Here is a 54,488-nt window from a genome sequence, read left to right on the forward strand (position 1 = left end):
CCCGAGCACCTTGAATGCCCAGGACAACCGCCAAGCCGCCGCCCGCATGTCCCTTCATCTAACCTACAATGTCAAAGAGCCGACAACAAATCACCGGCAACACCTTACCACCCCGCTCCCAGGGCTTCCAGCGCGCCAGTCTGTCGTAGCTGCATCGGTCAGTCTCGGCGACCACCGCTGCGGTGAAACCCCTCTAGGCCGACCCGCGATTCGGGTCAACACAAAAAATGCCATTTTTCTGCAAAGTTTGAAAAAAGACGGTTTTTCAACCTTCTGCGGCTCGGATGAGCCCCGATGACGGTGGGAACCTTCCGCACATTCGCGAATCGCACCACGGGCCATCCCGCTTTAAGGGCTTCTTAGTCACCCCCTCCTAGGGACATATGCGATCCGAGTATGACGTCGCCCCGCATCAGCGTCGCCCTAAGCGTCTATAACAATGCGGCCTATCTGACGGCGGCCTTGGACAGCATCCTCGCGCAATGCTTCGCCGACTTCGAGCTGGTGATCGTCGATGACGGATCGACGGACGCCTCTCCGGCGATCATCGATCGTTACGCCGCGCGCGACCCGCGCATCCGGGTGATCCGCCAGGCCAATCAGGGGCTGATCACCAGCCTGAACCATATCATCGACGTGGCGCGCGGTGAGTATATCGCGCGGATGGATGGCGACGACATCGCGCTGCCCGAACGATTCGCCCGCCAGCTCGCCTTTCTCGACGCGCATTCCGATCATGGCGTGGTCGGCACCCAGATAAGGGGCATTACCGAAAGCGGCGCACCGCGCCCCGGTCATAAGGTCGAGTATCCCACATCCTCCGACGCCGTGGCCGAAACGCTCGCGTCGCGATCGCCGCTCTGCCATCCCTCGGTCATGATGCGACGCGAGGTATTGCGATCGGTGGGCGGGTACCGGGCGGCTTATCGCCATTGCGAGGATTATGATCTGTGGCTGCGGCTGGTCGATCGGACGCGCATGGCCAATCTGCCCGATCCCCTGCTCCTCTATCGTGCCTCCGCCACGCAGGTGTCGAACCGGCATGTCCTTGCCCAGAATTTCGGCGCCTCGGTCGCGCGGATCGCACGTGCCGAGCGACTCGCGGGACGCCCCGATCCGACCGACGACTGGGACAGCCTGCCCCCGATCGAGGCAATGGACTCCGCGTTCGGACGCCCCGGCCTATCCGCCCGGATCCGCGCGGACGTGACGCGCGGCATCCTGTTCTCGCCCGATGCACTGGCGGGCGAGGGCCTGTCGCTGATCGATGCGCATCTGGAGGATGTCCGACAGCAGCGGGTTCCGCCGGTCCCCGCCTTGTGGCGGACCGTCGCCCGGCTGGTCCGCCATCACCGCCCGGTCGCGGGCCTTCGGCTGGCGGCGGCGCTGGCCGCCCATGCGGTGCGGCGATGAGCGGCGCGTCGGTACGGGGGGCGGCGCTCTGGTCGATCGGGGCGCAATATATCGCCTTTGCGGTTCAGTTCATCGTCAGCGTGCTGATCTCGCGCTTCTTCCTGTCGCCCTCGGAGATGGGCCTCTATTCGATCGCGCTGTCCGCCGCGATGATGGTGTCGGCGCTTCAGGATTTCGGCATCCGGCGCTTCGTCGCGGGCGAGCGCAACCTGACCGAGGAGCAGATCAGGACCTGCTTTTCGGTGTCGGTGATCTTCGCGCTGGGCATCGGCCTATTGATCCTGGCGCTCGCCTGGCCGGTGGCGCGATTCTACGACAATGCGCGGCTGACGCCGTTGCTGGTCATCATCGCCAGCTCCTATCTGATCGTCCCCTTCGGCATCGTGCCCAGCGCGATGCTGCAACGGCGGATGGACTATTATTCGATGTTTCTGGTCAGTGTCGGCGCGGCCCTGGTCAATGCCGCGCTGTCGCTGGGGCTGGCCTGGGCCGGCTATTCGGCCTTTGCGCTCGCCTGGGCGGCGGTCGGCCAGCAGGTCGCGCGCGCGCTGATCGGCCAGTGGCGATCGGGCATCCGACCGCCCTTTCCGCCCAGCCTGCACGGGCTCGGGCCGATCTTGCGCTTCGGATCGAACAGCTCGCTGCTCTATATCAGCGACGCGATCAGTTCGCGCAGCCCCGATCTGGTCGTGGGCCGCGTCCTGGGCCTGACCGCCGTGGGCCTGTTCAGCCGCGCCTCCAGCCTGGGGGCGCAGTTGCAGATGCTGGTCAGCGGCGCGGTCGACGGCGTCTTCTACCCCGCCTTCGCCCGGCTGCGCGATGCGGGCGCCGATCTGGCCGCCCCCTATCAGCGGGTGGTGGCCGCCTATAGCGGCGCGACCTGGCCCGCCATGGCCTTTCTGGCGACCGCCGCGACGCCCATCGTCCTGCTGCTCTATGGTCCGCGCTGGGCGGGCGTCGCGCCGCTGCTCAGCTGGATCGCGATCGGGCAGCTTTTCTTCGCCGCGATTCCACTGCATTTCGAGCTGCCGATCCTGCTTGGGCGGATCCGGCGGCTGGTGGTGGTCAACGCGCTCGACACCATCGCCTCGATCGGACTGTTGGTGCTGGGGGCCTGGATCAGCCTGGAATGGGCGGCGGCGTCGCGCATCCTCTATGGGCTGGCGTGGTTCCTGCTCTATGCGGGGTTGATGAAGCCGCTGACCGGATTCCGCTGGCGGGGAATGCTGATCGTCTATGCGCAGAGCCTTGTCGGAACGCTGGCGACGGTGGCGCCGCTGCTGGCGGTGTATCGCTGGGTCGCGCCGCCCGAGGCGGTCGGCATGGGACTGTTGAGCCTGTCCGCTGTCGCGGGGGTGCTCGCCTGGATCGCGGTGGTCTATGTGCTGCGCCATCCGATCCGGCTGGAGATCAATGCGATCGTCACCAGCGTCTGGAGCCGGATCGCGATGCGCGGGGCCGGGCATACCGCCTGATCCAGGTCAGCCGCCCGCCTTGCCCCGGCGGCGCCCGCGACCCATAGTCGGGGGCATGAGCCCTCCCCCATCCGGTCTCGACGATCCCGAACAGGCGGCCTTCGCCTGGGCGCGGTTCCGCCGCATCATGGCGTGGATGACGATCGCCGCCGCCGTCGCGGTCGGCTTTTCGCTCGCAATCCTCGCGCATGTTTACGGCACGCTCAACTGGGTGACGGTGCTGGGGGTAATCGGTGGGATCGGGGGCATGGTGATGCTGACCGGCGCGCTGATGGGGCTGGTTTTTCTCAGTTCCGGGACCGGTCATGACGAAGATGTCGACCGGCGTTGATCCATCGCAAAAGGGCCGGTCCCCGCGTGATGCGGCGACCGGCCCTTTTCCATCAGCCCGAATAGCGGACGAGGCGGATCAGCCCGCCGCCGCCTCCGGCTCGACCGGCGCGGCCGCACGAACGCGGCGACGGCGCGGCTTTTCCTCGACGGGGGCGTCCGCTTCCGGAGCGGCGCTCAGCGCGGGGGGAAGACGATCGGCGTCGAAGCCTGCGGGTTCGGCCTGGTCCTGGGTCTCGACCGGGCGCTCGCGGCGCGGACGACCGCGACGACGGGGCGCCTCTTCCTCGGCCTGAGGCGCGAGCGTCTCGACCGCAGCGACCGGCTGAGCCTCTTCGGTCATGACCGGCTGCTCGGCGCGGACCTGTTCGGCGCGGACCGGGCGACGATCGTCGCGGCGCGGACGATCCTCACGGTCGCGACGGGGACGATCGTCCCGGTTGCGGTCGTCGCGCTGCTGGTTTTCACGCTGTTGTTGGTTTTCACGGGGCTGATTGTCGCGATACTGACGCTCGCGACGCGGCTCCGCCTCGCCCTGCTGCTCGCCCGGGCGGATGGGATCGCCCTCGTCGCCATAATCCTCGGCATCGTTGTCGAAGCCGTCATCGAACTGCTCGTCGCGCGGTTCCTCGCGCTGGCGGCGCTGATTCTGTTCCTCGAAGCGCGAACGGCTCTCGCTCAACACCCGGAAATAGTGATCGGCGAACTGCCAATAATATTCGGTGTTGACCCGATCGCCCTGACGCTGCGCCTCGGTCGCCAGGTTCTTGTACTTTTCGTACAGCTGGTTGGCGTTGCCGCGCGCGCGGTTGTCGATGCGATTGCCATTGTCGGAACGGCCGGGATTGCCACCCGGACGCTGCCCACCATTGTTGTTGCCGCCACGACCGCGACGGCGGCCGGCCTGCCGATTATTGATCAAGCTGTTCGTCCTTAGTCGTCAAACCAACAAGGTCCACTTTTCCCGGCACCGCGCGCGTCCCGCACGATGCGAAGCTCTGGCGCCCAATGGGCGCTTGCCACGGCCGCCGGACAGCAGCGACTGCATGACGAAGGGTATGGGCATCGGCCCGACATCAACGACCCCGAAAAACGGTGCCCCGAGATAACGGTGGGAATGCCGAATGTTCGCGTGCCCCTGCGCCCGCTCTAGCGGGTCGGACCTATGTCCTTCAAGTGAAATATGGGGCATCATCGCGATTGTTCAATGTGCCAGCAACGCACGCGGTCGCCCGCCCAGGTCGCGGTGCAGCGTCACGGCGAACCCTTGCGCCTCCAGAAGCGGGGTGACGGCCCCCGCCTGCTCATGCCCGATCTCCACCACCGCCGCGCCGCCCGGGGCGAGCAGCCGCCGCAACGCCGGGGCGAGCAGACGGTAATCGTCCAGCCCGTCGGGCCCGGCGAACAGCGCGGCGCCGGGCTCATAGTCCCGCACCTCCGCCGACAGGGGTTCGTCGGTGCCGATATAGGGCGGGTTGGTGACGATGCAGTCGAACGGGCCGGTCAGCGCCGCCGCCCAGTCGCCGCGCACGAACCGCGCCCGCTCGGACAATCCGCAGGCCGCAGCATTGGCGACCGCATAGCGCAGCGCCTCGCCCGAGCGGTCGACCCCCACCCCGTTCGCACCCTGCCACTCGTCGAGCAGCGCGAGCAGCAACGTCCCGGGCCCGGTGCCGAGGTCGAGCAATGTCGCGGGCGGCCGATCCCCGAAATGGGCGAGCGCGGCGGCGATCAGCGTCTCGCTATCGACGCGCGGGACGAGCGCGCCGGGGCCGACCATCAGGTCGAGCGTCCAGAAACCGCGCGTGCCGGTGATATAGGCGACCGGTTCCTGCGCGGCGCGGCGATCGACCAGCGACCAGAAGCTGTCGGGCACGGCGCGGGTCTGGTCGAGCAGCAGCGCGTTCCGCTCGATCCCCAGCGCATGGGCGAGCAGCAACTCGGCATCGAGCCGCGCGGTCGGCGAAAAGAGGAAACGCGCGGCGGCTTCGACCAGCGCGGTGCGGGCGTCGGTCACCTTATCAGCCGAACACCCCGGCGAAAGCCGGGGTCTGACATGAAGAGAATGGTTCGCGCAGAGGCGCGGAGGACGCAAAGATGTCTCGCCCCTGACAACGCCCGAACATGATTCGCAAGCAAAGGAAAAGGCCTTTGGCGCAGCGGGCCAACCCTCTCTGCGTCCTCTGCGCCTCTGCGCGAACTTCATCTTGCGAGATAGAGCGACACGCTTGAACACTCGTCGCCACTGAACCCCGGCCTTCGCCGGGGTGGAAGGATGAGAGGTAGCCGCAGGCGTCACCCATCGAGTGCGGCGAGCCGTTCGGCCTCATCCTCGGCCAGCAGCGCGCCGACCAGTTCGTCCAGTTCGCCTTCCAATATCTCGGGCAGGCGGTGCAGGGTCAGGTTGATGCGGTGATCGGTGACGCGGCCTTGCGGGAAGTTGTACGTCCGAATCCGCTCCGATCGGTCGCCCGAACCGACCATCGAGCGACGGGTGCCCGCGCGTTCCGCCGCCAGCCGCTCGCGCTCCGCTTCGTACAGGCGGGTGCGCAGCACCTTCATCGCCTTGGCGCGGTTCTTGTGCTGCGAGCGTTCGTCCTGCTGGATCACGACCAGCCCGCTGGGGATGTGGGTGATGCGGATCGCCGAGTCGGTGGTGTTGACATGCTGACCGCCCGCGCCCGACGAGCGATAGATGTCGATGCGCAGATCCTTGTCGTCGATCTGGAGGTCGACCTCCTCCGCCTCGGGCAGCACCGCGACGGTCGCCGCCGAGGTGTGGATGCGCCCGCCCGATTCGGTCACCGGCACGCGCTGGACCCGGTGGACGCCGGATTCGAACTTCAGCTTGGCGAAGACGCCCGCCCCCACGACCGAGGCGACGACCTCCTTATAGCCGCCCGTGTCGGGCACCGAGGCGGACATGACCTCGACCCGCCACCCCTGCCGCTCGGCATAACGCTGGTACATGCGGAACAGGTCGCCCGCGAACAGCGCCGCCTCGTCCCCGCCGGTCCCGGCGCGGATTTCCAGCATCGCCGCGCGCTCGTCGGCGGCGTCGCGGGGCAGCAGGGCCAGCGCCAGCGTCCGATCCGCCTCGGCCAGCGCGGTGCGGTTGGCGTGCAATTCCTCCGCCGCCATCTCGCGCAACTCGTCGTCACCGTCCTGCGCCATGAAGGACAGGCTGTCGGCCTCCTGACGCAGACGCCGCACCTCGGCGGCGGCGTTGGCGACGGGTTCCAGTTCGGCATATTCCTTCGACACCGCGACGAAGCGGTCCGAGGGCAGGTCGCCGGTGGCCATCATCGCCTGGAGTTCGTCGCGTCGCGCCTCGATCTGGGCGATGCGTTCGGCGGAGATGGTCTTCATGGCGTCGTCAGACGCTGCGCCAATGAGGGAAGCGCCGCGCCATGCTCGGTCGCAGCTTCGTCATCGAACAGCAGGTCGAAGATACACTCCGCGACCGATTCCAGCGGCACCGTGACCTGATCGCCGGTCTTCAACGCCTTGATCTGCACCTGGCCATTCGCCAGTTCGTCATCGCCCAGGATCAGCGCATAGCTGGCGCGCTGGTCATTGGCCTTGGCCATGCGACGCTTCATGTTGCCACGAAACGCCATGTCGGTGGCGACGCCCGTGCGGCGCAACTCGGCCACCAGCCCGGTCGCGCGCAACTCCGCCGCCGCGCCCATCGGCACCACGACCGCATCGATGACCGGCCTGGGCGGTTCGTCGAGCAGCATCGCCAGCCGCTCGACCCCCGCCGCCCAGCCCACGCCCGCCGTGGCGGGGCCGCCGAGCGACTCGATCAGCCCGTCATAACGACCACCCGCCAGCACGGTGCCCTGCGCCCCCAGCCGGTCGGTCACGAACTCGAACGCGGTGTGGCGATAATAATCGAGGCCGCGCACCAGCCGCGCATTGCGCGTCCAGGCCACGCCCGCCGCGTCCAGCCCCGCCGTCACCGCCTCGAAAAAGGCACGCGCTTCGGGCGTCAGATAGGCATCGATATCGGGCGCGGCATCGGCGATCGGCCGGTCGCGCGGGTCCTTGGAATCGAGGATGCGCAGCGGATTCTTCTCCAGCCGCACCAGGCTGTCCTCGGAAAGCTGATCCCGGTGCGCCTCGAAATGCGCGACCAGCGCGTCGCGCCACGCATCGCGCGTCGCGGCATCGCCCAGCGTGTTGAGTTGCAGCGTCACGCCCTCGGCGATGTTCAGTTCGCTCAGCAACTGGTCGGCCATCACCAGCAACTCGACATCCGCCGCCGGTTCGGGCGCGCCCAGGATTTCGGCGTCGATCTGGTGGAACTGGCGATACCGCCCCTTTTGCGGGCGCTCGTAACGGAACACCGCGCCCGACGTCGCCAGCTTCAAGGGCGCATATTGCTGCCACCCCTCGGTCAGGTACGCGCGGGCGATCCCGGCGGTGAACTCCGGCCGCAGGGTCAGCAGGTCGCCGCCGCGATCGGGGAAGGTGTACATCTCCTTCGACACGACATCGGTCGTCTCGCCGATCGAGCGGGCGAAGACCTGCGTATCCTCGAACACCGGCAGGTCGAGCCGCTGGAAGCCGTAGAGCTCGTGGACATACTCGAAGGTGCGCAGCACCTCCGCAAAGCGGCGCTGCTCGTCGCCGAAGATGTCCTGCGTGCCGCGCACGCGCTTGGGTGTTTCGATCCGTGCCATAGAGGTGGCGGTATCTAGGGTAGCGAAGCCCCGCGCGCTAGAGTGCGATCACGCCTCGCTCGCCAACCACTCCGCCAGCGCGAGTTCGTCGGTGGCACGGGTTTCGGCGCACATGCTGTGCCGCATGATCTCCAGCGCCCAGCGGCGATGCGAATCGCTCTCGCTCGCCACCGTGTCCGCCGGCACCCACAGGTCATATTCGCGCATATGCGCATCGGCGGCGGTGAACAGGACACAGATATCGGCCGCCACCCCGGTCAGGATCAACCGGCTGACGCCCAGTTGCGGCAGCAGCACCGGCAGGTTGGTCGCGTAGAAGCCCGAAAATTGCGGCTTCACCACGAAGTAATCGCGGTCGCGCGGGCGCAGCGCCTCGATCAGCGCGCGGCCCGGACTGTCCTCCCGCGCGCAATGATCCACGATCGAGGAGCGCTCGGAATGCCAATGGCCGAAATTGTCGTTGACGTAGAGCACCGGAACCCCGGCGGAGTCCGCCTCGTCCCGAAGGGCGACGATCCGCGCGGCGGCGGCCTCGGCGGGCTCACGAAGATGCTCGCCGCCCTCGAAATCGAGGTCGTTGATCATGTCGATGATGATCAGCGCGGCGGAATGGGGTGCGGAATCGGCCATGGGCGATCATGGCATGATCGGACGGCGGCCGCGTTGATGTAGCTTAGTGACCGGCCCCCTCTCCGTCCGGCACGGCGAGGGGGCGGCGCGGCATCAGGCCTTCAGGCCCTTGGCCATGTTGAGATGCGCGGTGACGGTCGGGATCAGGCCGGTCGCGAAGGTCTTCAGCGGCGCGGACTCGCCCGTCGCGGCATAGGCCTTGAGCGTGTCGAGCGTCTGTTGATGCCCGGCGGTCTGCTCGGCGATATAGGCCTGGTCGAAGGCGGTGCCGTTCAGGCCCTTCAACTGGTCCAGCTTCTGCTGCTGCTCGGCATTCAGCGTGGGATCGGGGGTGATCGCCGGGGTGGCCGAACCCGCCGCGGTCTTCAGCTTGGCGGTCGAGGCGGTGTGCGCCTCGATCATCGTGCGCGCATAGCTCTTGACCGACGCCGATGCGCCGTTGGTCAGCGCCAGCTTCGACGTCTCGATCTCGAAGGCATCGCTCGCCGCCGCCGCATTGGCGAAGACCTGTGCGGCGGGCAGCGCCGCGGGGGTGGCGTCGGCCATCGCATTCCCCTCGGCCATGCCATTGGTGCTCATGGTGTCGGCGGTCATGCCGTTCTGCACCTGCGGCTCGCTGCGGTTACAGCCCGCAAGGGCCAACAGGGCGGCGGCACCGAGAGCGGTTGCGCGAATGCTCATGCCAATAAGCTCCTAAGATGTTTCGTCAAACCGTGTAAGCGCGCCGTGACGCAGGACGTTCCGTCGCATCCGGACCCGAAAGCCGATCGCATCGTTTGAACCTGGCAACGCCGCTGGGGCGAGATGATGAAGGAACCCGCGTTATGAGCATCTTCGGCAATATTCTGGGCAAGATCTTCCACCACGGCGCGGCCAAGCCCGCCGGAGCGGCCCCGACGCCCGCCCCCGCACCGACCACGACCCAGGCCGCGCCGCAGCAACCCGCTCCCGCCCCGGTGGCCGATGCCGCACCCGCCGCACAGTCGGTCGATGTCGGCGCGGTGCTGAGCGAAATGGCGGCGATGAAGAATGGCGGCGGCAACTATCAAAGCTCGATCGTCGATCTGCTCAAGCTGCTCGACCTGGATTCCAGCCTGGCCGCGCGCAAGGAACTGGCCAACGAACTGGGCGTCCACGCCGCCGAGGACGGCTCCGCCGAGCAGAATATCGCGCTTCACAAGGCGGTGATGGCCAAGCTGGCCGAAAATGGCGGCATCGTGCCGGACAGCCTGCGCAACTAAGGTCGGATCAGGCCTCACCGACACGCATGCCGCACCGCCCTCCTGCCTTCCCTGCAAGGATTCCTCTGCGAAATTCATCCACCACCAACCCGGCGAAGGCCGGGGTCCAGTGACGTCACGATGGGAGCGACTTGCCAACGCCTTCCCAACTGGATTCCGGCCTTCGCCGGGTTGGTCTGGCGGGTTTTGCAACGATCCCCTTCCAGGGGAGGAAAAGGACCGTTGCCCATCCGTCCTGTCCAGGGAGTCGGCTAACGGCATCCGACAGCGATAGCCAAGTGAGGCGTGACGGGATTACACCCGGCTCATGACCACCACCCGCTGGCAGCGCCTGACGACCCGTATCGGCGACCGGATCGCACCGCCGCGTTTCCTGGCCTTCGCGCTGATCCTGATCGTATCGGCCATGGTCCTCGTTCCGCCGCTAGGGCTGACGCGGGGCATATTGGCCGGGTTCGATATCGCCGCCTTCCTGTTCCTCGTCTCGCTCATTCCCCTGTTGCGGCAGGGCGAGGCGGCGAAGATGCGGCGGCGCGCGGCACGGAACGATGCCAATCGCGCGGTCCTGCTGGTATTCTGCGGGATCGTTCTGTTCGTCATCCTGATCGCGGTCGGGGGCGAGTTGCGCGGGCGGAGCAGCCCCGTCACCGTCGCGCTGGTCGTCGGCACGCTGATCCTCGCCTGGCTGTTCTCCAACATCGTCTATGCGCTGCATTATGCGCATCTCTTCTACAGCGCGGGGGACAAGGGGGATGTCGGCGGCCTCGACTTTCCCGACACGGCGGAGCCCGATTACTGGGACTTCCTCTATTTCTCGGTGACGCTCGGCATGACCTTCCAGACCTCCGACGTGTCGATTGCCTCGCGACGGATGCGGCGGGTGGTGACGGGCCAGTGCCTGGCCGCCTTCATCTTCAACCTGGGCGTGATCGCCTTCACCGTGAATGTGCTGGGCGGCGGCGGCGGATAAGGCCTAGCCACGGCGCGCGGGGAAAAGGTCTGGACGACTGGCCTATCGGGTGCCTAACCTGCCCGCATCTCTCTTCGCCGCAAAAGGCTCTCCATGATCCGTCCCGTCTTTCATGCCCTGATCGCCGTGTCCCTGGTTTCGACCGCCGCCGTCTCGCTCGCGCAGGTGCCGTCGGGCAATTCCGCCCCCGCCGGTCCCCTGCCCTTCGTCAATACGATCCCCGATGCAGTCGACACCCCCTATCCGGGCACGATCAACCTGGTGGTCGACGCCACCGATACCGAGCGCGGCATCTTTCGCATGAAGGAGACGATCCCCGTCGCCAAGGTGGGGCCGATGGCGCTGCTCTTCCCGAAATGGCTGCCCGGCGCGCACAATCCGCGTGGCGAGATCGAGAAGCTGGCGGGCCTGGTCATCAAGGCCAATGGCCGCATCCTGCCCTGGACGCGCGACCCGGTCGATGTCTTCGCCTTTCATATCGACGTGCCCGCGGGCGCGAAGCAACTCGACCTGGAGTTCCAGTTCCTGTCGGCGACCAAGCCCGACCAGGGCCGCATCGCCGTCACCCCGACGATGATCTCGCTGCAACCCAATTCGGTCAGCCTCTACCCGGCGGGCTATTATACCCGACAGATCCCGATCCAGATGACCGCGATCTTCCCCGCAGGCTGGACGGCGGCGGGCGCGGTTCCGGCCAAGGCGTCGGGCTCGACCTACACCTATGACACGACCAATTACGAAATCCTGGTCGATTCCCCGGTGCTGGCGGGCAAATATGGCAAGGTCTTCCCGCTGACCCCGCGCGTCAACCTGAACGTCTTCGCCGACAACGCCGCCGAGCTGAACGCCAAGCCCGAACAGATCGCAGCGCACCAGCGGCTGGTCGATCAGGCGGTCAAGGCGTTCGGCGCACAGCATTACGATCATTATGAATTCCTGCTGTCGATCAGCGACCAGCTCGGCGGCATCGGCCTGGAGCATCACCGTTCGTCGGAAAACGGCGTGACGCCGGGCTATTTCACCGAATGGGATTCGGGGCCGGGCCGCCGCAACCTGTTGCCGCACGAATTCACCCATAGCTGGGACGGCAAGTTCCGGCGCGGGGCCGATCTGTGGACCCCCGATTTCCGCACGCCGATGCGCAATTCGATGCTGTGGGTCTATGAGGGGCAGACGCAATTCTGGGGTTATGTGCTCCAGGCGCGGTCGGGGATGGTGTCGAAGCAGGATACGCTGGACCAATATGCATCGATCCTGGGCATCTACGACACCGCGCCCGCGCGGCAGTGGCGCGACCTGATCGATACCACCAACGACCCGATCATCTCGTCGCGCAAGCCCAAGGGCTGGACGAGCTGGCAGCGGTCGGAGGATTATTACAATGAAGGCCTGATGGTCTGGATGGAGGTCGATGCGATGCTCCGCCAGAAGTCGAACGGCACCAAGTCGATCGACGATTTCGCCAAGGCCTTTTTCGGCATCCGCAACGGCGACTGGGGCGAGGTGACCTACACCTTCCAGGATGTCTCCGACACGCTGAACGCGATCGTGCCCTATGACTGGGCGGGCTTCCTGACCAAGCGCCTGACCGAAACCGGCCAGCCCGCGCCGATCCAGGGCTTCGCGATGAACGGCTACAAGCTGGTCTACACAGCCGAGCCGACCCCGACCTTCAAGCAGAACGAGAAGGGCCGCACCGATGTCAGCTATTCGCTGGGCATGGTCGTCTCGAACAGCGGCGACGTCACCAGTTCGATTTGGGACAGTCCGGCGTTCAAGGCGGGGATCGATGTCGGCACGCAGATCCAGGCGGTGAACGGCGAAAGCTATTCGGGCGACCGCCTGAAGGCCGCAATTCTGGCCGCCAAGGATCCCGCCAGGCCGGTCAAGTTGGTGATAAAGAACCAGGATCGCTTCCGCGAAGTGACGCTCGCCTATACCGGCGGCCCGCGCTATCCGCGTCTGCAGAAGGTGGGGACCGGCGAAACCGGGCTGGACCGTTTGCTGACCGCACGCTGACGTCTTTCTGACGAGGGCGTCACCGCCCTCTATCGACACCCTATGGCGGGTTGCGCTATCGCGCCCGCCATTGTTTTTCCACCGGAACCCGGTTCCGGTCCATTGGCAAAGAAAGACTGACCGATGCGCATCGACCTCATTCCCGTCGGCAAGAGCCCGCCCGACGACATCAACGTCGTGATCGAAGTGCCCACCGGTGGCGAGCCGGTGAAGTATGAGTTCGACAAGGCGAGCGGCGCGCTGTTCGTCGACCGCATCCTGCACACGCCGATGCGCTATCCGGCGAATTACGGCTTCGTGCCGCACACCCTGTCGCCCGATGGCGACCCTCTCGACGCGCTGGTCGTGTCGCGCACGCCCTTCATTCCGGGCTGCGTCGTGCGCGCGCGCCCGATCGCGGTGCTGAACCTGGAAGACGAAGCGGGCGGCGACGAGAAGCTGGTCTGCGTGCCGGTCGACTCGACCTTCCCCTATTATTCGAATGTCGGCGGTCGCGACGACCTGCCCGAGATCGTGTTCCAGCAGATCGAGCACTTCTTCACCCATTACAAAGACTTGGAGAAGAAGAAGTGGGTGCGCATCGGCACCTGGGGCGACCGCGACGAAGCCCGCCGCATCGTCGTCGAGGCGATCGAGCGCTATGACGACGCCAAGGCGAAGGGCGAAGAGCCGCACGACCACGACGTGCCCGGCCGCGCCTGAACCTTTCGGATTTCTGTTGGAAGGAAACGCCTCGGTGCCCGGCACCGGGGCGTTTCTTTTATCCCCTCTTCTCACTCCCCTCCCGCAGGCGGCAGGGGCCGTCTCTTCTTCTTTCTCCCCTCCCGCAGGCGGGAGGGGCTGGGGGAGGGCAATCCGGGAGCCCGGGGAGAGGACTTCCCATGACCTTCGACTACGCTCAGGCTGAACGGCGGTTGAGGAAGCGGATGCGCAGTCCCCATCCTCCGTTCACGCTGAGCGAAGTCGAAGCGCACGCCCCGCCGTGCGGCATAGTGACGTGAATCCCTTGGCCTTCGACTATGCCCAGCCTGAACGGGGGGGGGGGATAATCGGCGAAGAAAGAAGGATGGTTCGCGCGGAGGCGCGGAGAACGCGGAGGTGTCTCGCCCGCCGCTGACGGCACCCGGCAAAACCAAATTGGCGGCAGGGGAATGACGCGCGCCGCCAAGCCCCCCCTTCCGCGTCTCCGCGCCTCCGCGCGAACCCTCTTTCGCCCTACCGCCCCGCCAACCGCGCCAGCGCCTCGCCGGAAACCCGCTGTACCGTCCACTCATCCATCGCCCGCGCCCCCATCGCGCGGTAGAATGCCACGGCGGGCCTATTCCAATCGAGCACCGACCATTCGAACCGGCCCCAGCCGCGATCCCGCGCAATGCCCGCCAGATGGACCAGCAACGCCTTGCCCACCCCGCCCCCGCGCGCGGACGGCGTGACGTAAAGGTCTTCCAGATACAGCCCCTGCCGCCCGGTCCAGGTCGAGAAATTGGCGAAAAACAACGCGAAGCCCACTGCCTGCCCATCGCGCTCGGCGATCACCGCCTCCGCCGCCGGGCGGTCACCGAACAGCGCCGCCTCCAGCATAGGCTCGGTCGCGACGACGGCGTCGGGCTCGCGCTCGAACGCGGCCAGTTCGCGGACGAAGCGCAGGATGGTCGCCGTGTCGGCCCGCTCAGCCGCCCGGATGGTGATGCTCATAATCCCGCCTCGCTCTGGGGCCCCGGCCCCGGTTGCCGCACCGCGAAGACGCAGCCCGCGATGATCAGCGCCGCCCCGACCAGCGTGAACGGCGACACATGCTCCCCGAACACCGCATAGCCCAGGCACGCCGCCCAGACGAAGGCGGTATATTCGACCGGCGCCAATATCTGCGCCTCCGCCCGCGCATAGGCCCAGGCGAGCAGCAGCGCCGACAGGCTGCCCAGCGCCGCGGCGGTGACGATGCCGGGCCACTGCCCCATGGCGGGCCAGCCCGAGACGAAGGGGGCGGCGGGCGTCATCAGCACGGCGATCACCAGCATGGTGAACAGCGCCACCTCGGTCGGACCCGCGACCTGCGCCTGTCGCCGCAACAGCACCAGGCTGACCGCATAGAGGATCGAGGCGACGAGGATGGCGAGCGAGCCCAGCACCGTCTGGGTCGAAGCCTGCGCCTGCACCTCGCCGCCCGCGATCACCAGCACCCCCGCCCCCGCGATCAGCGAGCCCAGGATCGCCGCCCGCCGGATCGTCTCGCCCAATGTGAAAGCCGCCAGAAACAACGCGATCAGCGGCGCGAGGAAGGTCAGCGCCACGCTCTGCGCCATCGGCACCCGCGCCAGCCCCCAGAAGAACAGCAACACCGACGCGCCCCCGGTCGCCCCGCGCGCGATATGAAGTGTCAGCGCATGACGCCCCGGCCAGCGCCCACCGCGCAACAGGAACAGCGCCCCCGTGATCGCAACGCCCACCCAGGAGCGCCACAGCACCGCGCTATAGGCGCCGCTATCGATCGACAGCCGCTTCATCAGCGTATCCATCACCGAATAGATGGCGATGCCCAGCGCCGCGGCGCCGAAGGCGATGACGGGAGAGGTGCGCGCGCTCATGCGGTCGGCGATACCGGGGGTGACGGGGAAAGGCGAGTGTCCGATCACCACGTCGCCACCCTCACCCTTCCGGTGCTTCGCGCCTCCCTCCCTCTCCCAACGGGAGGGGGAAGGATCGGGGTATCACCCCATCGAACATCTCCGGGATTAAACCCCGCCCCGCATCCGTTGCCCCTGCGAGACACGACACCAAGGGACAAAGGGTCATGAAGACGCTCCTCGCCGCAACGGGTCTGGCCATGCTGCTGGTGGCCCCCGCGAGTGCACAGGTCACCGCCTCGGTCGGCGCCGACTATACCTCGGGCCAATATGGCACCGGCCAACGCGTGCGCAGCGCCAGTTCGACCGCCTCGCTGCGCGCCAAGCACAAGCGGGTGACGGTGTTCGCCGCGCTGCCTTATGTGCAGGTCGATGCGCCGGGCAATGTCGTCGCCCCCGGCGGGCCGCTGGGCCTGCCGATCCTGGTCGACCCCACCCGCCCCGCGACCCGCGTGAAGCGCAGCGGGCTGGGCGATGCGGTGGTCGGGGCCTCGGTGCAACTGGTGCCGCCGCGCCGTCATCACCTGGCGCTGGCGCTGACCGGCAGCGCGAAGCTGCCCACCGCCTCGGCCTCGCAAGGACTTGGCACCGGCAAGGCGGATTATTCGGTCGTCGCCGAAGCCGCCGTGCCGGGCAAGGTCACGCCCTTCGCGGCGATCGGCCATAGCTTTGTCGGGCAGCCCGACGCCTATGCCTTGCGCGACGTGACCAGCGCGCGCGGCGGCGTGGCGCTCGGCATCGGCAAGGCGAGCGAGGTCAGCGTCTCGTACAATTACGCCTCGCGGGTCAGCGATCAGGTCGCCGACCGGCAGGAGATCGGCGCGGGGCTCGACACCGCGCTATCACAGCGCCTGTCGCTGGGCGTGCAGGGCAGCGCCGGGGTCAGCAAGGGCGCGCCGGACGGGGGTGCGGCTGGGACTGCGGCTCTGATCCTCTCCGGCACCGGGAGGATTCAAGCGAGCCCCTGTCGGTAGCGAGGCAGGATATGATCGCGGAGCAAGGGCGCGATCGGCATCGCCTCGACCGAATCGACATCGACCCAGATCGCCTCCGCAATTTCGGCGGCGGGGACCGGGTCGTGATCGACGCACAGGTGAAAGACGGCGGCATCGACCTGGTGCCCCGGCTCGTTCGCCGCCGCGGCCGAGAAGCGACCGACCGGGCGTAGCGCGTCCTCCGCGATCGCCAGCCCGATTTCCTCGTCCAACTCGCGGACCAGCGCGGCGGCGGGGGTTTCGCCCGGCTCGATCTTGCCGCCCGCCTGCATGAAGAAGCGGGTTCCCGTCTTGCGGACGAGGAGGAGCCGTCCGGAGGAGTCCTCGATCAGGGCGGCGGCGATACGAATGATGGTCATGCCGAAACCGTAACGACACCCATTCCTCCCCTGCAAGGGGAGGGGGACCAGCGAAGCTGGTGGAGGGGTGTCCCCGGTGGTGAGGAAACCCCGCCCCATCGACCGGGGACACCCCTCCGTCAGGGCTCCGCCCTGCCACCTCCCCTTGCAGGGGAGGAATACGAGTTACTCCGCCGCGATGGCCGCCTTGGCGATATCGGCCGCTTCCAGTTCGGCGGCCTTGGCCTCGACCAGCTTGACGATATGCTCGACCATGTCGGCATCCTCGACCGTGTGGTCGGTCAGGCCCGACAGATAGACCATGTGCTTGCCATTGCCGCCGCCGGTCACGCCGATATCGGTTTCGCGCGCTTCGCCGGGGCCGTTGACGACGCAGCCCAGCACCGACAGCGACATGGGCGTGCGGATATGCTGGAGCCGTTCCTCCAGCACCTGCACGGTGCGGATCACGTCGAAGCCCTGGCGCGCGCAGGACGGGCAGGATACGACCCGCACGCCGCGATTGCGGATGCCCAGCGCCTTCAGGATCTCAAAGCCGACGCGCACCTCTTCCTCGGGCTCGGCCGAGAGCGAGACGCGGATCGTGTCGCCGATCCCGAACCAGAGCAGCGAACCGATGCCGATCGAGGACTTGACCGTCCCGCCGATCAGCCCGCCCGCCTCGGTAATGCCCAGATGCAGCGGGCAATCGGTCGCCTCGGCCAGCCCCTGATAGGCCGCCACCGCCAGGAAGACGTCGGACGCCTTCACCGCAACCTTATATTCGTGGAAGTCGTGATCCTGGAGCAGCTTGATATGGTCGAGCGCCGATTCGACCAAAGCCTCGGGACAAGGCTCGCCATATTTTTCGAGCAGGTCCTTTTCGAGGCTACCGGCATTCACCCCGATGCGGATCGCACAGCCATTGGCCTTGGCGGCGCGGACGACTTCGGCGACGCGCGCGGACGAACCGATATTGCCCGGATTGATCCGCAGACAGGCCGCGCCCGCATCGGCGGCTTCGAGGGCGCGCTTATAGTGGAAATGGATGTCCGCGACGATCGGCACCCGCGCCGCCTTGGTGATCTTGGCCAGCGCGGCGGTCGAATCGGTGTCGGGGCAGGAGACGCGGATGATGTCCGCCCCCGCCTCTTCGCAGCGCCGGATCTGGTCGAGCGTGGCGACCGAATCGCTGGTCGGCGTGTTGGTCATGGTCTGCACGGTGACGGGGGCGTCGCCGCCCACGGGCACGTTGCCCACCATGATCTGACGGCTTTGGCGGCGGACGATATCTCGCCAGGGACGAATGGACATGGGCCCTTATATACGCGCGCGGCGTTGCGGTTCAAAGTCAGTGCTGTACCAGACGCCCCATAATGATCGCCCGATGACCCCCCATGACTGCTGTCGCCCCCATTCCCCGTCATTACGGACTCGACTGGCTGCGCGTCGGGGCCTTCGCCATATTGATCCTCTATCATATCGGCATGGTATTCGTGCCCTGGGGCTTTCACGTCCAGCTGGCGCGGCTGCCCTGGGTCGCGATCCCCATGCTGGCCAGCAATCCGTGGCGGCTGATGCTGTTGTTCGTCGTGTCGGGCTATGCCACCCGCGCGCTGGCGGTGCGGCATCCGAGCATCTTCAGCTTCGTGCGCGGGCGGAGCATCCGGCTGCTCGTCCCGCTGGCCTTTGGTGTAGCCATATTGGTGCCGCCGCAAATCTGGGCCGAACTGGCGAGCAAATACAGCTATGGCGGGTCCTATTGGACCTTCTGGACGCGCGACTGGCTGGGCTTCCGCGCGATCGGCGGGGTGGTGCCGTCCCCTGCCTGGAACCATCTGTGGTTCGTCGGTTACCTATGGGCCTATACCATGGCGGTGGCGGCGATGCTGGCGACCGGGGGTCGCTGGGGTGCGAAGGCGCAAGGACTGTTCGACCGGGTGCTGGGCGGATGGGGCGGCGCGGTGGTGCCGGTGGTCTGGCTGCTGCTGGTCGATATCCGCTTCTTTCCCGGTCAGTCGGAGACGCATGGGCTGTTCGACGACTGGCTGGCCCATGCCATTTATTTCCCCGCTTTGCTGTTCGGATTCGGCATGGCGGGGTCGGAACGGGTGCTGGACAGCTTCCGGCGCGGCTGGGTGGCGGCGGGACTGATCGCGCTGGCGAGCTATGGCGTGGCGGCGGGGCTGGAGTGGCGCTGGCCGGGCCTGGCGGGCGCGCCGCAGGGACTGGGCATCGTCTTTGCCGGCGCGCGCGCGGTGCAGGGATGGATGGCGGTCGTCGCGCTGATCGGCGTGGCGGAGCGGTTCTGGAACCGCGATCACCCCTGGCGGCGGCCCCTGACCGAAGCGGTCTTTCCCTTCTATCTGGTCCATCAGACGCTCATCATCCTCGTCGCCTTTTACCTGCGGCGGGCGGGGTTGCCTTTATGGCTCGACGCGCTGGTCCTGATCGTGGCGACGGTGGCGGGGTGCTGGGCCTTCTACCTCCTTGGGCGCAGGGTGCGCTGGTTGCGACCGCTGATCGGCCTGAGGCCACATCCCGTTGGTCGGCCTGCGGCCTCGGGGGATGGCAGGAAAGCCGCGATCTGATAGGGGCGCGGCCATCCTTTCCCCTGGTTTATCGGAGTTCCCGCCATGTCCGCTTCCTGGTCGCTGGTCATCCATGGCGGCGCGGGCCGGATCACCCGTGACGTGCTGACGCCCGAACAGGATGCGGGCGCGCGTGCCGGGCTCGATGCCGCGCTGAAGGCCGGGTCGGCGGTGCTGGCGAGCGGCGGCACCGCGCTCGACGCGGTCGAGGCGGCGGTGCGGGTGCTGGAGGACGATCCGCACTTCAATGCCGGGCGCGGCGCCTGCTTCACGCGGGAGGGGACCAACGAACTCGACGCCGCGATCATGGACGGGCGCGACCGGCGCGCCGGATCGGTCGCGGGCGTGACCCGCACCCGCAATCCCGTATCGCTCGCCCGCAAGGTGATGGAGGCCAGCCCCCATGTCCTGCTCGCCGGGGCGGGCGCCGACCGCTTCGCGATCGAACAGGGCGTGGAGCAGGTCGATCCCGCCTGGTTCCACACCGAGGAGCGTCGCCGCCAGCTCGACGAACTCCTCTCCCGCCATGCCGACGCCTTCGACAGCGACATGAAATACGGCACGGTCGGCGCAGTCGCCTGTGATGCCCGGGGGCATGTCGCCGCCGCCACCTCGACCGGGGGCGTGACGGGCAAGCGCTGGGGCCGGATCGGCGATTCGCCGCTGGTCGGGGCGGGCACCTATGCCGACGACCGGGCCTGCGCGGTGTCGTGCACGGGTTCGGGCGAGGTCTTCATCCGCGTCGGCGTCGGCCATGAGATCGCCGCGCGCCGCCGCTTCATGGGTGAGGACGTTCAGGCGGCAGCGGACACCGTGCTGGCCGAGGTCAAGGCGCTGGGCGGGACCGGCGGCACCATCGTCGCCGCGCCCGACGGGACCATCGCCTGGAGCATGACCACCGCAGGCATGTATCGCGGCCGCGCGACGTCGGCGGGCGAACACCGGGTGGCGATCTACGTCGACGAAGGATAAAAGGCACGCCCATGAAGCACTTGCGTATCCTGATCGTGATGCTGGCGGGCCTGTTCGCCAGCCTGTCCCTGGCCTCCCCCGCCGCCGCCTATTGGGAATATGGGCATGAGACCGTCGCGGCCATCGCCTGGGCCAATATCACGCCGCACGCCCGCGCCGAGATCCGCCGGATCCTGCGAGCGCAAGGTCAACTCGACACGCCGCCCTGCCCCGTGCGGACGATCGAGGAGGCCAGCGTCTGGCCGGATTGCGTCAAGCCGCTGAAGGATGCGGAGGGCAAGTCGCGCTTCGGCTATGCCTATGTCTGGCACTATCAGAATATCGACATCTGCCAGCCCTTCCGCCTGCCCCCGGCCTGCGACACGGGCGACTGCGTGTCGGCGCAGATTCCGCGCCAGCTCGCCATCCTGAAGGACAAGCGCACCGCGCCGAAGGAGCGGGTGATGGCGCTGGCCTTCCTCGTTCACTTCGTCGGCGACCTGCACCAGCCGCTTCATGCCGGGGACAAGAGCGACAAGGGCGGCAACGACACCCATGTCGATTACGGCGTCTATGCGACGCCCCGGCTGAACCTCCATTCGATCTGGGACGGCCTGCTCGCCGAGCGGGCGATCTCCGCGCCGCCCAAGCTGGTCCGCCCCTATCCGGCGGCCGAACGGCGACGCGAATCGGCGGGTGATGTGATGGACTGGAGCCGGGAGAACTGGGCCATCGCCAAGCGCGCCTATGCGGCCGCGATGGGCGGCGATCCGTGCCAGCCGACGCCTGCGCACATGACGATGAACGAGGAAGCGATCCGTGCCATGGCCCCGCTCGAGCGCGAACAGGTGAAGCGCGGCGGGTTGCGCTTGGCGAGGCTGTTGGACAGCGCGTTCCGGGGCTAACGCATTCCTCCCCAAGCTTTGCTTGGGCAGGGGGACCACCGCGGAGCGGTGGTGGAGGGGCAAGGACGGACCGGCCTGCCCTATCCGATCGCCCTCACGGGCGACGCCCCTCCACCATGTCCTTCGGACATGGTCCCCCTCCCCATCAGAGATGGGGAGGAATGAAGCAAATCAGCTCAGGACGATCGTCACCGCGCGGCGGTTTTGGGCGTAGCTGGCATCGTCCGAACCCAGCGCGATCGGGCGTTCCTTGCCATAGCTGATGACGTTCATCCGGTCGGGCGAGACACCGCGCGCCGCCAGATAGTTCTTGGCGGCGTTGGCGCGGCGGTCGCCCAGCGCGAGATTATATTCGCGGGTGCCGCGCTCGTCGCAATGCCCTTCGATCGTGATGCGGACATTGGGATAACGCTGCAACCAGGCGGCCTGGCTGTCCAGGATCGCGCGCGCCTCGGGATCGATGTCATATTGGTCGAGCCCGAAATGCACGGTGTTCGACGTCACCGAGCGGCGGAAATCGGCATCCGAGCCGGGCACGATCGCGCCGTCCGGATTGGTGTTCGCGCCCGCATTGGGGTCCACCGGCGCATTCTGATCCACCGGCGCGGGCGGCAGCACTTCGGGCCGCTTCTTGGCGCAGCCGGCGATCGCGAGCGCCATGGTGGCGACGACGAACGTGGTCTTGATCTTGGTCACTGGACTATCACTCCCTTTTGGTTCGTTTCGCCCCCGAAACTCATGCCCGTAAACGCTTACGGTCGCAACGGCCCCCAGGCCGGATCCGATCCGTCGAGCGGGGTCGGAATCCGCCGTTCGTTGACGCCGGTCAGGTCGACCATCCATACATCCGCCTTGCCCGAAGACCCCTGGGTCGAACGCTGGAAGGTGATGACCCGGCCATTGGGGGACCAGCTCGGCCCCTCGTCCTGCCAGCTATTGGTCAGCAGCTTTTCGCCGCCGCCCGACGGGCTCATGATACCGATGCGGAACGCCCCGCCCAGCTTGGTGAAGGCGATCAGGTCGCCGCGCGGGCTCCAGACCGGGGTCGCATAGCGCCCGCCGCCAAAGCTGATCCGCTGCTGGTTCGAGCCATCGGCGTTCATCACATAGATTTGCTGCCCGCCCGAGCGGTCACTCTCGAAGACGATCTTCGAGCCATCGGGCGAATAGCTGCCGCCCGTGTCGATACCCGGCGCGTTGGTCAGCCGCTGCGGCGTGCCGCCTTGCGCGGAGACGCGGTAGATATCGGTATTCCCGGCCTGCGCCATCGAGAACAGGATCCACCGGCCATCGGGCGAGAAGCGCGGCGCGAAGGTCGTCGCGGCATTCTGCACCACCAGACGCTGTCGCCCCGATCCGATGTCATAGACATAGATGGCGGGCCGCTTGTCGACATAGGACATATAGACGATCGACTGCTGATTGGGCGCGAAGCGCGGGGTCAGCACGATCGACTGGCCGTTGGTCAGGAAGCGGTGGTTCGCGCCGTCCTGGTCCATGATCGCCAGCCGCTTGATCCGCCGCCCCTTGGGGCCGGTCTCCGAGACATAGGTGATGCGGCTGTCGAAATAGGGGCCTTCGCCGGTCAGCTTGGTATAGATGCTGTCGGCGCACTTATGCGCCGCGCGCCGCCAGTCGCCGGGCGAGACCACGAAGCCCTGCCGCGCCAGTTCGCTGCGGGCGAGCACGTCGTACAGATAGCATCCCACGGTCAGCGTCCCGTCGCCATTGGCGCGGACATAGCCCTGGACCAGCGCCTGCGCGCCGGTGCCGTTCCAATAGTCGAAGGCGGGTGCGGTCACTTCCGGGAAGGATACCGTGCGAAGCTGCGCGGGCGGAACGGGCGTGAACAGTCCCGAATTGCGCAGGTCGTTGGCGATGATCTGCGACAATTGCTGGCCGACGACATCGGTGGTGCCCGCCGCCGTCTGCACCACCGCGCTGGTCGGCATGGCGGGGATCGCGATCGGCATGGGGGCGGAGATACCGCCCTCGACATCGACGACCAGCCCTTCCTGCCCATTGGCGGGGGCGAGCCCCGGCTGCTGTCCCGCCGGGACGGGCTGTTGCGGCTGCGGGGCGGGCGCGGGCACGTCCTGCGCGCCGACGGCACTGGCGGCGAGCGCCAGCGTGAGTGGAAGAGTCAGCAGGGAACGGGGCATTAGCATCATCCTCAACCCGGTAGTTTGTAGCGCAGCGTGAAGTTGCTCCAGCCGCCCGGCACGTCATAAAGTTCCGCCGGCAGCCCGCGCAACGGCGAGCAGCCCTTGAAGGTGGCGATCGCCAGCGCATCGACCCGGTCGACATAGCGCTCATTCTCGCCATCGACCCCGCTATGCCCCATCACGCGCGGTTCGCCCGCCAGGCTGCCGTCGCGGTTGAGCCGCAGGTTCATCGTCACCCGAATCCGCTCCGCGCCCGGCCCCGGCGTGACCTGCCGGTTGGCGCAGGGCTGCACCTGCCGCAGGATCGCCGAGGCGATATTCGCCAGTTGCTGCGCGCCGATCTTGGTGGCGGGGGCGGCGGTCGATTTGGATGGCGACGGATCGGGCGAGAGGCCCTTCAGGAAATTGTCGCCGAGCCGCGATCCGCGCGGTTTGGCGGCGGTCGCCGTCGCGCTGTTGCCGCTGCCGCGCGCGGGCGTTGCGGGCCTGGTCGCCGCCGGCTTGGCCGCGGACTGGCTGGGCCTGGCCGCGGGCGCGGGCTTCGCCGCCGGGGCGGGCTTGGCGGGCGCGGGTTTCGGTTGTGGTTTGGGCTGTGGTTTCGGTTGGGGCTTTTGCGCCGGTTTGGGCTGCGGTTGCGGCTTGGGCTCGGGGCGCGGCTGGGGCTGGGCCGGTTCGGGTTTCGGCTGCGGCTGTGGTTTGGGCTGGGGCTTCGGCTGGGGAGCCGGAGGCGGCGGCGCGGGCTGGGGTTCGGGCTCGGCCCTGATCGGTTCAGGGACCGGTTCGGGCGGGGCGGCGTCCTCGGGCGCGCCCTCTTCCGGGGCGATCGACTGGGCAGGCTGCTGGTTAGGCGTGGGCGATTCGGCCTCCAGCCCGACATCCTTGACCAGCGAGATGTCGATCGGCGTGACCTTCAGCTTTTCGGGGTTCGGCGTCGCCAGAAAGCCGACCGACAACAGGCCGAACAGGACGATATGTCCTGCGACCGCGACGGCCAGTCCGATCCGCTCACCACGCTCCATCAGCGGGGACCCGCCCCCTCGCCAGCGCCGCCCTCGACCGTGACCAGCGACACGCGGTTCAGCCCGGCGCGGTTCAGTTCGCCCATCACCCGCATCACCCGGCCATAATCCAGCGCCCGGTCGGCGCGCAGATAGACCTGCGGCACCTGTCCATCGGGGTCTTTTCGCGCCGCGATCGCGTCCAGCCGGGCGGGCAGGTCGGCTTCGCTGATCTCATCCTCGTTCAGGAACATCCGCCCCTGTTCGTCGATCGAAATCTGTTCGGGCTTCTGTTCCTGCTCCAACGCCTTGGCGCGGCTGTCGGGCAGGTTCACCGGTACGCCCGTGGTCAGCAGCGGCGCGGTCACCATGAAGATGATGAGCAGCACCAGCATCACGTCGACTAGCGGCGTAACGTTGATCTCCGCCATCGGCGCGCGGCGGCCCCGACCGGATCGGGAGGGAAGGTTCATCGCCATCGCCCCTAGCCTTTCAACGCGCCTGGTCGAGCTGGCGGCTGAGCGTGGTGTGGAAGCCGTCGGCGAAGCGGTTCAGCGACGCCTCCACCCGGTTCACGCCGTGGCTGAACCGGTTGTACGCGATCACCGCCGGGATGGCGGCGAACAGGCCGATGGCGGTCGCAAACAGCGCCTCCGCGATACCCGGCGCGACCACCGCCAGCGACGAATTCTGCGCCTGGGCGATGCCGGTGAAGCTGCGCATGATGCCCCAGACGGTGCCGAACAGCCCGACGAACGGCGCGACCGAGCCGACCGTCGCCAGCACGTTCAGCCGGTCCGACAGCTTGTCGATCTCACCCGCGACCGCCGATCCCATCGCGGTGGCCAGCCGCTCGCGCGTGCCGTCACGGTCGATATGCCCGCCCGCGGTCGAGCGGCGCCATTCCTGCACACCCGCCGAAAAGACCCGCGCGGAGGGCAGCTCATTGTCCTGCTCCATGCGGTGAAAGGCGTCGATATCCTCGGCCTTCCAGAAATCGCGCTCGAACCGGGTCATGCCCTTCTTGGTCCGCGCCAGCTTGCGCGAGAAGGCGACGATGATCGTCCAGGTCCAGATGCTGGCGAGCAGCAGCCCGATCATCACGAACTTCACCACCCAATCGGCCTGGAGGAACAGGGCGACGGGCGACAATGTGGCGGCATCCATGTTGAAGACGGGATTCATGGGCGTTCGGTGTCCCCCTGCCAGACAAGGCGTTGGTAGATGGCGATCCAGTCGGCGGGCTGGCGTCGTGGGCGGCCGTTCGAGCCGACCCAGGCAACGGTAACCCTGGCGTCGGTCAGCTTGACCGTGCCGCACCTGACTGTCTGATGAATGACGACGCGCACCGCACTGACCTCGATCAGTTTCGACACGACGACCAGATCGTCGTCGAGCCGCGCGGAGGCGGCATAGCGGATGGCGATGTCGGTGACGGCATAGGCACCCTGGCCCGCCTCATGCGCCGCGCGCTGGTCGATCCCGGCGAGCCGCAGCATGTCGGAGCGGGCGCGCTCCATATAACGGAGATAATTGGCGTGATAGACCACGCCCGACAGGTCGGTATCCTCGAAATAGACGCGCACCGGAAAACGATGCTCGTTCCCCTCGAAGCGGCCGCCGATCGGCTGGTGGTCTCCCGTCACCGTCATGGTGACGGCTCGTTAACTCATCCTTCCGGGGGAAGGAAGGCAATTGCGAGGTTGTTACCTACAGGTTACATGATACCTGTAGGTTACAGGAGGTCGTGATGAATCTAGTGGAAAAGGCGGAACAACCCAGTCAGGTGCGGGCCATCATTTTCTATCTGCTGGCTGTCACATTGCTGCTGGCAACGGTCCTAGCCGTGGCCACTCCAAGCGAATCTCGCACCCGACTCCTGCCTTGGTTCGCCATGATTGGGCTGGCGGCCTTGAATCTCACCAGTCTTCCGTTCCGCTGGAGTCGGTGTGGGCCGGTATCCCATCTCATGAATGACGAAACGACCAGGGATCATCGGCGATCCAGTTTCGCCGCGGGCTTTTGGGCGATGATCCTTTCGGCGGCGGCGACCATGTCGGTTTCGACCTTCCACCCCCTAGGCGCTGCGGCACTAGGCCGAATCACCATCACCGCTGGCCTCATGGCCGCGCTGATCTGCTTCGCCACGCTGGAACTGCGCGCCAGTCGATGAACGAGACACTCGCCAACGATCTGAAGGCCGCGCGCGAGGCGGCGGGGCTTACCCAGGGCGGCCTCGCCGAAGCGATCGGGGTCAGTCGCAAGACGATCAACACCGTCGAGAACGGCGTCTTCCAACCCTCGACCCTGCTCGCGCTCAAACTGGCGCGGGCCTTGGGCCGATCGGTCGAATCGCTGTTCTGGATCGAGGGGTGAGCCCGCTTACTGAATGGCCGCCGGATTGACCGTCAGCCTGGGCGGATTGATGACCGGCGGGGCATAGGGCTTGGCGGCGGGCACCGGCTGGCTGGACAGGACCGGCTGGCTCGCCGAGCGCGGCGCGACGGGCGGATTGGCGCTGGCGGCCATGCTCAGTGGCGAGGCGGCCTGCTCGACCGGGACCATCGTTCCCGCGCGCCAGGCGTCATAGGCGCGGAAGAAGGCGATGAAGGGGGCGTTCAGCTTTTCCAGATGCGCCGCCGCGCCGGTTTCGAAACCGTTGGCCGGTCCGCTGCTCACATCCGACAGCACCTGATCGGCGGCGGCGCAGAAGGTCTTGCGCACCGGGGTGATGGAGAAGAAATTGTAGAGCCGCGTCATCGCGTCGTCATAGCGATCGCGCCAGTCGCCGCCCTGCGACTGATATTCCGCCGAATAGCGCTTTTCCGCCGCCGCCAGCGTGATCCGCTGCACCGTCAGCATGGTGTTGTAACGGGTGACGATCTGCCCCTCATCCGGCCCGCGACAGGCGAGCGCCGCGACGTTGAGCGCCGAGCGAAGGTGCCAGATCGTCGCCGCGCTCGTCAGCGAGCGGTTGGGCGTGGCGTAGCTGCCGTCGGGCAGCAGCGCGGGAATCCGCATCCCCGGCGTCGCGCCGGGCGGCAAGGGTGCCTTGGCATATTGCGGCTGGGGCGCCGGGATCATCACCGGCGGCGGGGCCACCTTGGCGGTTTCGCGCGCGGCGCACCCCGCCAGCGACAGGCCGATCGCCACACCCGATAGAATACGCAAACTCGCCATGACCCTGATCCCTTTAAGCCCACCCCCCGGCTGTTGGCGCATGTCATGCCGAATCGAGGTTAACACGTCGTAAGCCGTGCGATGAAACGAGCCGTATGTCCGAGGGTTCGAAATCCTCCCCGGCACGGGGAGGGGGACCGCCGCGAAGCGGTGGTGGAGGGGGCTTTCCGCAAAGAACGTGCTATAAGGCAGCCCCCCTCCGTCAGGCCTTCGGCCTGCCACCTCCCCGTGCCGGGGAGGATCAGGTGGTGCGGGCGACCAGCGCGGCGGCGGCCTCCGCCATCAACTGCGCCAGGATATCGGCGATCGGCTCTTCCTTCGTGACCATGCCGACCGACTGGCCCGCCATCACCGAGCCATGCTCGACATCGCCCTCGATCACCGCGCGACGCAGCGCCCCCGCCCAATAATGCTCGATCTGGAGTTGCGCCTCCATCATCGCGACCTTGCCCTCGTCCAGCGCCTGGGCGACTTCGCGCTGCTTGGCGGTGAAGAGTTCGCCGCCCGCATTCTTGAGCGCGCGGACCGGGATGACCGGCAGGCGCGGGTCGATCTGCACGCTCGCCACCGCGTCGCGGGCCGAAGCGCGGATGAACGCCTTCTTGAAGTTCGGGTGCGCGATGGATTCGGTCGCGCAGACGAAGCGGGTGCCAAGCTGCACCCCCGCAGCGCCCATGTCGAGATAGGCGGCGATCGCCTCGCCCCGGCCGATGCCGCCCGCGACGAAGACCGGCACTTGCTCCGCGATCTCGGGCAGCATCTCCTGCGCCAGCACGCTGGTCGAGACGGGACCGATATGGCCGCCCGCCTCCATGCCCTCGATCACCAGCGCGTCGACGCCCGAGCGGATCAGCTTCTTGGCAAGGGACAAGGCGGGCGCGAAGCAGATGACCTTGGCCCCCGTTTCCTTGATCGCCTCCAGCGCGCCCTTGGGGGGCAGGCCGCCCGCCAGCACGACATGGCCGACCCGGTGACGGCCGCACACCGCGATCAGGTCGAACAATTGCGGGTGCATGGTGATCAGGTTCACGCCGAAGGGGCGGCTGGTCATCGCCCTGGTCGCGGCGATTTCGGTGTCGAGCAGGTCCGGCGTCATCGCGCCGCACGCGATCACGCCGAAGCCGCCCGCATTGGACATGGCGGAGACGAGGTTGCGCTCCGACACCCAGGACATGGCGCCCGCCATGATCGCCATGTCGGCGCCGAGGAATTCGGCCCCGCGCGCCATGCGGGTGGCCAGGCGCTGTTCGCCGGTGGTGATGAGGGTGTCGGTCATCGACGCTCCATGCCGTGGAGAGGGCCGGACGGCAAGATTTGGTTCACGCGAAGCCGCGATGGCGCGAAGAAGAAGGGGTTCGCGCAGAGGCGCAGAGGACGCAGAGAGGTTTCGCACGCGGCAGCGCAATAACTTTCTTAACGAGCGTCGAGAAGAGCAGAGCGTGTGGCCGGACACGCCACCTCTGCGCTCTCTGCGCCTCTGCGCGAACCAATCTTTTGAATACGCTTCGCGTCTTCGCGGCTTCGCGCGAACAAAACAAACCCCTCCCCGAACCGATGCCGGAGAGGAGCAACCAGATTACGCCACCTCGGCGTCTAGGCCGTATGCTGTGTGCAGGACCCGCACCGCCAGCTCGGTATAATCCTCTTCGATCAGCACGCTGACCTTGATCTCCGAGGTGGTGATCGCAAGGATGTTGATCCCGCGCGCGCCCAGCGTCTGGAACATGGTCGACGCCACGCCCGCATGGCTGCGCATGCCCACGCCGACGACCGAAATCTTGGCGACCCGCGTGTCATGGACCAACGTGGCATAGCCGATCTCGCCGCTCGCCTTTTCCAGCACGTCCAGACTCCGCGCCAGGTCGGCGGACGGCACCGTGAAGGTCACGTCGGTCGAGCCGGTCGAATGCGCGATATTCTGGACGATCATGTCCACATTGATCCCCGCATCGGCCAGCGGCGCGAAGATCGATCCGACCGCGCCGGGGCGGTCCGGCACGGCGGTCAGGGTGATCTTGGCTTCGTTCTTGTCATGCGCGATGCCGGTGATGAGCTGGCGTTCCATATCGTCGATTTCCTCTTCGCCCACGATCAACGTGCCGCGATGTCCGTCTTCGTCCCGTGCGTCGTCGAACGAGCTGAGCACTCGCACCCGCACCTGTTCCTTCATCGCCAGACCCACCGAGCGGGTCTGGAGCACCTTGGCGCCGACGCTGGCGAGTTCCAGCATCTCTTCATAGGTGACCTTCGACAGTTTCCGCGCGCGGGGCACGATGCGCGGGTCGGTCGTATAGACGCCGTCGACATCGGTATAGATGTCGCACCGCTCCGCCTTCATCGCCGCCGCGACCGCGACCGCGCTGGTGTCCGATCCGCCGCGCCCCAGCGTCGTGACCCGGTTGCCCTCAGCCACGCCCTGGAAGCCCGGGATCACCGCGACCACGCCGCTGGCCAGGCTCTGGTCGAGCGCGGTCGTGTCGATCTCGCCGATCCGTGCCTTCGCAAAGGCGGTGTCGGTGTGGATCGGCAATTGCCAGCCCAGCCAGGACCGCGCGGGTACGCCCATCGCCTGGAGCGTGATCGCCAGCAGCCCGCTGGTGATCTGTTCGCCCGCCGAGACGACGACGTCATATTCCTGGGGATCGTAAAGCGACGAGGCCTCGCGGCAGAAACCGACCAGCCGGTCGGTCTCGCCCGCCATCGCGGAGACGACGACCGCGACCTCATGGCCCGCCTCCACCTCGCGTTTGACCCGCGCCGCCACGTTGCGGATGCGCTCGATTCCGGCCATCGAGGTGCCGCCGAACTTCATCACGATACGGGCCATGCGGTTTTTGCCAATCTCCTTGGGGTAAAACGGCGGTCCTGATAGGTAGCCCCCATGACGAACGCAAGCCATTTGAACGATTCTACCATTATCGGGGCCGAAGCCGCACATTTCGGAAAGATGGCCGCCCAATGGTGGGACCCCAAGGGATCGAGCGCGATGCTCCATCGGCTCAACCCGCCCCGGCTGCGCTATATTCGCGAGCAGATCGACCTGCATTGGGATGCCGATGGACAGGGATTCACGCCGCTGGCGGGCAAGCGCGCGCTCGATGTGGGTTGCGGCGCGGGGCTGTTGTGCGAGCCGCTCGCCCGGCTCGGGGCCGAGGTGACGGGGCTGGACGCCGCGCCGGAGAATGTCGCGGTCGCCGCCGCCCATGCCGCGCAATCGGGCCTGCAGATCCACTATCGCGCGGGCAGCGTCGAGGGGCTGGCGGGCGAGACGTTCGACCTCGTCACCTCGCTGGAGGTGATCGAGCATGTCGCGGATCCGGCGCGATTCGTGCGCGGGCTGGCCGATGCGCTGGCGCCGGGTGGGCTGATGATCCTGTCGACGCCCAACCGGACGCCGTTGTCGAAGCTGGCGCTGATTACGCTGGCGGAGGGGACGGGCACGATCCCCAAGGGCACGCATGACTGGTCGAAATTCCTGACGCCCGAGGAACTGACCGCGCTGCTGACCGACGCGGGGCTGACGGTGCGCGACGTGCGGGGGCTCAGCTTCTCCCCGACCAGGGGGTTCACGGTCAGCGACTCGACCGCGCTAGATTATTTCGTGACGGCGACTCGCTGACGTCCCTCATTCTCCCCTCCCCTTCGGGGGAGGGGGCGGGAGTGGGGCGCTTCCGCAAACCCGGCGCCCGTGGAAAAGCCCCACCCCACCCCCTCCCCTGAAGGGGAGGGGCTTGTTCGGATCATCCTTATGTCCTCACATTCAAAACCATCGGCGATACGCCCCGCCGCCTCTGCCACCCACCGCCTGCTGATCCTGATCGCCGTCGCGCTGCTCGCCCGCGTGGCAACCTTCGGCAATCCGGTGGTGCATGTGGATGAGGAATTCTATTTCTTCACCGGCCATTCGATGTGGCAGGGCGCATGGCCGTTCGTCGATGTGTGGGACCGCAAGCCGATCGGGCTGTTCCTGCTCTACGCCCTGCCCGCCGCGTTCGGCTTTCCGGCGGGGATCTGGGCCTATCAGGCGATGGCGCTGGCGAGCGTGGTCGCGACCGGCTGGCTGATCGCGCGAATGGCCGATCGGCTGGGCTGGGGCGCGGGCGCGACGGCGGCGGGGATCGCCTATATCCTGTGGCTCGACGTCCTTGGCGGACAGGGGGGCCAAGCGCCGGTCTTCTACAATCTGCCGATGATCGGGGCGGCGTGGCTGATCCTCGAATCGGACGCACGGGGTTCGCGGATGCTCGGGCTTGGTGCGATGGCGCTGGTCGGTGTCGTCCTCCAGATCAAATATTCGGCGGTGTTCGAGGGGATGGTGTTCGGCCTCTGGCTGCTCGGTGCCGAGTGGCGGCGGAGCCGATCGCCGCTGGCCCTGATTCCCTATGGCATGGCGCTTATCGTCATCGCGCTGGCCCCGACCCTGGCGGCGGCGGGACTCTATGCCGCGATCGGGCAGTGGGATGCGTTTTTCTACGCCAATTTCCTGTCGATCTTCCATCGCAACCCCGATCCTTTGCCCGAACTGGCGGGCAATCTGGGGCAGATGGCGCTGATCCTCTCGCCCATCGTCACGCTGGCGGTGCTGGGGTTGAAGCGGACGTGGCGGGAGGACAGCGAGCGGACCTTCCTCGCCGTCTGGCTGGGCGCGGCGATCATCGGCGTGCTGCTGTTCCGGCCGTGGTTCGACCATTATGGCCTGCCGATCCTGCTCCCCGCCTGTACCGCCGCCGCCGCGATGCTGGGGCGTGAGGAATGGCGGCGGCGCCATAGCCCTGCCCTGCTGCTGACCGTGGCGCTGGCGGGGCAGATCGTGCTGCTATCGCTGCGTCACGAGCGCGGCGAAGGGTTTCAGTTCGCCGCTCTGTCGCAAGCGGTCGGCAAGGGGCCGGGCTGCCTCTATGTCTATTCGGGGAGCACCATGCTCTATGTCGCAACCCGGCGCTGCACCCTGTCGCGCTACATCGTGCCCGCGCATCTCAGCCGTGCGCGCGAAGCCGGGGCCACCGGCGTCGACCAGGATGCCGAGATCGCCCGCATTCTCGCCCAGCGGCCCGGCGTGGTCGTGATGCGCCCGCCCTATAATGGCGAGCGGTCCGCCGCCCATGCCCGCGTGCTGACGGCGATGGAGGATGGATACCGGCTGACCGCGAAACTGCCGATGGGCAATGAGATGATCCGCGTCTATAAATCCACACGATGAAACGCCTTCTCGCCTCGATCCATGACGTGTCCCCCCGGTTCGAGGGAGCGGTCGATGCGCTGTTCGACCGGCTGTCGGGGCATCTGGGGGGCCCGCGCCTCGCCATGCTGGTCATCCCCGATCATTGGAACAGCGCCCCCATCGCGCCGGGTACGCCCTTCGCCACGCGGCTGCGCAACTGGGCGGACATGGGGATCGAGATGTTCGTCCATGGCTGGTCGCACAAGGACGACATGGTCCATACCGACCAGAAGACCGCGCTGAAGGCGAAGCACATGACCGCGGGCGAAGGTGAGTTCGTCGGCCTGGACCGCGCGGAAGCCCTGCGCCGGATGCGGCGCGGCACCGCATTGATCGAGGATATCATCGGCCGCCGCGCCACCGGCTTCATCGCACCCGCCTGGCTCTATTCGGACGAAGCCCGGTTGGCGCTGGGCGATGCGGGGTTCGGGCTGGCGGAGGATCATTTCCGGGTCTGGACGCCCATGGACGGAAAGATCGTCGCGCGCGGCCCCGTCGTCACCTGGGCGAGCCGTTCGCGCGGGCGGCAGCTGAGTTCGCTCGCCGCCGCTGCCGTGCTGCGCCACGGTCTGCGCCCGACGCCGGTCGCGCGAGTCGCGGTGCATCCGGGAGACAATGGCGTGCCCGCGTTGCTCGACAGTATCGACAAGACCTATTCGCGGCTGGCGCGCACGCACACGCCCTCGCGCTATGCGGACCTTTTGGCGGCCTAACCCCTATATCCGTTCGCGCTGAGCGAAGTCGAAGCGCACGCCATGCGCTTGGCGGTGCAGATTCCCGTGGCCTTCGACTTTGCTCAGGCCGAACGGAGGTGGGAGATCAGGCGGCCGCCCGCTTCTGCATCGACAAGACCTATTCGCGACTGGCCAAGACCCACACACCGTCGCGCTATGCAGACCTTTTGGCGGCCTGACCCCCACATCCGTTCGCGCTGAGCGAAGTCGAAGCGCACGCCATGCGCTCGCCGATAGGGATTCCCGTGGCCTTCGACTTCGCTCAGGCTGAACGGAGGTGGGGGCTCAGGCGGCCACCCGCTCGCCCGCTTCTCCATCGAGCAGCCGCTGATAGCGCGCGATCAGCGCCTCGGCATGGTCGCGGTCGCTGAACACCTTGCCCGCCGCGACTCTCGCCGCGTTGCGCAGGACACGCGGATCACGTGACAGGAGTCGTTCGATCGCCTCGGCACAGGCCGCCCCGTCGCGTGCGCGGAAAGTCTCGGCGAACAGCGGATTGGCCACCTCGGCGCATCCGCCATAATCGGGCACCACCAGCGGCAGGCCCGAGGCCAAAGCCTCGGACGCGACCAGTCCGAACGTCTCGGTCTCGCAGCCATGGACCAGCGCGTCGCAACTCGCCATGATCCGGGCGAGGCGCGGGCGATCATAGACCGGGCGGAACAGCCGGATATGGGGGCTGCCCGCGATGCGCTTCTCCAGCGTCCGGCTGGCGACGCCGCCGCCGATCAGGATCAGGCCGACCGGGCGGCTCGACGCCACCCGCTCGACCGCGTCGATGACCATCGGCCAGCGCTTTTCGGGGTGATGCCGCCCCAGGCCGAGCAGCAGATGGGCGTCTTCGGGCAGCGCGCACTGGGCCAGCAACGCCGCACGCAAACGGTCGTCGCGGTGATCGGGCGAGAAGAAATGCCGCTCGATGCCCAGCGGAATGCCCTCGTCCACCCGCACCCCGCGCTTGCCCAGCCGCTTGACCAGCGCCGGGCCGTTGGACAGCACCAGGTCATAATGGTCGAGGAAGCGGTTCATGTAGCGGCTGTACCAGCTAAACCAGTCCTCCACCCGCTCCTGCGCGACGATGCCGTCCAGCCAGCGAACCGGATAGGTGCCGACATTGTCGTTGTGCATGAAGAAGACCTTCTTCGCGCGCCCCTGCCAACTGGCGACGAACCAGGCGGGTTTGGCGGGCGAAGACACCTCGACGATATCGGGGTCCAGTTCGTCGAGCAGGCGGCAGACGGGCGCGCCGTCCCAGAACATCCCGTAATTGGTGTCCAGGATCAGGCGCGGGGCCTTGATATAGATGATCTTGCCGCCGCCCGGACGCTCCTCGACCACATCCTCGGTGCCGGGGGCGAGGACGATCAGTTCATGGCCCATCTCGGCCAGGATCGCCATCTTGCGGTCGATATAGGTCCGCACGCCTCCGCCGGTGGGCGAGTAGAATTCGTTGACGTCGACGATACGCATCGTCTTCCCCTTACTCTACCGGGCCGAAACCACCCAGCCCGCGCAGATATTGCGCGCGAATGGTGGTCGCCGCCACACCGTTGGGCACGTCGATCAGCGCGGAGGCGAGCGGCGGCTTGCGGCGACCCAGCTTGGTATTGGCCGGAAAGCCCGCCCCGTCGCTCCAGAAGTTGAACTTGTTCTTGCCGTCGCGGTCATGGGTGAAGAGCAGTGCATAGCGGCCGGGGCGCGGCACGCGGATGCACAGGGCGATCGCGCCGCCGCCGGCCGGGGTCGGCACCGACACCCGGCGAAAGGTCTTGCCCGCCCGCTCCAGCACGCTGTCATCGGCCAGGAAATCCTCGTCGTTCGCGGGATAGAGTTCGAGCTTCAGATTGCCCTTGCGATCCTTCAGCCCCTCGATCCGCGCCAGGATGGCGGGGCCGCCATTGGTGCAGGCCGCCGCGTCGCTACCCAGGATCTGCGCGCTCGCCACCTGCGGCATCGCCGCCAGCCCGATCGCCGCCACCGCCATCATCTTCATCACGCGAATCATGCGCGCACCTTCCGAACCAATGCCGTCAGACCAAAGCCCGCGATCAGCACGACATGGACCAACAGGGTCAGTGCCGCGGTGAACGCGATCAATTCGCTCAATTCCTGATCCTGCCCGATCAACAGGATCGCGAAATTGGCGAAAAGAAGGTCCTTGTTGGGCACGAGCGGCAGACGGGACACGAGCAGCCGCGCCGCCGACAGGAACAGCCACATGCCCAGCGACACGCTCGGCATCCCATAATGCCAGGCGAGCGCGACCAGCAGCGAATTGGCGATCAGCCGCACGCAGTGAACCGTGAAGATCCACCACAGGGTCTTGCGATCGAGCGAGAAGACCCGCCGCGAGAAGATCAGGAAGGGCAGCGAGGTCGCCATGACGATCGCGATCGATCCCCAGACCAGCCGCAACTGCTCGGGCGTCAGCAGTTCGCGACCGACCGGCAGGGCCAGGCCGATCATCAACAGGGTGATCGCATTGCCCGCGATCGCCGAGAGGATGCCGACATCCTTGACCGCGCCGAACGGGGCGGCGACCATCTTCGCATGGGCCCGCGCCCAGGCGTAGAAATAGGCCTCGCCCGAATAGCTGAAGGCGACCTCGTTGGCGATCCGCTTGCGGATCAGCGCGGCCAGGCCGCTGATCGGAATGCCCCAGAGACGGCGGAAGATGATATAGTCGCCGATCGGCAGCGCCATGTAGAGGCCGACGAATACGACATAGAAGAGCGGGTTGGTCGGCACCGAATGGCTGAGCCCCACCAGCCCGCGCCCGAGCAGTTCCTGCCCCAATCCGACCACCATCGCGATGGTCAGGACCGCGCCGATGATGGCGGGCCAGCGCCGCTTCACGGTCTTCAACGGCTCCAGCGCGGCGATGTCGCGCGCCACGGGCGCACCGGTTGCGGCCGGGGGTCCGACAGGCACGGCCTGTTGCGGGGTCATGGGATCATCTCGTTCATTCTGCACGTTAGGGAGATTCCTCGGCGGCGTTCGCCGGTGGCGCCCGCTAACCTCAACACTGCTTTCTCGCACCTGAATAAGAATTCACCTTTGGGGGGCGATTGTGTCCACCTTAGGGCTGGAATTGACATATTTACGCGACAAGCTGCGCGTACCTCCGGCACCCGATCCCCTCCTCATCCGTTACCGGAGCCCATGCCAGCCGATCACATCCTGACCTATGCGCTGGCGATGCGTGGCGGCGTGGAAGCCGCACTCGCGCGCATGCTCCAGGGCTGGACCCGGCAGGGTCGGCGGGTGACCCTGGTGCTGGGCGAGGAAAGCGGCCGGTTCCAGCACGGCGTGCCGTCGGGGGTGGAGATAGTGACGCTGGGGCACCAGCGCTATACCGGGCTGTGCACCACCCTGCCCGCGATGATCGACCGGATGCGGCCCGACATCATCTTCTGTCCCGGCAATCATTATACCAGCATGGCGGCCTGGGCGCGGCTGCGGCTGGCGGGGGCGTGCCCGCCGATCGTCGGCAAGATGTCCAACGCGGTCGACCGGGGCGATCATCATCCGATCGTCGCCTGGGGCCAGCGGCAATGGCTGGCCCGGCACCGGCTGTTCCTCGACTCGCTGGTGGCGATGACCCCCGCCACCGCGCGAGCGGCGCGCGAGGCGACCGGGCTGTCGGTCGCGGTCATCCCGAACCCGCCCTCCGCCCTGCCCGCCGGCGGCCCCGACACGATCCTGCCGCCCGGTCGGCGGATCCTGGGGGTCGGACGGCTGGAACCGCAGAAGCGCTGGGACCGGCTGATCACCGCGCTGACCCATCTGCCCGAGGATGTCGGGCTGACCATATTGGGCGAGGGCAGCCTGCGGCCTGCGCTGACCGCGCAGATCGCGGTGCTGGGGCTGGAACATCGCGTCTCGCTGCCCGGCCATGTCGCCAATCCGAGCGCCGCCATGGCCGCCGCGCCGGTACTGGCGCTGCCGTCCGATTATGAAGGCGTGCCGGGCGTGCTGCGCGAGGCGCTGGCGGTGGGCACGCCGGTCGTCACCACCGATTCGAGTCCCGCGGTGCACGAGATCGTCACCGATCCCTCGCTGGGCACCATCGTCCCGCGTGAGGATCTGGGTGCGCTGGTCGCGGGGTTGCGGCACTGGCTGAACCCGGTCGCGCCCCGCCCCGATCCGGTGCCGGAACCGGGGCAGGATTCGGCGGAGCGCTATCTGGCGCTGTTCGACTCGATCGTCACCGCCCGGCAGCGACGCGACGCGCTGGCGTCAGGCGATGTCGGATTCGGCGCGCGCGCTGTCGCCGTCGCGCGCCGCCTCGCGCTCCGACCGGCGCTGTAGCGCGGACTTGATCATCGCGGTCATCGGGTCGGCCAGCGCCAGCCCGAGGATGCCGAACAGCGCGCTCGCCATGATCTGCGTCGACAGGGTCAGCGCGGGCGGCAGGTCGACGGTCCGCTTGGCGACCATCGGCACGACGACATAGCCGTCGAAGGTCTGCACGACCAGATAGGTGCCGATCGCCCAGAAGCCCGCATCGGTGCCCGCCGAAAAGCCGACCGCGACCATCAGCGCGCCGGTGATGATCGCCCCGATATTGGGGATGAACGCCAATATCCCCGCGATGATGCCGAGCAGCAGCGCCATCGGCACGCCCCCGATCATCAGCGCGATGCCGGTCAGCACCCCCTCGAACGCCATGCCGAGCAGCCGTCCGGCGAGCAGCTTGCGCAGCGTACCCATTACCCGTGCCTGGGTGATCGCGAATTCGGCGCGCGCGGCGCGCGGCACCACCCATTGCAACCCGCGCGCATAGCCATCCGGGTCCATCGCCAGGAACAGGCCGATGATCAGCATCATGAACATGCTGGTCACCGCGCCGACCGCCGTGCCGACCCAGGAGGTGAGCCGCCCGATCGATCCCAGCGACTGTTTGAGCAGGCCGTTGATGTCCGAGGTGCCGGGCATCAACCCCTGCGACGCCAGCCAGCCGGCCACGCGGCCCGCCTGCGTCTCCAGCGTGGAGCGAAGCTGGGTCACCTGCTGCACGACCTCGACCCCGGTGAGGTAGAAGGTGCCGAGCAGGAACGCCGTCACCGCCAGCACGACGATCGACAGCCGCCAGCCGCGCCCGATCGGCAACACCCGGCCGAGCAGCCGGACACCACCGTCGAGCAGCGTCGCGAAGACCAGCCCGGCGAAGATCACCAGCAACGGCTGGACCAGCAGCACCGTCACCGCCATCGCCGCGATCAGGCCCAGCCAGATCGCCGCGCGCATCAGTTCCCGCCGGACGAAGCCCTCGCGAAACTCGATCGGCGCGGGGTCTTTCGTCAGCGGGACGGGATCGCTCATGATCCGGGCTTCACCGTCGTCGGATGGAGCGAGCTGCCCGCCCGGCCCGAGCGGAGCGAACCCCACCAGGTCAACGGATTGAGTGTCGCGTCGCCGTCCAGGCTGAAGGTCACGAACTCGGCCCGCCCGCCGATATTCTCATAGGGCACCGGCCCGCCCAGCCCCAATTCGGCCAGCGAGAAACGGCTGTCGGCCGAACGGTCGCGATTGTCGCCCATCAGGAAGACATGGTCGGCGGGAATGGTGATCGGCCCGTAATTATCACCGGGACTCCATCCCAGTTCGACCGTGTCGTAACGGCGGTTGTTGGGCAGCGTCTCGGTCACGATCGGCAGGTGGCAGACCCACTGGCCGCTCGGCAGCCGCACCTTGGCTTCCTCGCCATAGTCGGAGGCCTTGCAGGGGCTGTTGGTGTCGACCGGAATGTCGACATAATGGAGCGGCCCGCGCTCGGCCGGCTTGCCGTTCAGGATGACGGTGCCGTCGCGCACCTCCAGCCGGTCGCCGGGCAGGCCGATCACCCGCTTGATATAGTCGTTATGCGTGCCCGGCGGCGTCACGATCACCACATCGCCGCGCGTCGGCAGCGAGCCGAACAGGCGGCCATGGATGAAGGGTAGCTGCGCGCTCCAGCTATCGGTCGGCTGGCGAAGGACCAGCGACTTGAAGATCGCGATCGGGTTCGGAATGGTCGGCGAGACATAGGACCAGCCATAAGCGAACTTGCTGACGACCAGCCGGTCCCCGACCTGCAACCCCGGCAGCATCGATTCGGACGGGATGTAGAAGGGCTTGGCGAGGAAGCTGTGAAAGCCGAGTACGATCAGGAGCAGCCAGAACAGCCCCTTGACCTCGGACCACCAGTCGGTGCCCTTTTTCCTGGCGGGCGGCGTGGCATCCGACGGCTTGACCGCCGGTTGATCCGCGGGCGTACCCTGGTTCGTGTCCAACACCGCGTCCTTCATGCGGAAACTTCCGGTCTCGCCTCGATCACGACAAAGGCCTGGGCCCAGGGGTGATCGTCGGTCATGGTCAAGTGAATATAGGCGACGTGGCCCGCCGGGGTCATCGCGTCAAGCCGTTCCCGCGCGCCGCCCGTCAAAGACAAGGTCGGCGCGCCGCCGGGCAGGTTGATCACCCCGATATCGCGCATGAAGACGCCGTGGGCGAAGCCGGTACCGACCGCCTTCGAAAAGGCCTCCTTGGCGGCGAAGCGCTTGGCATAGGTGCCCGCGCGGGTGAAGGGGCGTCTGGCGGCCTTGGCCTGTTCCACCTCGGTGAAGCAACGCGCCTCGAACCGGCCGCCATGTCGGTCGAGAGCGGCCTGGATCCGCTCGATATTGCAGAGGTCCGAGCCCAGACCGATGATCACAACCCTTCCTCCCCTTGCAGGGGAGGTGTCAGTCCGCAGGACTGACGGAGGGGTGTCACGGCAAATGGGCCCCCCCCTCCACCACGGCTTCGCCGTGGTCCCCCTCCCCTTGCAGGGGAGGAATAGGTGATGCCCCTCACCGCGCCATGTCCATGGCAGCGCGCATCTTGCGCACCACTTGCGGAAGACCGACGAATACCGCGTCCGCGATCAGGAAATGGCCGATGTTCAGTTCGCGCACCTGCGGGATCGCCGCGATGGGGGCGACATTGTCATAGGTCAGGCCGTGTCCCGCATGAACCTCGATCCCGTTCTTCGCCGCCAGCGCCGCCGCGTCCGACAAGCGGCGCAGTTCCTCGGTGCGCGCCTCGCCATCCCGTTCGGCATAGCGACCGGTGTGCAGTTCGACGACCGGCACGCGCAGGTTCAACGCCGCCTCGATCTGACGCGGATCGGGTTCGATGAACAGCGAGACGCGGATGCCCGCCTCGCCCAGCTTCGCCACCATGGGAGCAAGCCATTCGCGCTGCCCGGCGGCGTCGAGTCCGCCCTCGGTCGTCCGCTCCTCGCGCTTTTCGGGAACGATGCAGGCGGCGTGGGGGCCGTGCTTCAGCGCGATGGCGAGCATCTCCTCCGTCGCCGCCATTTCCAGGTTGAGCGGCACGGTCAGTTCCGCCGACAGCCGCGCGATATCGCTATCCGTGATGTGCCGCCGGTCCTCGCGCAAATGCGCGGTGATCCCGTCCGCGCCGGCCTCCGCCGCGATCAGCGCCGCCTTGACCGGATCGGGATAGCCCGCCCCGCGCGCGTTCCGCACGGTCGCGACATGGTCGATATTGACGCCCAGGCGCAGATGCTCGGTCATGCCGCCGCGCGGCTCCCCGGCTTGATCGCGGGGATCGCGGCCAGTTCGGGGGGCAGATCGTCCGGGCTGTAGCTGGGCACGTCGAGTCGGATCAGCGGGAAGAACGGCACACCCAGATCGGCCTTGCCGTTCGAGCGATCGACCAGCGAAGCCGCCGCGATCGTCTCTCCCCCTTCGCGCGCGATGGCGGCGATCGCCTCGCGGCTGGACAGGCCGGTGGTGACCACGTCTTCCATCATCAGCACCTTCTGCCCCGCATCCAGCCGGAAACCGCGACGCAGGTGGAAAACTCCCTCGGGCCGCTCCAGGAACATGCCCGGCACGCCCAGCGCGCGCGCCATTTCATGGCCGACGATCACGCCGCCCATGGCGGGGGCGACGACCGCGCTGATCTGCTCCCGGATCTCCGCCGGGATCTTCGCGGCGACAGCCTCGCACAGCCGGGCGGCGCGGGCCGGCTCCATCAGCACGCGCGCGCATTGCAGATAGCGCGGGCTGCGCAAGCCGGAGGAGAGGATGAAATGCCCTTCGAGCAGCGCCTCGGCGGCGCGGAACTCGGCGAGGACGTCTTCATCAGTCATGGGGCAACTCCGGCATCGGTCAGATGACCCGGTCTCATAGGATCGCCCCCGCCCCCATGCAATCGGCCATGCGACGCTCAAGGGTTGAGGGGGCGCGGTCCCGTGCTATAGTCGCCTCAACAAAAATGACAGGACGCCCCGTCTCAGCCCGTCGAACCACCGACGGACAGGCGAGGGAGGATGGGAGACGAAAGCGGGATGAGCGAGGTCAAGCGCATGTCCGGACCCCGGAGGATGAGGATGCCGAAACGGATGAAGGCGCTGGCGATCGCCGCCGGGCTGGGCCTGTTGTCGAGTGCGGCCATCGCGACTCCGGCCGCGCCGCCCAAGGCTGCACCACAGGCCGCCGCCGAAGGCGCGGGCGTCTCCAACACCGCGCCGACCAGCGCCGCCGCGCCCGCCACCGCCGCACCGACCAGCCCGCTGCTGGCGCAGGACGGCGCGCCCGCGACGACCATCGATCCCAATGTCGGCCTGCCGATCGACGGGCGCATCGGCCTTCAGCCTCAGGTGACGAAGAACGGCGAGTTCGCGCACTGGATGCACAATGGCGTGCTGATGCCGGTCATCACGATCATCTGCATCCTCGTCCTGCTGCTGCTCGCCTGGGTCGTGTTCCGCTATCGCCGCGCCGCCAATCCGGTCGCGTCCAAGACCAGCCACAACACGCTGGTCGAGGTGTTGTGGACGCTGGGGCCGGTGGTGGTCCTGGTCCTGATCGCCATCCCCTCGATCGGGCTGCTCCAGGCGCAGTTCAAGCCCGCGCCCGCCGGGGCCGTCACGCTGAAGGCGATCGGCAACCAATGGTATTGGACCTATCAATACCCCGATCATGGCGGGATCGAGATCACCGCCAACATGCTGAAGGAAAAGGATCAGGTCGCCCCCGGCGAGCGCGCGCGCACCGATGCCGACGGTCCACGCCTGCTGGCGGTGGACAATCGCATCGTCCTGCCCGTCGGCGTGCCGATCCGCCTGATCACCACCTCGAACGACGTCATCCATAGCTGGGCGATCCCCGCCTTCTGGATGAAGCTGGACGCGGTGCCCGGTCGGTTGAACGAGACGAACTTCACCATCGAGAAGCCGGGTCTGTATTTCGGCCAATGCTCCGAACTGTGCGGCGCGCGTCATGCGTTCATGCCGATCGCGGTGCAGGCGGTGCCCCCGGCGCAATTCGCGGCCTGGGTCGCGGCCAAGGGCGGCCAGATGCCGGGTTCCAAGGCCCCCTCTTCCTCGGTCATTCCGCAGCCGGGTGCCGAGGGCTCGGCCTCCGAGGCGGCGCAGGCCAATGCCTCCGAGGCGGTGACCGGCCCCGCCGACAATATGGCCACCCCCGCCCAGTCCCCCTCTTCCGCGCAAGGCGCCACCGGCAGTCCGGCGGGCCCCGGCAACGCTGGACAATAAGCCATGACCGACACCGCACTTCACCCCGGATCGGCTTTCGTCGGTCATGAAGACCACCACGCGCACCATGACGCCGATCACAAGCCCGGCTTCTTCGCGCGCTGGTTCCTGTCGACCAATCACAAGGATATCGGCACCCTCTACCTGATCTTCGCGATCGTCGCGGGGATCATCGGCGGCGCGATCTCCGGCCTGATGCGCGCCGAGTTGAAGGAGCCCGGCATCCAGTATCTGGGTATCTGGGCGGGGTTGCTGCACGGCGGGGCGCAGAGCCTCGACCAGTCGCTGCATCTGTGGAACGTGCTGATCACCGCGCACGGCCTGATCATGGTGTTCTTCATGGTCATGCCCGCGATGATCGGCGGGTTCGGCAACTGGTTCGTGCCGATCATGATCGGTGCGCCGGACATGGCCTTCCCGCGCATGAACAACGTGTCCTTCTGGCTGCTGATCCCGGCCTTCACGCTGCTGCTCGCCTCGCCCTTCTTCGGTTCGGGGGCGGGTGTCGGCTGGACCGCTTACGCCCCGCTATCGACCTTCGGCGAGCCGGGGCCATCGGTGGACATGGCGATCCTGGCGCTTCACCTGGCGGGCGCGTCGTCGATCCTGGGGGCGATCAACTTCATCACCACCATCTTCAACATGCGCGCGCCGGGCATGACGCTGCACAAGATGCCGCTGTTCGTCTGGTCGGTGCTGGTCACCGCCTTCCTGCTGCTGCTCTCGCTGCCGGTGCTGGCCGCCGCGATCACCATGTTGCTGACCGACCGGAATTTCGGCACGACCTTCTTCGATCCCGCCGGGGGCGGCGACCCGATCCTGTACCAGCATCTCTTCTGGTTCTTCGGCCACCCCGAAGTGTACATCATGATCCTGCCCGGCTTCGGCATCGTCAGCCAGATCATCGCGACGTTCAGCCGCAAGCCCGTCTTCGGCTATCTCGGCATGGCCTATGCCATGGTCGCGATCGGCGTGGTCGGCTTCGTCGTGTGGGCGCACCATATGTTCGCCACCGGCCTGTCCGTGAACACCAAGATGTATTTCACCGCCGCGACGATGATCATCGCGGTGCCCACCGGCATCAAGATCTTCTCGTGGATCGCGACCATGTGGGGCGGCTCGCTCAGCTTCAAGACGCCGATGGTCTGGGCAATCGGCTTCATCTTCATGTTCACCGTCGGCGGCGTGACCGGCGTGGTGCTGGCGAACGGCGGCATCGACGATTACATGCACGACACCTATTATGTCGTCGCGCACTTCCATTACGTCCTGTCGCTGGGCGCGGTGTTCGCGCTGTTCGCGGGCTTTTATTACTGGTTCCCCAAAATGTCGGGGAAGATGTATAGCGAGTTGCTCGGCCAGTTGCATTTCTGGGTGTTCTTCATCGGCGTGAACCTGTTGTTCTTCCCGATGCATTTCCTGGGGTTGCAGGGCATGCCGCGCCGCTATCCCGATTACCCGGATGCCTATGCGACCTGGAACGCGGTCGCGACCCATGGTTATGAGATCATGGCGGCGGGCATGGGCATCTTCTTCATCAACCTGATCTGGTCGCTGGTCGCCGGAAAGCCCGCCGGGGACAATCCCTGGGGCGAGGGGGCGACGACGCTCGAATGGACGCTGTCCAGCCCGCCGCCCTATCACCAGTTCGAGACGCTGCCGCGCATCGATTGACCGGCGTTTCCTCCTCCTCGATCAAGGCCCCCGGACCCATTGTCCGGGGGCCTTTTTCATTACGCCATCGTCACGATGGGTCCGTCTCGGCCAAATCGTTTCCATGATGCGACGAACCGAGGAACCCTGCACCTTCCATTAACCAGATAGGCTCATCCTGTCCCTCGGTCGCCAACCCGGCGACGCTATCGGACATGGATGTGATGACGGGGCGGGACTTTGTGGCGGAGCCGATGGCGGCGACCGTCGAGGACGGCACGGAACTGCCCATCGTCGAACGGCCGTCGGGCCATGCGGCGGGCAGGGCCGGCGTGGCGACGCTGCCGCTGCTGGCGCTGGCCGCCTGTGGTGGCGGCGGCGGGGGCGGGAGCACGGCCACCGCCACGGGCAGCGCCGAGGGCACGGCCTCCACCCCCGCCACCACGACCCCCATCGTCGTGGTCAACGCCGCGCCGACCGCCGTCGAGGCCAGCCGCTTCCTGGCACAGGCCACGATGGGCGCGACCCGCGCCAGCATCGATACGGTCGTCTCGCGCGGCTATGACGGCTGGCTGACCGACCAGTTCGCCCTGCCGCGCGCGACCAGTCATTGGGACTGGCTGATCGCCAATGGCTATGACACCGCCAAGGCGAACGCGATCAGCGGCTTCGACCCGTCCATGTGGCGCCAGATGATCGTCGAGCCCGACCAGCTTCGCCAGCGCGTGGGCATGGCGCTGCTCGACATTCTGGTGGTCGGCATCGACCAGGCGAGCAGCACCTGGCGCGCCTTCGCCATGGCGGCCTATGTCGATATCCTGCTGGACAATGCCTTCGGCAATTATCGCGACCTGCTGGGCGCGGTGACGACCAATTTCGCGATGGGCCAGTTCCTGACCTATCAATATAATCGCAAGGCCAACCCGACCACCGGCACCCAGCCGGACGAGAATTACGCGCGCGAGCTGATGCAGTTGTTCACGCTGGGACTCAGCCAGCTGAACATGGACGGCACCCCCAAGCTGAACGGCGGACAGCCGATCGACACCTATGGCCAGGCCGATGTGTCCGGGCTGGCGCGCGTGTTCACCGGACTGGTCCCGACCAGCACCGACAGCAACACGCCGACCCGGCTGCGCCAGCCGCTGGTGATGAACGCCACCCTCAACGAAACCGGCGCGTCGAGCTTTCTGGGCACCACGGTCAGCGGTGGCGGCATGGCGGGGATCGGCGCGGCGCTGGATGCGATCTTCGCGCATCCCAACGTGCCGCCCTTCGTCTCGAAACAGTTGATCCAGCGGCTGGTCACCAGCAACCCGTCGCCTGCCTATGTCACCCGGGTCGCGACCAAGTTCGTCGACAATGGCCAGGGCGTGCGCGGCGACATGAAGGCGGTGATCCGCGCCATCCTGCTCGACAGCGAGGCGCGGACCCTGTCCACCGCCGCCACGGCGGGCAAGCTGCGCGAGCCGGTCCTGCGGCTGACCGGCTGGGCGCGCGCCTTCGGCGTCAATTCGCCCTCCAATGGCTGGGCGATCGGCGACACCTCCAACCCGTCGAACCGGTTGGGCCAGGCCAAGGGGCACAGCCCGTCGGTCTTCAACTTCTATCGCCCCGGCTATGCCCCGCCGGGCACCGGCATGGCGAGCAGCGGCCTCGTCGCGCCCGAGTTCCAGATCACCAGCGAACAGAGCGTCGTCGGCTATGTGAACTTCATGTACGGGCTGATCGCCAACGGCATCGGCGATGTGAAGGCCGATTACACCGCGATCCTGACCAAGGCAGCCGACAGCGCCGCGCTGGTCGACGAGGTCAATCTGATCCTCGCCGCCGGGCAATTGTCCGCCGCGACCCAGGCCACCATCCGGTCCGCGGTCGACAGCGTGTCTGCCAGCGCGACCAACGGCCCGATCAACCGGGTCGGCATCGCGATCCTGCTGACCATGGCCTCCCCCGACTATCTGACCCTGCGGTGATGAGCATGATGCACGACCAGTCCCTCCATGATCAATCACGGCGCGCTTTCCTGAAGCGCAGCGCCCTGCTCGGCCTGGCCGGGACCGCCACTCCCTTCGTCTCCAGCTTGGCCGCGATCGGCGAGGCGGCGGCGGCCACCGCCTCGGATTACAAGGCGCTGGTGTGCGTGTTCCTCTATGGCGGCAACGACTATGCCAACACGCTGGTCCCCTATGACGAGGGCAGCTTCGCGGCCTATCGCGCGGCGCGGGCCAATATCGGCTATCAGCGCGACGTGCTGGCGGGCACCCTGCTGAACCCCTCGGTCGCGCTGCCCGATGGCCGCGCCTATGCCCTGTCGCCCAGCATGCCCGAGATGAGCCAGCTGTTCGCGGCGGGCAAAATGGCGGTCGCGCTGAACGTCGGCACGCTGGTCGAGCCGACGACCAAATCGCAATATCAGAAGCGCAGCGTCCGCCTGCCTCCCAAGCTGTTCAGCCATAACGACCAGCAGAGCTTCTTCCAGGCGTCGAGCCCCGAAGGCGCGGGCAGCGGCTGGGGCGGGCGGATCGGCGACGTGTTCCAGAACGGCAACGGCAATGCCGCGCTGACCTGCATCAACGCCACCGGCAATGCCGTGTACCTGACCGGGCGCAGCGCGATCCAATATTCGGTCGGCACCGGCGGCCCGGTCGCGCTGCTGAACAGCAGTCGGACGCTGTACGGTTCGTCCACCGCGCTCGACATGCTGCGCACGCTGATGACCTCCGACTCCAGCCTCGCCATCGCCAGCGAGCATGCGCGGATCAGCAAGCGGGCGCTCGATATCCAGGCGCAGTTGAGCAGCGCGCTGGCGGGCGCGCCCGCGACCAGCTTCCCGCTTTTCCCCAGCAACAACCCGCTGGCCGACCAGTTGAAGATGGTCGCGCGTATGATCTCGGTCAACCAGACCCTGGGGCTGAAGCGGCAGGTGTTCTTCGTGTCGCTCGGCGGCTTCGACCTGCACGACAATCTGGTGGCGCAGCATCCGGGGCTGCTCGCCCGCATGTCGTCGGCGATGAAGGCCTTTTACGACACCACCGAGGCGATGGGCGTCGCCAATCAGGTGACCAGCTTCACCGCGTCCGATTTCGGGCGCACGCTTCAATCCAATGACGACGGGTCGGACCATGGCTGGGGCGGCATGCACTTCGTCGTCGGCGGCGCGGTGCGCGGGCAGCGGCTCTATGGCAAGGCGCCGACGGTGGGCGTCAACAACAATGACGATGTCGGCCAGGGCCGCCTGATCCCGACCATGTCGGTCGACCAATATGCCGCGACGCTGGCGAGCTGGTTCGGCATTGACTCGGGGAGCCTGCGCACCGTGCTGCCCAATATCGGCAATTACGACATGTCGACCTGGAATCAGGGATTTATGGGATAAGTCCCGCCCGTCGTTGCGAGCATCGCAGGGCTAGTGACAATATAACATGTTGAAGTTTTACAATTTCCCGATCATTGCCAATCGGAAAAACTAGCAGGCCCATCGCCCTGGCATGCGAGTCCCCGGGTCCCATATGAGCGCCGCGATCCTTCGGTCGCCCCTATCGATTCCAGAGGAGCTTCCATGCCCACTCCCGCCAAGGGCTATGCCGCCCAGTCGGCCGATACCCCGCTCGCGCCCTTTTCGTTCGAGCGTCGCGATCCGCAAGGAGACGATGTCGCGATCGACATTCTCTATTGCGGCGTCTGCCATTCCGACCTGCACACCGCGCGCGGCGAATGGGCGGGCACCCTCTATCCCTGCGTTCCGGGTCACGAGATCGTCGGTCGGGTCACCGCCATCGGCGACGCGGTGACCAAGTACCAGGTCGGCGACGTGGTCGGCGTCGGCTGCATGGTCGACAGTTGCGGCCATTGCGCCTCCTGCCATGACGGTGAAGAGCAATATTGCGAGACCACCGGCTTCGTCGGCACCTATAACGGCCCCGATCCCGTGATGGGCAGCCATACCTTCGGCGGCTATTCCGACCATATCGTGGTCAAGGAAGGCTTCGTCCTGAAGATCAACCATGACGAGGGTGATCTGGCCGCCGTCGCGCCGCTGTTGTGCGCGGGCATCACCACCTATTCGCCTCTCCGCCACTGGAAGGTCGGGCCGGGCCAGAAGGTCGGCATCGTGGGGCTTGGCGGACTGGGTCACATGGGTGTGAAGATCGCCGCCGCGATGGGGGCCGAGGTCTATGTCTTCTCCACCTCGCCGGGCAAGGCCGAGGACGCCAGGCGGCTGGGCGCCAGGGACCTGATCGTGTCGAAGGACGCCGACCAGATGGCCGCGCACGCCAACAGCTTCGACTTCATCCTGAATACGGTGGCCGCGCCGCATGACCTCGATGCGTTCCTGATGCTGTTGAAGCGCGACGGCACGATGACGCTGGTCGGCGTGCCCGATTCGCCGCATCCCTCGCCCTCGGTCGGCAACCTCGTCTTCCGCCGCCGGTCGCTGGCGGGCTCGCTGATCGGCGGCATCGCCGAGACGCAGGAGATGCTCGATTTCTGCCACCAGCATGGCCTGACCGCCGATATCGAGATGATCGCGATGGACGAGGTCAACACCGCCTATGACCGGATGCAGAAGAGCGATGTGAAATATCGCTTCGTGATCGACATGGCGACGTTGAAGGGGTGATACGCGCGCTCTGATCTTGGCACGCCCCTCCCGCAAGCGGGAGGGGATGGGGGAGGGAAAGCCACAGGCGATAGTCTCGGTGAGACTCCATGCCCTCCCCCCGTCCCCCTCCCGCTTGCGGGAGGGGGAGCGCCTTGGGCGAGCGGCAGTATCCTTCCCAGACAACCGCTTCGATTGCTCCCCCTTCCCACACCGCCTATATGCAGGACTCCCATGTCCAGCATTCCCTCCTCCGTCTTCGTTCCCGCCGACTGGCGCGACTTTCTGGCGCTCACCAAGCCGCGGGTGATGACGCTGGTGGTGTTCACCGGGCTGTGCGGGATGCTGGCCGCGCCGGTGGGGGTCGATCCGGTGATCGGCTTCACCGCGATCCTGTGCATCGCGCTGGGCGCGGGCGCGGCCGGGGCACTCAACCAATGGTATGAGGCGGACCTCGACGCGCTGATGAAACGCACCGCCAAGCGACCGCTGCCCGCCGGGCGGATGAGCCGCGAATCGGCGCTGCATTTCGGGGTCGGGCTCGCCTGTTTCTCGGTCATCCTCATGGGGTTGGCGGTCAATTACGTCGCCGCCGGCATCCTGAGCGTCTCGATCCTGTTCTATGTGCTGGTCTATACCGTCTGGCTGAAGCGGCGGACGCCGCAGAACATCGTCATCGGCGGGGCCGCGGGCGCGTTTCCGCCATTGATCGGCTGGGCGGCGGCGACCGGGCAGATCGCGCTCCTCCCCTTCCTTCTGTTCAGCCTCGTCTTCCTATGGACGCCGCCGCATTTCTGGGCGCTGGCGCTGTTCGTGAAGACCGATTACGCCAATGCGGGGGTGCCGATGCTGCCCGTCGTCGCGGGCGAGCGGGTGACGCGCGCGCAGATCGGGCTCTACACCATTCCGATGGCCGTCGCCGCCGTCGCGCCCTGGCCGCTGGGGCTGACCGGCGCGATCTATGGCGTGATCGCCAGTGCGGGGACCGCGCTGTTCGGGCTCTACGCCGCGATCGTCGCCTTCCGGCATACGCAACCCGACGATGCGATGAAGCCCGAAAAGCGGCTGTTCAAATATTCGATCCTGTATCTTTTCCTTCTCTTCGGCGCGCTGGTGGTGGATCGTTGGGCATGACGCCTGACGATTCGAACCGGATTCGCGCCAAGCAGCGCGCTCGTGCCACCGCGATGGCGCTGCTGCTCGGGTTCCTGGTGGTGCTGATCTTCTTCATCACCCTGTCCAAGATCCGGTCGGGAATGCATTGATGCGGCTGACGCGGCAGGCTCGCACGGTCGCCTTCGCGCTGTTCGGCGTGGTGTTCATGACCGGGCTCGCCTTTGCCAGCGTGCCGCTCTATCGCATGTTCTGTCAGGTGACGGGCTATCAGGGCACGACGCAGCGGGGCACGCAGGCGCCGGGCAGCGTCCATCGCCAGATCACCGTCAATTTCGACGCCAACGTCTCCTCGCGCCTCGCCTGGGCCTTCAAGCCCGAAAATCCGCACGAAACGGTCGATATCGGCGCGCGGGACATGGTGTTCTTCACCGCGACCAACAATGCCAAAGTGCCCGTCACCGGCACCGCGACCTTCAACGTCACCCCCGACCAGGCGGGGCGCTATTTCACCAAGATCGAGTGTTTCTGCTTCACCCAGCAGACGCTGAAACCCGGCGAGACGGTGCGGATGCCGGTCATCTTCTTCGTCGATCCCAAGATCCTGAACGACCCGGACGCCAAGGACATCGAGACCATCACCCTGTCCTACACATTTTACCCGGTGGATTCGGCGGGAAAAGCGGGTTAGCCTGCCCCCAAAATAGCAAAAAGCTAAGGGACGGGATCATGGCTGGCGCGAAGAACCACGACTATCACATCCTGCCGCCGAGCCCCTGGCCGCTGGCCAGTTCGATGTCGGCGCTGCTGATGGCCTCGGGCGCGATCATGTGGATGCACAGCGCGCCCGGTGGTGGCTGGGCGTTTCTGGCTGGGCTCGCCGCGGTGCTGTTCTGCATGGGAAGCTGGTGGGCCGATGTGGTGCGTGAGGCGCATCATGGCGATCATACCCCGGTCGTCCAGCTTCACTTCCGCTATGGCATGATCCTGTTCATCGCGTCCGAAGTGATGTTCTTCGTCGGCTGGTTCTGGGCCTTTTTCGACTTTTCGCTCTTCCCGACCGCGATGAGCTTCGTCGACGGACAGGTGGAGCGCGCCGCGGAGGGGGCCACCGCCATCGCCGCGACCTGGCCGCCCAAGGGGCTGGAGGTGATCGACGCCTTCAAACTGCCTTTGCTCAACACGCTGATCCTGCTGACCAGCGGCACCACCGTGACCTGGGCGCACCATGCCCTGATCCACAACCAGCGCGGCGGGGAGAAGCGCGGCCTGTGGGGCGCGCTGGGCGTGGGCGACCGGGACGGGGTGCTGAAGGGCCTGTGGCTGACCATCGTGCTGGGCCTGATCTTCAGTTCGATCCAGGCCTATGAATATATCCATGCGCCCTTCCCGTTTAAGGGGATCAATTACGGCGCGGCCTTTTTCATGGCGACCGGTTTCCATGGGTTCCACGTCATCGTCGGCACTATCTTCCTGATCGTCTGCCTGATCCGCGCCTATCGTGGCGACTTCACGCCCCGCCAGCATTTCGGGTTCGAGGCGGCGGCATGGTACTGGCATTTCGTCGACGTGGTGTGGCTGTTCCTCTTCGTCACCGTCTATGTCTGGGGTGGCTGGGGCGCGCCGGTTCATAGTGGCTGAGCCGACCCCTCCCACCATCGCGCGAGCCGCGTTTCAGGGGCTGTGTCCGCGTTGTGGCCAGCCCCATTTGTTTGCCGGGCCGCTGCTCTCGACCAAGGTCGTGACCTTCGCCGATCGCTGTAGCGCCTGTGGGCTGGACTTCACCCGGTTCAATGTCGGCGACGGCCCCGCCGCCTTCCTGACCCTGATCCTGGGCACGATCATCACCATCGCCGCGATCATCGTCGAGTTGACGCTGCACCCGCCGCTGTGGCTGCACATGATGATCTGGCTGCCGCTGACCGCGATCGGCGTGGTCTATACGCTGCGACTCGCCAAGGGCGCGCTGATGGCCGCCGAATATCGGAACGAGGCGCGCGAGGGCGCGGTGGTCCGCCCCGAGGAAGACGGGGAATGAGGCGTGCGCCCGTCCTCCCGACGCTGATCGTCGGCCTGGCCGTCGCGGCGATGGTGGCGCTCGGGCTATGGCAGTTGCTCGACCGGTTGCCGAAGAAGCAGGCCTATCTGGCGCAACTGGCGGCCAATCCGGCGCGGCCGGTCATCGCCTTTCCGCTGTTCCCCGACGACGGCCTGCTCTTCCGCCGCACGGTCGCCGATTGCCACCCGCCGATTACGATCCGCCGGGCGGGCGCGGGCGCGGCGGGGTTCCGGCTGATCGCGACCTGTGCGGTGCCGCAGGGGTCTTTACAGGTCCAGCTTGGCACCACCCATGATCCGCGCAAGGAAGTGGCGTGGCCCGGCGGGCGGGTGAGCGGCTATGTCTCCCACGCGCCCGACAGCCGTTCGCTGATCGAATCGGCCTTCGATCACCGCCCTCAGGCGATGCTGCTGGTCGCCGACACGCCCGCCGCCGGACTGGAATCCAACCCCCGTCCCGATACCGACGGCGTACCCAACAACCACCTGGCTTACGCCATCCAATGGTTCCTGTTCGCCGCGATCGCCGCAATTATCTATGGTTTGGCGGTCGTTCGACGCAATCCAACGGTTGTGGTGACGGGCACACGCCGTTAAGCCCCGGCGCATCATGCGCTATCTCAGTACCCGCGGCTCCGCCCCCATCCTCGATTTCCGGGGCGCGACCCTGGCCGGTCTCGCCAGCGATGGCGGCCTCTATGTGCCCGAAGCCTGGCCCAGCCTGACCGGCGAAGAGATCGAAGCGCTGGCGGGCCTGTCCTATGCGCAGACCGCCGCGAAGATCATGGCGCCGTTCGTCGGCGACAGCCTGACCGGGCAGGAACTGCAAGACCTGTGCGACGCCGCCTATGGCCGCTTCTCGCACGCCGCCGTCACGCCGCTGGTGCAACTCGACCATGACCAATGGCTGCTCGAACTCTTCCATGGCCCCACGCTCGCGTTCAAGGACGTCGCGCTCCAGATGCTGGGGCTGTTGTTCGAGCGGTTCCTGCGCGGCACCGAGACGCGCCTGACCATCGTCGGCGCGACCAGCGGCGACACCGGATCGGCGGCGATCGACGCGGTGGCGGGGCGCGCCAATATCGACATCTTCATGCTGCACCCGGCGGGCCGCGTCACCGAGATCCAGCGCCGCCAGATGACCACGGTGCTCGCCCCCAACGTCCACAATATCGCGATCCAGGGCAATTTCGACGACGCCCAGGCGCTGGTGAAGGCGATGTTCAACGACCGCGCCTTTGCCGACCGCCATACCCTGTCGGCGGTCAACTCGATCAACTGGGCACGGTTGATGGCGCAGGTCGTCTATTATTTCTACGCCGCCGTTCGGCTGGGCGCGCCGGGCAAGGCGGTGGCCTTCTCGGTCCCGACCGGCAATTTCGGCGACGTATTCGCCGGTTACGTCGCCGCGCGCATGGGTCTGCCGGTCGAGCGGTTGATCGTCGCGACCAACGTCAACGACATTCTCCACCGCGCGCTGTCCTCGGGCGATTACTCCAAGGGGCAGGTACAGGCGACCGCGACCCCCTCGATGGACATCCAGGTCAGTTCCAATTTCGAGCGGCTGTTGTTCGACGCGAACGGGCGCGACGGCGCGGCGCTGGCGGCGCAGATGAAGGGGTTCGAGGCGTCGGGCGCGATGCGGCTGACCAATGCGCAGAGCCAGGCCATCGCCCCGCTCTTCACCAGCACCCGCGTCGATGCCGACGACATGAGCCGCGCGATGCGCTGGGCAGCGGAGGAAGCGGGGCAGATCCTCGACCCGCACACCGCCATCGCCCTGTCCGCCGCCCGCGCCGCCGGGACGAGCGCGCCCGTCGTGACGCTCGCCACCGCGCATCCGGCCAAGTTCACCGACGCGGTCGAGCGCGCGACCGGCGTTCGCCCCCCGCTCCCCCGCCGCGTCGGCGACCTGTTCGAGCGCGAGGAGCGCTACACCACCCTGCCCGCCACCTTCGAGGCGGTGACGGCCTTTATCGACGGGCATGGTTTGCGCTAACGCGGGCGCATGAAACTCGAAACGATGATCGGCGAGCCCTGGGC

At 67.0% G+C, this 54,488-nt stretch carries 58 protein-coding genes (1 of these 58 running past the window's edge); 31 read left to right on the top strand and 27 right to left on the bottom strand.

The genetic code is table 11. The features are described 5' to 3' along the window. The 4 genes from SM191_RS04735 to SM191_RS04750 all read left to right on the top strand — a co-directional run. Positions 1-298: hypothetical protein (locus SM191_RS04735; RefSeq protein WP_341505197.1), on the top strand; the 298-nt coding region annotated here is incomplete at its 5' end. 98 nt (positions 299-396) lie between these two features. Further along, entirely contained in the window at positions 397-1,413 is a 1,017-nt protein-coding gene (locus tag SM191_RS04740; protein WP_341505198.1) for a glycosyltransferase, read from the top strand. Then, complete coding sequence (locus SM191_RS04745; RefSeq protein ID WP_341505199.1) at positions 1,410-2,888, top strand: oligosaccharide flippase family protein; 1,479 nt, start codon at positions 1,410-1,412, stop codon at positions 2,886-2,888. Before SM191_RS04740 ends, SM191_RS04745 begins: the two co-directional genes overlap by 4 nt. Positions 2,889-2,943: 55 nt before the next feature. Further along, positions 2,944-3,219, top strand: coding sequence for a hypothetical protein (locus SM191_RS04750; protein ID WP_306996826.1), 276 nt, complete (start codon positions 2,944-2,946; stop codon positions 3,217-3,219). Between the two features lie 78 nt (positions 3,220-3,297). On the opposite strand, the gene SM191_RS04755 is transcribed toward SM191_RS04750, so the two are convergent. From SM191_RS04755 to SM191_RS04780, 6 genes are all read right to left on the bottom strand, one after another. Beyond that, positions 3,298-4,140, bottom strand: coding sequence for a DUF4167 domain-containing protein (locus tag SM191_RS04755; protein ID WP_341505200.1), 843 nt, complete (start codon positions 4,138-4,140; stop codon positions 3,298-3,300). Positions 4,141-4,422: 282 nt separating this feature from the next. Further along, positions 4,423-5,235 (bottom strand): peptide chain release factor N(5)-glutamine methyltransferase, encoded by an 813-nt coding sequence (prmC, locus tag SM191_RS04760; RefSeq protein WP_341505201.1) that lies wholly within the window; start codon positions 5,233-5,235, stop codon positions 4,423-4,425. A gap of 278 nt (positions 5,236-5,513) precedes the next feature. Then, entirely contained in the window at positions 5,514-6,587 is a 1,074-nt protein-coding gene (gene prfA, locus SM191_RS04765) for a peptide chain release factor 1 (RefSeq protein WP_306996835.1), read from the bottom strand. Next, a complete protein-coding gene (hisS, locus tag SM191_RS04770; RefSeq protein ID WP_341505202.1) occupies positions 6,584-7,906 on the bottom strand; it encodes a histidine--tRNA ligase in 1,323 nt (440 codons plus the stop codon). The genes prfA and hisS overlap by 4 nt, the downstream gene beginning before the upstream one ends. A 48-nt stretch (positions 7,907-7,954) precedes the next feature. Beyond that, on the bottom strand, positions 7,955-8,536 hold the full coding sequence (locus SM191_RS04775; RefSeq protein WP_341505203.1) for a cysteine hydrolase family protein: 582 nt from the start codon (positions 8,534-8,536) through the stop codon (positions 7,955-7,957). Positions 8,537-8,629: 93 nt separating this feature from the next. Beyond that, on the bottom strand, positions 8,630-9,217 hold the full coding sequence (locus SM191_RS04780; protein WP_341505204.1) for a DUF4142 domain-containing protein: 588 nt from the start codon (positions 9,215-9,217) through the stop codon (positions 8,630-8,632). Positions 9,218-9,360: 143 nt separating this feature from the next. Between SM191_RS04780 and SM191_RS04785 the strand changes: the two genes are divergently transcribed. The 4 genes from SM191_RS04785 (at position 9,361) to ppa (ending at position 13,468) form a co-directional block, all read left to right on the top strand. Beyond that, positions 9,361-9,777, top strand: a complete 417-nt coding sequence (locus SM191_RS04785) for a DUF3597 family protein (protein ID WP_306996844.1) — start codon at positions 9,361-9,363, stop codon at positions 9,775-9,777. Positions 9,778-10,084: 307 nt separating this feature from the next. Beyond that, a complete protein-coding gene (locus SM191_RS04790) occupies positions 10,085-10,747 on the top strand; it encodes a DUF1345 domain-containing protein (RefSeq protein WP_341505205.1) in 663 nt (220 codons plus the stop codon). 93 nt (positions 10,748-10,840) lie between these two features. After that, positions 10,841-12,766: a M61 family metallopeptidase gene (locus SM191_RS04795; RefSeq protein ID WP_341505206.1), complete on the top strand. Its 1,926-nt coding sequence runs from the start codon at positions 10,841-10,843 to the stop codon at positions 12,764-12,766. A gap of 123 nt (positions 12,767-12,889) precedes the next feature. Next, complete coding sequence (gene ppa / locus SM191_RS04800) at positions 12,890-13,468, top strand: inorganic diphosphatase (RefSeq protein WP_306996850.1); 579 nt, start codon at positions 12,890-12,892, stop codon at positions 13,466-13,468. Between the two features lie 513 nt (positions 13,469-13,981). Here ppa and SM191_RS04805 read toward each other — a convergent pair. Further along, entirely contained in the window at positions 13,982-14,461 is a 480-nt protein-coding gene (locus SM191_RS04805) for a GNAT family N-acetyltransferase (protein ID WP_341505207.1), read from the bottom strand. Further along, positions 14,458-15,351, bottom strand: a complete 894-nt coding sequence (locus tag SM191_RS04810) for a DMT family transporter (protein ID WP_341505314.1) — start codon at positions 15,349-15,351, stop codon at positions 14,458-14,460. The genes SM191_RS04805 and SM191_RS04810 overlap by 4 nt, the downstream gene beginning before the upstream one ends. Before the next feature lie 206 nt (positions 15,352-15,557). On the opposite strand from SM191_RS04810, the gene SM191_RS04815 reads away from it, so the two are divergent. Further along, a complete protein-coding gene (locus SM191_RS04815) occupies positions 15,558-16,364 on the top strand; it encodes a transporter (protein ID WP_341505208.1) in 807 nt (268 codons plus the stop codon). On the opposite strand, the gene SM191_RS04820 is transcribed toward SM191_RS04815, so the two are convergent. Beyond that, positions 16,343-16,744 carry an NUDIX hydrolase gene (locus SM191_RS04820; protein WP_341505209.1) on the bottom strand — a complete coding sequence of 134 codons (402 nt, stop codon included), beginning with the start codon at positions 16,742-16,744 and terminating at the stop codon, positions 16,343-16,345. The genes SM191_RS04815 and SM191_RS04820 overlap by 22 nt on opposite strands. Positions 16,745-16,909: 165 nt before the next feature. Beyond that, complete coding sequence (gene ispG / locus SM191_RS04825; protein ID WP_341505210.1) at positions 16,910-18,037, bottom strand: flavodoxin-dependent (E)-4-hydroxy-3-methylbut-2-enyl-diphosphate synthase; 1,128 nt, start codon at positions 18,035-18,037, stop codon at positions 16,910-16,912. 83 nt (positions 18,038-18,120) lie between these two features. Between ispG and SM191_RS04830 the strand changes: the two genes are divergently transcribed. From SM191_RS04830 to SM191_RS04840, 3 genes are read left to right on the top strand one after another with little or no spacing between them, the layout of a single operon-like run. Beyond that, positions 18,121-19,314, top strand: coding sequence for an acyltransferase family protein (locus tag SM191_RS04830; RefSeq protein ID WP_341505211.1), 1,194 nt, complete (start codon positions 18,121-18,123; stop codon positions 19,312-19,314). Positions 19,315-19,359: 45 nt separating this feature from the next. After that, positions 19,360-20,286: an isoaspartyl peptidase/L-asparaginase family protein gene (locus tag SM191_RS04835; RefSeq protein WP_341505212.1), complete on the top strand. Its 927-nt coding sequence runs from the start codon at positions 19,360-19,362 to the stop codon at positions 20,284-20,286. Positions 20,287-20,297: 11 nt separating this feature from the next. Beyond that, the gene (locus SM191_RS04840) at positions 20,298-21,170 is read left to right on the top strand and encodes a S1/P1 nuclease (RefSeq protein ID WP_341505213.1); all 873 of its coding nucleotides are present in this window, start codon (positions 20,298-20,300) and stop codon (positions 21,168-21,170) included. A gap of 171 nt (positions 21,171-21,341) precedes the next feature. Here SM191_RS04840 and pal read toward each other — a convergent pair whose 3' ends face one another. The 6 genes from pal to SM191_RS04870 are packed head-to-tail and all read right to left on the bottom strand — an operon-like array spanning position 21,342 to position 25,985. After that, positions 21,342-21,866, bottom strand: coding sequence for a peptidoglycan-associated lipoprotein Pal (gene pal, locus SM191_RS04845; protein WP_267435995.1), 525 nt, complete (start codon positions 21,864-21,866; stop codon positions 21,342-21,344). A 56-nt stretch (positions 21,867-21,922) separates the two neighbouring features. Next, positions 21,923-23,332 carry a Tol-Pal system beta propeller repeat protein TolB gene (gene tolB, locus SM191_RS04850; protein ID WP_306996867.1) on the bottom strand — a complete coding sequence of 470 codons (1,410 nt, stop codon included), beginning with the start codon at positions 23,330-23,332 and terminating at the stop codon, positions 21,923-21,925. Between the two features lie 11 nt (positions 23,333-23,343). Next, positions 23,344-24,354, bottom strand: a complete 1,011-nt coding sequence (locus SM191_RS04855; RefSeq protein ID WP_306996868.1) for a cell envelope biogenesis protein TolA — start codon at positions 24,352-24,354, stop codon at positions 23,344-23,346. Then, positions 24,354-24,812 (bottom strand): protein TolR, encoded by a 459-nt coding sequence (tolR, locus tag SM191_RS04860; RefSeq protein ID WP_341505214.1) that lies wholly within the window; start codon positions 24,810-24,812, stop codon positions 24,354-24,356. The genes SM191_RS04855 and tolR overlap by 1 nt, the downstream gene beginning before the upstream one ends. 13 nt (positions 24,813-24,825) lie before the next feature. Then, positions 24,826-25,518 (bottom strand): protein TolQ, encoded by a 693-nt coding sequence (tolQ, locus tag SM191_RS04865; RefSeq protein WP_341505215.1) that lies wholly within the window; start codon positions 25,516-25,518, stop codon positions 24,826-24,828. Next, the gene (locus SM191_RS04870) at positions 25,515-25,985 is read right to left on the bottom strand and encodes a YbgC/FadM family acyl-CoA thioesterase (RefSeq protein ID WP_341505216.1); all 471 of its coding nucleotides are present in this window, start codon (positions 25,983-25,985) and stop codon (positions 25,515-25,517) included. Before SM191_RS04870 ends, tolQ begins: the two co-directional genes overlap by 4 nt. A 98-nt stretch (positions 25,986-26,083) precedes the next feature. Between SM191_RS04870 and SM191_RS04875 the strand changes: the two genes are divergently transcribed. Next, on the top strand, positions 26,084-26,506 hold the full coding sequence (locus tag SM191_RS04875; protein ID WP_341505217.1) for a hypothetical protein: 423 nt from the start codon (positions 26,084-26,086) through the stop codon (positions 26,504-26,506). After that, on the top strand, positions 26,503-26,709 hold the full coding sequence (locus tag SM191_RS04880; protein ID WP_306996879.1) for a helix-turn-helix transcriptional regulator: 207 nt from the start codon (positions 26,503-26,505) through the stop codon (positions 26,707-26,709). The genes SM191_RS04875 and SM191_RS04880 overlap by 4 nt, the downstream gene beginning before the upstream one ends. 6 nt (positions 26,710-26,715) lie before the next feature. Here the strand turns inward: SM191_RS04880 and SM191_RS04885 are convergent, their stop codons facing one another. The 3 genes from SM191_RS04885 to SM191_RS04895 all read right to left on the bottom strand — a co-directional run bounded on the left by SM191_RS04885 (position 26,716) and on the right by SM191_RS04895 (position 30,340). Then, complete coding sequence (locus SM191_RS04885) at positions 26,716-27,513, bottom strand: hypothetical protein (RefSeq protein WP_341505218.1); 798 nt, start codon at positions 27,511-27,513, stop codon at positions 26,716-26,718. A gap of 241 nt (positions 27,514-27,754) precedes the next feature. After that, positions 27,755-28,741 carry an NAD(P)H-dependent flavin oxidoreductase gene (locus tag SM191_RS04890; RefSeq protein ID WP_445949815.1) on the bottom strand — a complete coding sequence of 329 codons (987 nt, stop codon included), beginning with the start codon at positions 28,739-28,741 and terminating at the stop codon, positions 27,755-27,757. 348 nt (positions 28,742-29,089) lie between these two features. Continuing rightward, positions 29,090-30,340 carry an aspartate kinase gene (locus SM191_RS04895; protein ID WP_306996885.1) on the bottom strand — a complete coding sequence of 417 codons (1,251 nt, stop codon included), beginning with the start codon at positions 30,338-30,340 and terminating at the stop codon, positions 29,090-29,092. Positions 30,341-30,394: 54 nt separating this feature from the next. On the opposite strand from SM191_RS04895, the gene ubiG reads away from it, so the two are divergent. From ubiG to SM191_RS04910, 3 genes are all read left to right on the top strand, one after another. Further along, a complete protein-coding gene (gene ubiG / locus SM191_RS04900; RefSeq protein ID WP_341505220.1) occupies positions 30,395-31,132 on the top strand; it encodes a bifunctional 2-polyprenyl-6-hydroxyphenol methylase/3-demethylubiquinol 3-O-methyltransferase UbiG in 738 nt (245 codons plus the stop codon). 129 nt (positions 31,133-31,261) lie between these two features. Further along, the gene (locus tag SM191_RS04905; RefSeq protein WP_341505221.1) at positions 31,262-32,713 is read left to right on the top strand and encodes a hypothetical protein; all 1,452 of its coding nucleotides are present in this window, start codon (positions 31,262-31,264) and stop codon (positions 32,711-32,713) included. Continuing rightward, positions 32,710-33,447, top strand: coding sequence for a polysaccharide deacetylase family protein (locus SM191_RS04910; RefSeq protein WP_341505222.1), 738 nt, complete (start codon positions 32,710-32,712; stop codon positions 33,445-33,447). The genes SM191_RS04905 and SM191_RS04910 overlap by 4 nt, the downstream gene beginning before the upstream one ends. A 306-nt stretch (positions 33,448-33,753) precedes the next feature. Here the strand turns inward: SM191_RS04910 and SM191_RS04915 are convergent, their stop codons facing one another. The 3 genes from SM191_RS04915 to SM191_RS04925 are packed head-to-tail and all read right to left on the bottom strand — an operon-like array spanning position 33,754 to position 36,417. After that, positions 33,754-34,938, bottom strand: coding sequence for a glycosyltransferase (locus SM191_RS04915; RefSeq protein ID WP_341505223.1), 1,185 nt, complete (start codon positions 34,936-34,938; stop codon positions 33,754-33,756). A gap of 10 nt (positions 34,939-34,948) precedes the next feature. Continuing rightward, positions 34,949-35,473 (bottom strand): DUF2141 domain-containing protein, encoded by a 525-nt coding sequence (locus SM191_RS04920; protein WP_341505224.1) that lies wholly within the window; start codon positions 35,471-35,473, stop codon positions 34,949-34,951. After that, positions 35,470-36,417, bottom strand: coding sequence for a hypothetical protein (locus tag SM191_RS04925; RefSeq protein ID WP_267434900.1), 948 nt, complete (start codon positions 36,415-36,417; stop codon positions 35,470-35,472). Before SM191_RS04925 ends, SM191_RS04920 begins: the two co-directional genes overlap by 4 nt. 213 nt (positions 36,418-36,630) lie before the next feature. Here SM191_RS04925 and SM191_RS04930 point away from each other — a divergent pair, with 213 nt between their 5' ends. Next, entirely contained in the window at positions 36,631-37,779 is a 1,149-nt protein-coding gene (locus tag SM191_RS04930) for a glycosyltransferase (protein WP_341505225.1), read from the top strand. On the opposite strand, the gene SM191_RS04935 is transcribed toward SM191_RS04930, so the two are convergent. The 5 genes from SM191_RS04935 to pyrE form a co-directional block, all read right to left on the bottom strand. After that, positions 37,708-38,793: an AI-2E family transporter gene (locus SM191_RS04935; RefSeq protein WP_306996899.1), complete on the bottom strand. Its 1,086-nt coding sequence runs from the start codon at positions 38,791-38,793 to the stop codon at positions 37,708-37,710. The genes SM191_RS04930 and SM191_RS04935 overlap by 72 nt on opposite strands. Next, complete coding sequence (gene lepB / locus SM191_RS04940) at positions 38,790-39,758, bottom strand: signal peptidase I (RefSeq protein WP_341505226.1); 969 nt, start codon at positions 39,756-39,758, stop codon at positions 38,790-38,792. Before lepB ends, SM191_RS04935 begins: the two co-directional genes overlap by 4 nt. Next, positions 39,755-40,165: a holo-ACP synthase gene (acpS, locus tag SM191_RS04945; protein WP_306996903.1), complete on the bottom strand. Its 411-nt coding sequence runs from the start codon at positions 40,163-40,165 to the stop codon at positions 39,755-39,757. Before acpS ends, lepB begins: the two co-directional genes overlap by 4 nt. Positions 40,166-40,301: 136 nt before the next feature. After that, a complete protein-coding gene (locus SM191_RS04950; RefSeq protein WP_341505227.1) occupies positions 40,302-41,030 on the bottom strand; it encodes a pyridoxine 5'-phosphate synthase in 729 nt (242 codons plus the stop codon). Continuing rightward, positions 41,027-41,611 carry an orotate phosphoribosyltransferase gene (pyrE, locus tag SM191_RS04955; RefSeq protein ID WP_341505228.1) on the bottom strand — a complete coding sequence of 195 codons (585 nt, stop codon included), beginning with the start codon at positions 41,609-41,611 and terminating at the stop codon, positions 41,027-41,029. Before pyrE ends, SM191_RS04950 begins: the two co-directional genes overlap by 4 nt. Before the next feature lie 240 nt (positions 41,612-41,851). Here pyrE and coxB point away from each other — a divergent pair, with 240 nt between their 5' ends. The 13 genes from coxB to SM191_RS05020 all read left to right on the top strand — a co-directional run. Further along, positions 41,852-43,018 (top strand): cytochrome c oxidase subunit II, encoded by a 1,167-nt coding sequence (gene coxB / locus SM191_RS04960; RefSeq protein WP_445949809.1) that lies wholly within the window; start codon positions 41,852-41,854, stop codon positions 43,016-43,018. Positions 43,019-43,021: 3 nt separating this feature from the next. Beyond that, positions 43,022-44,692 (top strand): cytochrome c oxidase subunit I, encoded by a 1,671-nt coding sequence (ctaD, locus tag SM191_RS04965; protein ID WP_341505230.1) that lies wholly within the window; start codon positions 43,022-43,024, stop codon positions 44,690-44,692. A 203-nt stretch (positions 44,693-44,895) separates the two neighbouring features. After that, positions 44,896-46,647 carry a DUF1800 domain-containing protein gene (locus SM191_RS04970; RefSeq protein WP_341505231.1) on the top strand — a complete coding sequence of 584 codons (1,752 nt, stop codon included), beginning with the start codon at positions 44,896-44,898 and terminating at the stop codon, positions 46,645-46,647. Beyond that, complete coding sequence (locus tag SM191_RS04975; protein WP_341505232.1) at positions 46,647-48,050, top strand: DUF1501 domain-containing protein; 1,404 nt, start codon at positions 46,647-46,649, stop codon at positions 48,048-48,050. The genes SM191_RS04970 and SM191_RS04975 overlap by 1 nt, the downstream gene beginning before the upstream one ends. 183 nt (positions 48,051-48,233) lie before the next feature. Further along, a complete protein-coding gene (locus tag SM191_RS04980) occupies positions 48,234-49,295 on the top strand; it encodes an NAD(P)-dependent alcohol dehydrogenase (RefSeq protein WP_341505233.1) in 1,062 nt (353 codons plus the stop codon). Positions 49,296-49,508: 213 nt separating this feature from the next. Then, the gene (locus SM191_RS04985) at positions 49,509-50,408 is read left to right on the top strand and encodes a heme o synthase (protein WP_341505234.1); all 900 of its coding nucleotides are present in this window, start codon (positions 49,509-49,511) and stop codon (positions 50,406-50,408) included. Continuing rightward, positions 50,405-50,539, top strand: a complete 135-nt coding sequence (locus SM191_RS04990) for a hypothetical protein (protein ID WP_257575300.1) — start codon at positions 50,405-50,407, stop codon at positions 50,537-50,539. Before SM191_RS04985 ends, SM191_RS04990 begins: the two co-directional genes overlap by 4 nt. After that, positions 50,539-51,078, top strand: coding sequence for a cytochrome c oxidase assembly protein (locus SM191_RS04995; RefSeq protein ID WP_341505235.1), 540 nt, complete (start codon positions 50,539-50,541; stop codon positions 51,076-51,078). The genes SM191_RS04990 and SM191_RS04995 overlap by 1 nt, the downstream gene beginning before the upstream one ends. Before the next feature lie 38 nt (positions 51,079-51,116). Then, positions 51,117-52,028, top strand: coding sequence for a cytochrome c oxidase subunit 3 (locus SM191_RS05000; RefSeq protein WP_306996921.1), 912 nt, complete (start codon positions 51,117-51,119; stop codon positions 52,026-52,028). A gap of 67 nt (positions 52,029-52,095) precedes the next feature. Next, on the top strand, positions 52,096-52,425 hold the full coding sequence (locus SM191_RS05005) for a DUF983 domain-containing protein (protein WP_445949810.1): 330 nt from the start codon (positions 52,096-52,098) through the stop codon (positions 52,423-52,425). Continuing rightward, entirely contained in the window at positions 52,422-53,042 is a 621-nt protein-coding gene (locus SM191_RS05010) for an SURF1 family cytochrome oxidase biogenesis protein (protein ID WP_341505237.1), read from the top strand. Before SM191_RS05005 ends, SM191_RS05010 begins: the two co-directional genes overlap by 4 nt. A gap of 13 nt (positions 53,043-53,055) precedes the next feature. Continuing rightward, positions 53,056-54,444 (top strand): threonine synthase, encoded by a 1,389-nt coding sequence (gene thrC, locus SM191_RS05015; protein ID WP_341505238.1) that lies wholly within the window; start codon positions 53,056-53,058, stop codon positions 54,442-54,444. Between the two features lie 9 nt (positions 54,445-54,453). Continuing rightward, positions 54,454-54,488 carry the 5' portion of a class I SAM-dependent methyltransferase gene (locus SM191_RS05020; RefSeq protein WP_306996929.1) on the top strand. Its footprint extends 835 nt past the window's final position, so only the first 35 of its 870 coding nucleotides appear in the window; its start codon is at positions 54,454-54,456; the stop codon falls past the right edge of the window.

Source organism: Sphingomonas sp. 2378, from assembly GCF_038084995.1.
GTDB lineage: Bacteria > Pseudomonadota > Alphaproteobacteria > Sphingomonadales > Sphingomonadaceae > Sphingomonas.

Excerpts from the sequence above, each read along its gene's own strand:
- SM191_RS04740 (WP_341505198.1), top strand. The coding sequence starts at position 397 with ATGACGTCGCCCCGCATCAGCGTCGCCCTAAGCGTCTATAACAATGCG.
- SM191_RS04745 (WP_341505199.1), top strand. The coding sequence starts at position 1,410 with ATGAGCGGCGCGTCGGTACGGGGGGCGGCGCTCTGGTCGATCGGGGCG.
- SM191_RS04750 (WP_306996826.1), top strand. The coding sequence starts at position 2,944 with ATGAGCCCTCCCCCATCCGGTCTCGACGATCCCGAACAGGCGGCCTTC.
- prfA (WP_306996835.1), bottom strand. The coding sequence starts at position 6,587 with ATGAAGACCATCTCCGCCGAACGCATCGCCCAGATCGAGGCGCGACGC.
- hisS (WP_341505202.1), bottom strand. The coding sequence starts at position 7,906 with ATGGCACGGATCGAAACACCCAAGCGCGTGCGCGGCACGCAGGACATC.
- SM191_RS04775 (WP_341505203.1), bottom strand. The coding sequence starts at position 8,536 with ATGGCCGATTCCGCACCCCATTCCGCCGCGCTGATCATCATCGACATG.
- SM191_RS04780 (WP_341505204.1), bottom strand. The coding sequence starts at position 9,217 with ATGAGCATTCGCGCAACCGCTCTCGGTGCCGCCGCCCTGTTGGCCCTT.
- SM191_RS04785 (WP_306996844.1), top strand. The coding sequence starts at position 9,361 with ATGAGCATCTTCGGCAATATTCTGGGCAAGATCTTCCACCACGGCGCG.
- SM191_RS04790 (WP_341505205.1), top strand. The coding sequence starts at position 10,085 with ATGACCACCACCCGCTGGCAGCGCCTGACGACCCGTATCGGCGACCGG.
- SM191_RS04795 (WP_341505206.1), top strand. The coding sequence starts at position 10,841 with ATGATCCGTCCCGTCTTTCATGCCCTGATCGCCGTGTCCCTGGTTTCG.
- ppa (WP_306996850.1), top strand. The coding sequence starts at position 12,890 with ATGCGCATCGACCTCATTCCCGTCGGCAAGAGCCCGCCCGACGACATC.
- SM191_RS04805 (WP_341505207.1), bottom strand. The coding sequence starts at position 14,461 with ATGAGCATCACCATCCGGGCGGCTGAGCGGGCCGACACGGCGACCATC.
- SM191_RS04810 (WP_341505314.1), bottom strand. The coding sequence starts at position 15,351 with ATGAGCGCGCGCACCTCTCCCGTCATCGCCTTCGGCGCCGCGGCGCTG.
- SM191_RS04815 (WP_341505208.1), top strand. The coding sequence starts at position 15,558 with ATGAAGACGCTCCTCGCCGCAACGGGTCTGGCCATGCTGCTGGTGGCC.
- SM191_RS04820 (WP_341505209.1), bottom strand. The coding sequence starts at position 16,744 with ATGACCATCATTCGTATCGCCGCCGCCCTGATCGAGGACTCCTCCGGA.
- ispG (WP_341505210.1), bottom strand. The coding sequence starts at position 18,037 with ATGTCCATTCGTCCCTGGCGAGATATCGTCCGCCGCCAAAGCCGTCAG.
- SM191_RS04830 (WP_341505211.1), top strand. The coding sequence starts at position 18,121 with ATGACTGCTGTCGCCCCCATTCCCCGTCATTACGGACTCGACTGGCTG.
- SM191_RS04835 (WP_341505212.1), top strand. The coding sequence starts at position 19,360 with ATGTCCGCTTCCTGGTCGCTGGTCATCCATGGCGGCGCGGGCCGGATC.
- SM191_RS04840 (WP_341505213.1), top strand. The coding sequence starts at position 20,298 with ATGAAGCACTTGCGTATCCTGATCGTGATGCTGGCGGGCCTGTTCGCC.
- tolB (WP_306996867.1), bottom strand. The coding sequence starts at position 23,332 with ATGCCCCGTTCCCTGCTGACTCTTCCACTCACGCTGGCGCTCGCCGCC.
- SM191_RS04855 (WP_306996868.1), bottom strand. The coding sequence starts at position 24,354 with ATGGAGCGTGGTGAGCGGATCGGACTGGCCGTCGCGGTCGCAGGACAT.
- tolR (WP_341505214.1), bottom strand. The coding sequence starts at position 24,812 with ATGGCGATGAACCTTCCCTCCCGATCCGGTCGGGGCCGCCGCGCGCCG.
- tolQ (WP_341505215.1), bottom strand. The coding sequence starts at position 25,518 with ATGAATCCCGTCTTCAACATGGATGCCGCCACATTGTCGCCCGTCGCC.
- SM191_RS04870 (WP_341505216.1), bottom strand. The coding sequence starts at position 25,985 with ATGACGGTGACGGGAGACCACCAGCCGATCGGCGGCCGCTTCGAGGGG.
- SM191_RS04875 (WP_341505217.1), top strand. The coding sequence starts at position 26,084 with ATGAATCTAGTGGAAAAGGCGGAACAACCCAGTCAGGTGCGGGCCATC.
- SM191_RS04880 (WP_306996879.1), top strand. The coding sequence starts at position 26,503 with ATGAACGAGACACTCGCCAACGATCTGAAGGCCGCGCGCGAGGCGGCG.
- SM191_RS04885 (WP_341505218.1), bottom strand. The coding sequence starts at position 27,513 with ATGGCGAGTTTGCGTATTCTATCGGGTGTGGCGATCGGCCTGTCGCTG.
- SM191_RS04890 (WP_445949815.1), bottom strand. The coding sequence starts at position 28,741 with ATGGCGCGCGGGGCCGAATTCCTCGGCGCCGACATGGCGATCATGGCG.
- SM191_RS04895 (WP_306996885.1), bottom strand. The coding sequence starts at position 30,340 with ATGGCCCGTATCGTGATGAAGTTCGGCGGCACCTCGATGGCCGGAATC.
- ubiG (WP_341505220.1), top strand. The coding sequence starts at position 30,395 with ATGACGAACGCAAGCCATTTGAACGATTCTACCATTATCGGGGCCGAA.
- SM191_RS04905 (WP_341505221.1), top strand. The coding sequence starts at position 31,262 with ATGTCCTCACATTCAAAACCATCGGCGATACGCCCCGCCGCCTCTGCC.
- SM191_RS04910 (WP_341505222.1), top strand. The coding sequence starts at position 32,710 with ATGAAACGCCTTCTCGCCTCGATCCATGACGTGTCCCCCCGGTTCGAG.
- SM191_RS04915 (WP_341505223.1), bottom strand. The coding sequence starts at position 34,938 with ATGCGTATCGTCGACGTCAACGAATTCTACTCGCCCACCGGCGGAGGC.
- SM191_RS04920 (WP_341505224.1), bottom strand. The coding sequence starts at position 35,473 with ATGATTCGCGTGATGAAGATGATGGCGGTGGCGGCGATCGGGCTGGCG.
- SM191_RS04925 (WP_267434900.1), bottom strand. The coding sequence starts at position 36,417 with ATGACCCCGCAACAGGCCGTGCCTGTCGGACCCCCGGCCGCAACCGGT.
- SM191_RS04930 (WP_341505225.1), top strand. The coding sequence starts at position 36,631 with ATGCCAGCCGATCACATCCTGACCTATGCGCTGGCGATGCGTGGCGGC.
- SM191_RS04935 (WP_306996899.1), bottom strand. The coding sequence starts at position 38,793 with ATGAGCGATCCCGTCCCGCTGACGAAAGACCCCGCGCCGATCGAGTTT.
- lepB (WP_341505226.1), bottom strand. The coding sequence starts at position 39,758 with ATGAAGGACGCGGTGTTGGACACGAACCAGGGTACGCCCGCGGATCAA.
- SM191_RS04950 (WP_341505227.1), bottom strand. The coding sequence starts at position 41,030 with ATGACCGAGCATCTGCGCCTGGGCGTCAATATCGACCATGTCGCGACC.
- pyrE (WP_341505228.1), bottom strand. The coding sequence starts at position 41,611 with ATGACTGATGAAGACGTCCTCGCCGAGTTCCGCGCCGCCGAGGCGCTG.
- coxB (WP_445949809.1), top strand. The coding sequence starts at position 41,852 with ATGCCGAAACGGATGAAGGCGCTGGCGATCGCCGCCGGGCTGGGCCTG.
- ctaD (WP_341505230.1), top strand. The coding sequence starts at position 43,022 with ATGACCGACACCGCACTTCACCCCGGATCGGCTTTCGTCGGTCATGAA.
- SM191_RS04970 (WP_341505231.1), top strand. The coding sequence starts at position 44,896 with ATGACGGGGCGGGACTTTGTGGCGGAGCCGATGGCGGCGACCGTCGAG.
- SM191_RS04975 (WP_341505232.1), top strand. The coding sequence starts at position 46,647 with ATGAGCATGATGCACGACCAGTCCCTCCATGATCAATCACGGCGCGCT.
- SM191_RS04980 (WP_341505233.1), top strand. The coding sequence starts at position 48,234 with ATGCCCACTCCCGCCAAGGGCTATGCCGCCCAGTCGGCCGATACCCCG.
- SM191_RS04985 (WP_341505234.1), top strand. The coding sequence starts at position 49,509 with ATGTCCAGCATTCCCTCCTCCGTCTTCGTTCCCGCCGACTGGCGCGAC.
- SM191_RS04990 (WP_257575300.1), top strand. The coding sequence starts at position 50,405 with ATGACGCCTGACGATTCGAACCGGATTCGCGCCAAGCAGCGCGCTCGT.
- SM191_RS04995 (WP_341505235.1), top strand. The coding sequence starts at position 50,539 with ATGCGGCTGACGCGGCAGGCTCGCACGGTCGCCTTCGCGCTGTTCGGC.
- SM191_RS05000 (WP_306996921.1), top strand. The coding sequence starts at position 51,117 with ATGGCTGGCGCGAAGAACCACGACTATCACATCCTGCCGCCGAGCCCC.
- SM191_RS05010 (WP_341505237.1), top strand. The coding sequence starts at position 52,422 with ATGAGGCGTGCGCCCGTCCTCCCGACGCTGATCGTCGGCCTGGCCGTC.
- thrC (WP_341505238.1), top strand. The coding sequence starts at position 53,056 with ATGCGCTATCTCAGTACCCGCGGCTCCGCCCCCATCCTCGATTTCCGG.